The 57671-nt window shown below is 52.1% G+C and carries 44 protein-coding genes and 1 pseudogene (1 of these 45 running past the window's edge); 39 read left to right on the top strand and 6 right to left on the bottom strand.

Features of this window, described 5'->3' with window-relative positions; all coding sequences use genetic code 11:
- Nucleotides 1-87: 87 nt before the first annotated feature.
- The 4 genes from DP091_RS00750 to DP091_RS00765 all read left to right on the top strand — a co-directional run bounded on the left by DP091_RS00750 (nt 88) and on the right by DP091_RS00765 (nt 3931).
- Nucleotides 88-1158: a Gfo/Idh/MocA family protein gene (locus tag DP091_RS00750; RefSeq protein ID WP_113056622.1), complete on the top strand. Its 1071-nt coding sequence runs from the start codon at nt 88-90 to the stop codon at nt 1156-1158.
- A gap of 3 nt (nt 1159-1161) precedes the next feature.
- Nucleotides 1162-2001, top strand: a complete 840-nt coding sequence (locus tag DP091_RS00755) for a sugar phosphate isomerase/epimerase family protein (protein WP_113056623.1) — start codon at nt 1162-1164, stop codon at nt 1999-2001.
- A gap of 158 nt (nt 2002-2159) precedes the next feature.
- On the top strand, nt 2160-2852 hold the full coding sequence (locus tag DP091_RS00760) for a response regulator transcription factor (RefSeq protein ID WP_113056624.1): 693 nt from the start codon (nt 2160-2162) through the stop codon (nt 2850-2852).
- Nucleotides 2849-3931: a sensor histidine kinase gene (locus DP091_RS00765; protein WP_113056625.1), complete on the top strand. Its 1083-nt coding sequence runs from the start codon at nt 2849-2851 to the stop codon at nt 3929-3931. The genes DP091_RS00760 and DP091_RS00765 overlap by 4 nt, the downstream gene beginning before the upstream one ends.
- A gap of 25 nt (nt 3932-3956) precedes the next feature.
- Here the strand turns inward: DP091_RS00765 and DP091_RS00770 are convergent, their stop codons facing one another.
- A complete protein-coding gene (locus tag DP091_RS00770) occupies nt 3957-5150 on the bottom strand; it encodes a glycoside hydrolase family 88 protein (RefSeq protein WP_113056626.1) in 1194 nt (397 codons plus the stop codon).
- Nucleotides 5151-5411: 261 nt separating this feature from the next.
- Here DP091_RS00770 and DP091_RS00775 point away from each other — a divergent pair, with 261 nt between their 5' ends.
- From DP091_RS00775 to DP091_RS00815, 9 genes are all read left to right on the top strand, one after another.
- Nucleotides 5412-5594 (top strand): tautomerase family protein, encoded by a 183-nt coding sequence (locus DP091_RS00775; protein ID WP_113056627.1) that lies wholly within the window; start codon nt 5412-5414, stop codon nt 5592-5594.
- Nucleotides 5595-5600: 6 nt separating this feature from the next.
- Nucleotides 5601-6563: an ABC transporter permease gene (locus DP091_RS00780; RefSeq protein WP_113056628.1), complete on the top strand. Its 963-nt coding sequence runs from the start codon at nt 5601-5603 to the stop codon at nt 6561-6563.
- 18 nt (nt 6564-6581) lie between these two features.
- Entirely contained in the window at nt 6582-7454 is an 873-nt protein-coding gene (locus DP091_RS00785) for a carbohydrate ABC transporter permease (RefSeq protein ID WP_113056629.1), read from the top strand.
- A 125-nt stretch (nt 7455-7579) separates the two neighbouring features.
- Nucleotides 7580-9157 carry an extracellular solute-binding protein gene (locus DP091_RS00790; protein ID WP_113056630.1) on the top strand — a complete coding sequence of 526 codons (1578 nt, stop codon included), beginning with the start codon at nt 7580-7582 and terminating at the stop codon, nt 9155-9157.
- 110 nt (nt 9158-9267) lie between these two features.
- Nucleotides 9268-10317, top strand: coding sequence for a response regulator transcription factor (locus DP091_RS00795; RefSeq protein WP_113056631.1), 1050 nt, complete (start codon nt 9268-9270; stop codon nt 10315-10317).
- Nucleotides 10314-12185 (top strand): cache domain-containing sensor histidine kinase, encoded by a 1872-nt coding sequence (locus DP091_RS00800; protein ID WP_113056632.1) that lies wholly within the window; start codon nt 10314-10316, stop codon nt 12183-12185. Before DP091_RS00795 ends, DP091_RS00800 begins: the two co-directional genes overlap by 4 nt.
- 17 nt (nt 12186-12202) lie before the next feature.
- Nucleotides 12203-12970, top strand: a complete 768-nt coding sequence (locus DP091_RS00805; RefSeq protein ID WP_113056633.1) for an SDR family NAD(P)-dependent oxidoreductase — start codon at nt 12203-12205, stop codon at nt 12968-12970.
- A gap of 8 nt (nt 12971-12978) precedes the next feature.
- Nucleotides 12979-15222, top strand: coding sequence for a heparinase II/III domain-containing protein (locus DP091_RS00810; protein WP_113056634.1), 2244 nt, complete (start codon nt 12979-12981; stop codon nt 15220-15222).
- On the top strand, nt 15206-17575 hold the full coding sequence (locus DP091_RS00815) for a DUF4962 domain-containing protein (RefSeq protein WP_113056635.1): 2370 nt from the start codon (nt 15206-15208) through the stop codon (nt 17573-17575). Before DP091_RS00810 ends, DP091_RS00815 begins: the two co-directional genes overlap by 17 nt.
- A gap of 169 nt (nt 17576-17744) precedes the next feature.
- Here DP091_RS00815 and DP091_RS00820 read toward each other — a convergent pair whose 3' ends face one another.
- On the bottom strand, nt 17745-18632 hold the full coding sequence (locus DP091_RS00820; protein WP_113056636.1) for an AraC family transcriptional regulator: 888 nt from the start codon (nt 18630-18632) through the stop codon (nt 17745-17747).
- 191 nt (nt 18633-18823) lie between these two features.
- Here DP091_RS00820 and DP091_RS00825 point away from each other — a divergent pair, with 191 nt between their 5' ends.
- The 14 genes from DP091_RS00825 (at nt 18824) to DP091_RS00890 (ending at nt 39323) form a co-directional block, all read left to right on the top strand.
- The gene (locus DP091_RS00825; protein ID WP_113056637.1) at nt 18824-19873 is read left to right on the top strand and encodes a Gfo/Idh/MocA family protein; all 1050 of its coding nucleotides are present in this window, start codon (nt 18824-18826) and stop codon (nt 19871-19873) included.
- A gap of 232 nt (nt 19874-20105) precedes the next feature.
- A complete protein-coding gene (locus DP091_RS00830) occupies nt 20106-22358 on the top strand; it encodes a helix-turn-helix domain-containing protein (RefSeq protein WP_258394354.1) in 2253 nt (750 codons plus the stop codon).
- 445 nt (nt 22359-22803) lie between these two features.
- The gene (locus DP091_RS00835) at nt 22804-24432 is read left to right on the top strand and encodes an extracellular solute-binding protein (RefSeq protein ID WP_113056638.1); all 1629 of its coding nucleotides are present in this window, start codon (nt 22804-22806) and stop codon (nt 24430-24432) included.
- A gap of 93 nt (nt 24433-24525) precedes the next feature.
- Nucleotides 24526-25428 carry an ABC transporter permease gene (locus tag DP091_RS00840; protein ID WP_071218553.1) on the top strand — a complete coding sequence of 301 codons (903 nt, stop codon included), beginning with the start codon at nt 24526-24528 and terminating at the stop codon, nt 25426-25428.
- Nucleotides 25429-25454: 26 nt separating this feature from the next.
- Complete coding sequence (locus DP091_RS00845) at nt 25455-26330, top strand: carbohydrate ABC transporter permease (protein ID WP_113056639.1); 876 nt, start codon at nt 25455-25457, stop codon at nt 26328-26330.
- 27 nt (nt 26331-26357) lie between these two features.
- Nucleotides 26358-28130 (top strand): hypothetical protein, encoded by a 1773-nt coding sequence (locus DP091_RS00850; protein ID WP_113056640.1) that lies wholly within the window; start codon nt 26358-26360, stop codon nt 28128-28130.
- Nucleotides 28127-30352 carry a glycoside hydrolase family 88/105 protein gene (locus DP091_RS00855; protein WP_113056641.1) on the top strand — a complete coding sequence of 742 codons (2226 nt, stop codon included), beginning with the start codon at nt 28127-28129 and terminating at the stop codon, nt 30350-30352. The genes DP091_RS00850 and DP091_RS00855 overlap by 4 nt, the downstream gene beginning before the upstream one ends.
- A gap of 132 nt (nt 30353-30484) precedes the next feature.
- On the top strand, nt 30485-32350 hold the full coding sequence (gene iolD / locus DP091_RS00860; RefSeq protein WP_113056642.1) for a 3D-(3,5/4)-trihydroxycyclohexane-1,2-dione acylhydrolase (decyclizing): 1866 nt from the start codon (nt 30485-30487) through the stop codon (nt 32348-32350).
- A gap of 22 nt (nt 32351-32372) precedes the next feature.
- Complete coding sequence (iolE, locus tag DP091_RS00865) at nt 32373-33281, top strand: myo-inosose-2 dehydratase (RefSeq protein WP_113056643.1); 909 nt, start codon at nt 32373-32375, stop codon at nt 33279-33281.
- A 244-nt stretch (nt 33282-33525) separates the two neighbouring features.
- The gene (iolC, locus tag DP091_RS00870) at nt 33526-34539 is read left to right on the top strand and encodes a 5-dehydro-2-deoxygluconokinase (RefSeq protein WP_113056644.1); all 1014 of its coding nucleotides are present in this window, start codon (nt 33526-33528) and stop codon (nt 34537-34539) included.
- 91 nt (nt 34540-34630) lie between these two features.
- Complete coding sequence (locus tag DP091_RS00875) at nt 34631-36076, top strand: CoA-acylating methylmalonate-semialdehyde dehydrogenase (RefSeq protein ID WP_113056645.1); 1446 nt, start codon at nt 34631-34633, stop codon at nt 36074-36076.
- A gap of 24 nt (nt 36077-36100) precedes the next feature.
- Nucleotides 36101-37135: an inositol 2-dehydrogenase gene (gene iolG, locus DP091_RS00880; RefSeq protein ID WP_113056646.1), complete on the top strand. Its 1035-nt coding sequence runs from the start codon at nt 36101-36103 to the stop codon at nt 37133-37135.
- A gap of 226 nt (nt 37136-37361) precedes the next feature.
- A complete protein-coding gene (iolB, locus tag DP091_RS00885) occupies nt 37362-38162 on the top strand; it encodes a 5-deoxy-glucuronate isomerase (RefSeq protein ID WP_113056647.1) in 801 nt (266 codons plus the stop codon).
- A gap of 150 nt (nt 38163-38312) precedes the next feature.
- A complete protein-coding gene (locus DP091_RS00890; RefSeq protein WP_181469699.1) occupies nt 38313-39323 on the top strand; it encodes a LacI family DNA-binding transcriptional regulator in 1011 nt (336 codons plus the stop codon).
- 156 nt (nt 39324-39479) lie between these two features.
- Here the strand turns inward: DP091_RS00890 and DP091_RS00895 are convergent, their stop codons facing one another.
- The gene (locus DP091_RS00895) at nt 39480-40316 is read right to left on the bottom strand and encodes a helix-turn-helix transcriptional regulator (RefSeq protein WP_113056648.1); all 837 of its coding nucleotides are present in this window, start codon (nt 40314-40316) and stop codon (nt 39480-39482) included.
- A gap of 200 nt (nt 40317-40516) precedes the next feature.
- Between DP091_RS00895 and DP091_RS00900 the strand changes: the two genes are divergently transcribed.
- Both DP091_RS00900 and DP091_RS00905 read left to right on the top strand, forming a co-directional pair.
- Nucleotides 40517-42205, top strand: a complete 1689-nt coding sequence (locus tag DP091_RS00900) for a glycoside hydrolase family 2 protein (RefSeq protein ID WP_113056649.1) — start codon at nt 40517-40519, stop codon at nt 42203-42205.
- Nucleotides 42206-42269: 64 nt separating this feature from the next.
- Nucleotides 42270-42869: a TetR/AcrR family transcriptional regulator gene (locus DP091_RS00905; protein WP_113056650.1), complete on the top strand. Its 600-nt coding sequence runs from the start codon at nt 42270-42272 to the stop codon at nt 42867-42869.
- A 171-nt stretch (nt 42870-43040) separates the two neighbouring features.
- Here DP091_RS00905 and DP091_RS00910 read toward each other — a convergent pair whose 3' ends face one another.
- A complete protein-coding gene (locus tag DP091_RS00910) occupies nt 43041-43649 on the bottom strand; it encodes a TetR/AcrR family transcriptional regulator (protein WP_113056651.1) in 609 nt (202 codons plus the stop codon).
- A 222-nt stretch (nt 43650-43871) separates the two neighbouring features.
- Here DP091_RS00910 and DP091_RS00915 point away from each other — a divergent pair, with 222 nt between their 5' ends.
- The 4 genes from DP091_RS00915 (at nt 43872) to DP091_RS00930 (ending at nt 48166) form a co-directional block, all read left to right on the top strand.
- A complete protein-coding gene (locus DP091_RS00915) occupies nt 43872-44630 on the top strand; it encodes an SDR family oxidoreductase (RefSeq protein WP_113056652.1) in 759 nt (252 codons plus the stop codon).
- Nucleotides 44631-44820: 190 nt separating this feature from the next.
- A complete protein-coding gene (locus DP091_RS00920) occupies nt 44821-46824 on the top strand; it encodes a Na+/H+ antiporter (RefSeq protein ID WP_113056653.1) in 2004 nt (667 codons plus the stop codon).
- 132 nt (nt 46825-46956) lie between these two features.
- Nucleotides 46957-47406, top strand: coding sequence for an RrF2 family transcriptional regulator (locus DP091_RS00925; RefSeq protein WP_113056654.1), 450 nt, complete (start codon nt 46957-46959; stop codon nt 47404-47406).
- 124 nt (nt 47407-47530) lie between these two features.
- A complete protein-coding gene (locus DP091_RS00930; RefSeq protein WP_113056655.1) occupies nt 47531-48166 on the top strand; it encodes a nitroreductase family protein in 636 nt (211 codons plus the stop codon).
- Between the two features lie 128 nt (nt 48167-48294).
- Here the strand turns inward: DP091_RS00930 and DP091_RS00935 are convergent, their stop codons facing one another.
- Complete coding sequence (locus DP091_RS00935) at nt 48295-48918, bottom strand: TetR/AcrR family transcriptional regulator (RefSeq protein ID WP_113056656.1); 624 nt, start codon at nt 48916-48918, stop codon at nt 48295-48297.
- Between the two features lie 123 nt (nt 48919-49041).
- On the opposite strand from DP091_RS00935, the gene DP091_RS00940 reads away from it, so the two are divergent.
- From DP091_RS00940 to DP091_RS00965, 6 genes and pseudogenes are all read left to right on the top strand, one after another.
- A complete protein-coding gene (locus DP091_RS00940; protein WP_113056657.1) occupies nt 49042-51282 on the top strand; it encodes an MMPL family transporter in 2241 nt (746 codons plus the stop codon).
- A gap of 148 nt (nt 51283-51430) precedes the next feature.
- Nucleotides 51431-51913 carry a tetratricopeptide repeat protein gene (locus DP091_RS00945; protein WP_113056658.1) on the top strand — a complete coding sequence of 161 codons (483 nt, stop codon included), beginning with the start codon at nt 51431-51433 and terminating at the stop codon, nt 51911-51913.
- 218 nt (nt 51914-52131) lie between these two features.
- Nucleotides 52132-52377 carry a hypothetical protein gene (locus DP091_RS00950; RefSeq protein ID WP_113056659.1) on the top strand — a complete coding sequence of 82 codons (246 nt, stop codon included), beginning with the start codon at nt 52132-52134 and terminating at the stop codon, nt 52375-52377.
- A gap of 238 nt (nt 52378-52615) precedes the next feature.
- A pseudogene (locus DP091_RS00955) lies at nt 52616-54398 on the top strand (ABC transporter ATP-binding protein).
- Nucleotides 54395-56257: an ABC transporter ATP-binding protein gene (locus tag DP091_RS00960; protein WP_113056660.1), complete on the top strand. Its 1863-nt coding sequence runs from the start codon at nt 54395-54397 to the stop codon at nt 56255-56257. The pseudogene DP091_RS00955 and the gene DP091_RS00960 overlap by 4 nt, the downstream one beginning before the upstream one ends.
- Nucleotides 56258-56329: 72 nt before the next feature.
- Nucleotides 56330-56806, top strand: a complete 477-nt coding sequence (locus DP091_RS00965; protein WP_113056661.1) for a GNAT family N-acetyltransferase — start codon at nt 56330-56332, stop codon at nt 56804-56806.
- A gap of 41 nt (nt 56807-56847) precedes the next feature.
- Here the strand turns inward: DP091_RS00965 and DP091_RS00970 are convergent, their stop codons facing one another.
- Nucleotides 56848-57671, bottom strand: partial view of a chemotaxis protein gene (locus DP091_RS00970; protein ID WP_113056662.1) — the 3' portion only. Its footprint extends 22 nt past the window's final position; only the last 824 of its 846 coding nucleotides appear in the window; its start codon lies beyond the right edge, outside the window — the gene reads right to left on this strand; it ends in the stop codon at nt 56848-56850.

Raw genomic sequence — 57671 nt, forward strand, 5'->3', positions numbered from 1 at the left:
ACATCCTCTAAACGCGGTCTGTCTTCTGAGAAAGTACGTCGATAGACGTTTTTCTTATAATCATCCATTACAGGAGGTGCTGATTTGATGATGGATAAGATGGAATTAAATATCGGGGTTCTTGGCTGTGGCCCCATATCGCAGTACGGACATTTCGAGGCTTGCCGGAGAGCGCGCAATGCCAGGCTATACGCGATATGCGATGTCGCGGAGGATTTGCTGAGCCGCATGGCCGAAATCCACCGGCCAGCCAAGATCTACAGCGATTATGATAAAATGCTCGCCGATCCCGATGTGGAGGCTGTTATCATTGGCATCGCGGATCAATTTCATGTGGAAGCTGCCCTTAAAGCCATTGCAGCAGGCAAGCATGTCCTAGTGGAAAAGCCTCTGGGCGTCAGCGTCGAAGAGTGTGAGGAATTGCAGCAGAAGGCCGGGGCTACCGGATGCATCGTCCAAATCGGAAATATGAAGCGCTTTGACCCCGGCATCGCGTATGCCAAGCAGTTTATTGATCAAGAAATGGGTGAGATGCTGGCGCTGAAAGCATGGTACTGCGACTCAACCTACCGATATACGGTCACCGACAACGTGCAGCCGATGGTGCAGCATAGTCCGAATGCTTTAAAGCCGGAAGGCAATCCGAAGCTGGATAAGCTGCGTTACTTCATGCTGACGCATGGCAGTCATCTGGTGGATACGGCTCGTTTTTTAGGCGGAGAGATGGAAAGCGTTACGGCGTGGAACACGCAGAAGTTCGGAGCGTACAACTGGTTTGTCACGGTGCAGTATGCCTCGGGCGCTGTAGGACATCTGGATCTTACGGTTGCCGTGCGGATGGACTGGCACGAGGGCTTTCAGATCTACGGCGAACACGGAAGCGTTATTGGCAAGACCTATAATCCTTGGCTTTTTAAATCCAGCGACGTAGAGGTCTTCTCGGCACGGGATGGTTGTTATCATCGACCGCTCGGGGAAGATGCCCATTTCTTCAAGCTGCAGGTTGAAGGCTTTGCGGATACGGTTTTGAATCAGGTTGCCATGAGAGGGGCCAATCTGGAGGATGGAGTGGCTGCCATGCGTGCCATGGCGGCGATTGCACGATCGGTGGAGAGCGGGGATACGGTGAGGCTGGCTGACGTAACGGGAGGTGTATGAAGCATGAGGCTGGGCATTTTCTCCAAGACTTTTGAGAGGCCAACACTGGAGGGGAATTTGGACGCAGTGAAAGCAACCGGGCTGAGTGTCATTCAATTCAATCTTTCCTGCGCGGGTCTCCCATCACTGCCGCACGAGATCGATCTGGAAACCGCGGTGTATATAAGAGAAGAATGTGAGAAACGGCATCTACATATAGCCGCAGTATCCGGGACCTTCAATATGATTCACCCGGACCGTCAGAGATTGCGGGATGACATCCGACGATTTCGCCACTTGGCAGCCATGTGCCATTCGATGGGAACGTCGGTCATTACCCTGTGTACCGGCACAAGGGATAAGGACAATATGTGGAGGGCACATCCGGACAACAATTCACCAGAAGCATGGGATGACCTGCTTACGTCCATGCGTGAATTAGTGAATATCGCTGCCGAGTACGAGCTGGAGCTGGCTGTCGAACCTGAGCCCGCCAATGTGATCAGCGATGCGGTCAAAGCCAGAAGGCTGCTGGATACGATGGATTCTCCCCGGTTAAAAATAGTTCTGGACGCAGCGAATTTGTTTCACCCGAACGAAGGGATGCCTTTAACAGAGGTAATTGAACAAGCGCTGTTGCTGCTCAGTGAACATGTCATTATAGCCCATGCCAAAGATTATTCGACTATGGAAGGATTACAGTATAGGGCAGCCGGAACCGGTGAACTGGACTACGAAGCATACATGAAGCTCCTGCACGCTTCCCATTTCAGTGGACCGCTGATTCTTCATGGCCTGCATGAACGTGAAGTGCCGCAAAGCATCTCTTATTTGAAGTCCCGGATCGAAGCGGCCAAGTTATGACGAGCTTCAGACCTATAGACAACAGCTGCACCTATGAATGTCATGGGCTAGGGGTTTCTTGGTTCATCCTCATCGAATCTTCACAAGTTTCAGTTACAATGGAGTCTTATGTTAAAGTTGACTTGTATTGATGAAGGATACTATAAGGAGAAACCGGAATGAAGACCATATTAATCGTGGATGATGAACCGAATATTCGAGAAGTTCTTGTATCCTACCTGAACAAAGAACATTATCTGACGCTGGAAGCGGCCAACGGTGCCGAAGCGTTCGATTTCCTGCGAGAGCAATCCGTGGATCTTGTTATATTGGACCTCATGCTCCCGGATATGGATGGCGAGCGGATATGCCAGGAGATTCGAACGTTCAGCCCGGTACCCATTATCATGTTAACGGCAAAGGTGGCCCAGAGCAGCCGGATTGGCGGGTTTGCCATCGGAGCCGATGATTATATCGTGAAGCCGTTCGACCCTCGGGAAGTTGTAGCAAGAGTCAAGGCCGTTCTGAGAAGAGGAGATGACAGCAAGCTCCTGGCGGACGTAATTGTGTATCACCAAGGCGCGCTGGCCATTCATTCGATGAAACACGAAGTTACCTGCCATGGACAGGTTGTAAACTTGACGCCAAGCGAATACAAATTGCTGCTTCTGTTGGCCAAGTACCCCCAGCGCAATTTCTCGCGCGAAGAACTGGTTGATCGCGTGTTAGGCTATGACTTTATCGGCGACATCCGAATTATTGATCAGCATATCAAGAATCTGAGGCAAAAGATTGAATCCGACCCTAGGCAGCCCCAATATATCATCACCGTTTACGGATTCGGATACCGCTTTGGAGGTGATAGGGCTTGAAGCATCGGCTGGACCTGAGGCTTGCCGCTATCATCATCAGTATCACGGCAGGGATATTGATCGTGTTTACCGTAATCAATATTGTGACCAACCATTATCATATCGCCATGTTCCAGCAGCAATCATCCGTGCATGATGGAATGGCTGAGCTGAATTATCATTTGGAGCAGGCGCAGATGCAATCCATCATATTGACATGTCTCCTATCGATTGCCATTGCTTCCGTGATCGGCATATACGTTGCGAAGAGAATATCGGCTCCCCTCGTCCAGATGAAACGAGCGGCTGAGATGATGACGCGGGGGAATTGGGACATCCGTGTGACTACCAAAGGGTACGATGAAATCGCGGGACTTGGTTCTTCGCTGAACGAGCTGGCTGTACAGTTACAGAAGCAGGAGCTGCTGCGCAGGAATATGACCCAAGATATCGCACATGAATTGCGAACGCCGTTAACCACATTAAAGAGTCACACCCGTGCACTTGAGGATGGGATCTGGGAGCCGACCGCAGATCGGTTTCAAACGTGTCTTGAAGAGATTGATCGATTGATTCAGCTTGTAACGGAGCTCGAGGATCTGCATGACATGGAATCGCCCGAGTTTCAACTATCCCGAACCAAGCAGGATCTTGGCTATATTATGGAGAGGGCCATCACCTTGGCGACTGCAATGTATCATGAAAAAAGGGTGGACCTGCAATATGTCGGCGGTTCGCCGATACTAGCCGAGGTGGATGCCGACCGAATGCTCCAGGTTCTGATCAACATGTTAAGCAATGCCTTGCACTACACGCCAGCTGGAGGAACGGTGCAAGCCGAGCTCGTGGACGAAGGGGCACAAGCCCTGATTCGAATACAGGATTCAGGTCAGGGGATCGCTTCCTCCGATCTGCCGTATATTTTCGAAAGGCTGTATCGGGGCGATAAATCAAGGAATCGGTCAAGTGGCGGGAGCGGTATGGGGCTTGCCATCGTCAAGCAGCTGGTATCTGCACATGGCGGTCAGGTATGGGCTGAGAGCGGAGGGAAGCATGCGGGAGGCAGCTGCTTCTATATCCGGATACCTAAAGAAGAGTAGATGGATTGACACGCAAAAAACCGGATCAGAAGATCCGGTTTTTCCATCCCATTAACTTGGCAGCGGTCTCAACATAATAGTAATCTCCATAGATCAGCGAAACGTTTATATTTTGTCCGGCAGGCAGATGTCCCGTGGCTTCCTTCAGTATGCCTTCATAAGCGGGGTCATTCCATTCGGCGTAATGGGCCGTCAAGGAGTTGATGATACGTAAGGCACATTCATGGTACAGAGCTCTTTCGGTTATAGGCACCAGGTCCGCGAGTTCAAGCAGACCGGAAGCGGCGCAGGATGCTGCTGACGTATCCCGGGGCTCGGTAGTCTTCGGGGATGCTTCCGTCTCTTCATGAGCGGATCGTTCCATCTCCTTGCGCTCCGCACGAAAATCCCAGCGGGGTATGGAATCCTCCTCAAGAGAAGCAATGAGGAAATGAGCAACCCGCTTGGCGGCTTCAAGGTACTGAATATCGCGGGTATAGCGATAGGTGTTAGCCATGCCATGCAATGCCCAGGCCGCTCCCCGGCTCCAAGCAGATTCCGGACCATAGCCTTGTCCTCCCAACGCTTCGATAAATTCTCCCGTTAACGGATCAAATCGGCAGATGTGCCGAACGGAGCCGTCCGGTCTTATGAAAAACTCGGCAACCGTATTCGCTTGGGCTCTGGCGATATGAGCGAATCTCGGGTCACCGCTCTCCTCGGAAGCCCAGAATAGGAGGGAGAGGTTCATGGTGGAGTCGATAATGGACCAGCCTTCATTCCCATGGTTCCATGAAGTGGGTTTCACCTGATTCCAAGCACGTATGAATTTCCCGACCGGGTTATACCTCCCTGCCAGCAGGGTAGCGGCCAACAATCCTCTCCGCCTGGCATCCGCATCGCCGGTCAGCTTATATTTGATGACGGCAGTCGGCAGAAATTGAAAGCCGACATCGTGATGGAAATTACTGTCCCCGATCAGCGCCTGTTCAAGCCGAATATCCCATTCCCATGCCCACTCCTTATACTGCGGCTGCTTGGTCATATCATACATGATCCATAGCATCCCCGGCCAAAAACCGGAGGTCCACCAATCGATCCGGGTGGAATCATAGATCCCGTTTGTTGTCGCATGGGGAACTTTGCCTAGGAGCTGACTCGTCATACGCGTTACTTTCTTTTCGAGTTTCCCCCATAACGGCGCATAGGTCGTTACCTCTTCCTTCACTTGTCCGTTCATCGCTAACCTCCCATACCTGATGTCATCGTTTGGCTAATTATCGCAACTGCTTTGATCCATTGTTCCATAGAATGCTGCCAAATTCTACACATACCGCTTAAGAACTATTGAAATAACAAGTCCAACTTAAAAAAACACAAGCCCTTTGAAGCACCTAAAAAAAACACAAGGGAACCGATCTTCTTCCATTGCTGCCCGGCCCGCGAAACTTATAGGATAAGGATATTCATCACATCATCATTCCTAAGGAGGCGAAAGCCGTTGCCGCAAATTACGATCAAAATGTATGAAGGACGCACGGATGAGCAGAAGAACGAAATAGTTAATGTTTTTACCAGGGAGCTGTCCCGGATCATTGATCGTGAGCCTGAATTTATCAGCATTCAGTTTGATGAAATTCCGATTGATGACAACGCACCGGCCCATTTGAGAAACAAGAGGTGATGACAGATGGCCGAGTCAAGCAAAGCAGCGGTAAACCCGAATCTGGAGGGAAAGCTCGATAAACGGAGAAGATTACTCGGCTTCATGTGGAAATACAGGGCACTGTACTTCATATCGCTGCCGGGACTGCTGTTCTTCGGATTATTCAAATATGTTCCGTTAATGGGCTCCGTGATCGCATTTCAGAACTATAATCTGTTTGCGGGCGTGACGGGAAGTCCCTGGGTGGGCCTGGAGCACTTTCAACGCATGTTCCAGCACTATGATTTTTTGAAAATTCTGCGTAATACGCTTCTGCTGGGTGCATATGACATTCTGTTTGCTTTTACGGCCCCCATTGTTCTGGCTTTATTGATCAATGAGGTTCGTCAGGTCGTTTACAAGAAAATAGTCCAGACGATATTCTATGCGCCGCATTTTCTGTCATGGGTCATTGTAAGCGGTATCTTTGTGGGTATCCTGTCCCCGTCATCGGGGATCGTGAACGTGATACTCGGTTGGTTCGGCATAGAGCCGATCTATTTCCTTGGCGAAGATTCCTACATTCGAACGGTATTGGTGGGCTCCGGATTATGGAGAGATGTCGGATGGGGAACCATCATCTATCTGGCGGCGCTCGCAGGCATAAATCCCGACCTCTACGAAGCCTCCGAAATCGACGGAGCGGGGAGATGGCGCCAGACCCTCAGCATTACCCTGCCTGCGCTGCTTCCCGTGATAACGATCCTGTTCCTGCTCAAGATCGGGGATTTCATGGATTACGGGTTTGAACGCGTATTCGTGTTTCAGAATCCGCTCAACATTCAGTCCAGCGAAATTTTGGACACGTACATTTACAAAGCCGGCTTGCAGCAGCTTCAGTACAGTTATGCCACCGCCATCGGGGTATTCAAGTCCGTTGTCGGCTTGTTCCTGATTTCCATTGCAAACACCATCAGCAAGAAAGCGACCGGCGAGTCGCTGTATTAGAGGGGAGTGACCACCAACGTGAAATATGACAGTGCAGGCAGAAAAATGTTTCTTGTATTGAACTATATCATCCTTACCTTTCTTGCACTCACCATGCTGCTCCCTTTTCTTAATGTCATTGCCCAGTCGTTCAGCAGCCCGGGCGCGATCGATCGCGGAGAAGTGATGTTCTGGCCGGTGGAATTCACCTTTGCATACTACAAGCATGTATTCAACGATGTTTCCATCTGGAGGGCATTCGGGATCAGCGTCTATATTACAATATTCGGAACCTTCATCAATCTGGCAGCAACGGCTTCGCTGGCGTACCCACTCTCCAGACCCGAATACGTTGGCAGAAAAACCATCATGATTATCATCCTGTTGACCATGATCTTTACGGCTCCACTCATCCCGCAATTCATTCTGATGCGCGAGCTGAATCTCGTCAACACGCTGTGGTCTTTGATGCTGCCATCGGCGATCAGCGCATTCAATCTGTTTGTGCTTCGAACCTTCTTCACCCAAATTCCGAGCGAGTTGATCGATTCGTCCCGAATTGACGGGTGCAGCGAGGTCCGTACGCTATGGAGCATCGTGCTTCCGTTATCCAAACCGGCGCTGGCGACAGTAGGGATATTCTACTCCGTAACCAATTGGAACAAATACATGGACGCCCTCTACTATATCAATGATCGGACCAAGTATCCGCTCCAGGTCAAATTGAGGGAGCTTCTGGTGAACGAGGGCCTGACCGATACGGGCAACATGGCATTCGAAGCAAGCTCCCAGTCCGTTCAAGGCATTCAGATGGCGGTTATTCTGGTAGCCACGCTGCCCATCATTCTCTTGTATCCGTTTCTGCAGCGCTTCTTCATTCATGGGATGATGATCGGGTCGATCAAAGAGTAATCCTAAAAAAACGACAAACTGAGCCAAAGACATTCCTTGTTCCCGCCCAGACGGCTCTCTATACTGATATTAAGTTTGAAAGCGCTATTATAAGCGACTATATTAGCTTGAAAAGAGGGGTATTCATGAGAAAAAGCTGGACACGTGCGCTTACGTCAGGTCTCGTACTGGCCATGCTCGTTGGCTGTTCGGGTAACAATGGCGGAGACGGAGGAGCCAATGCGGGCGGCGACGGCCAAGGCGGGAATGAAGCGGGGGCCACGAAATTTTCCATTTCGATGCGGACGCTTAACGTATCCTACGTTGAGAAAAATCCGGATATCAACAAGGATAAGTACGTGCTGGAGCTAGAGAAAATGACGAATACGGACCTGGATATCCGCCTGATACCACATAACGAATATCAGGATAAAATGGTGCAAATGTTCGCGACGAACGACATACCGGATGTGGTGCAGGGCACTGGCGGAATCAGTGGTCCCGAGCTGGCGGGTGCCGTGGAGAACGGAGTCTTTCTCCCGCTGAACGACCTCCTGGAGGAGCATGGGCAGGACCTGCTCAAGTTTATCCCCGAGGAAGCCTGGAAGCGGATGACGGATTCCAAGACGGGCAATATCTACGGAATTCCCGAAATTTTGTCCAATCCGTCCAGACGGGCCACATGGATTCGGACCGACCTGCTGGAGAAGGTAGGCAAGGAGATCCCGACAACGGTGGAAGAGACGATGGATGTTCTGCGAGCGTTCAAAGAAGCCGGGGTGGAGCAGCCTTATGCCGGACGTCAGAATTTCAAATATGCGGATACCTTCTTCGGGGCCTATGACGTGCTGGGTTACCTGAACCAATTCAAGGTGTTCCCGGACGGGAAGGTAAAGCCAACCTTCTTCGATGAAGAAAATATGAAGCAAGCGATTCAGATCTATAAGACGATGCATGAGGAAGGATTGATCAGCAAGGAATTCGCGACCATTGAAAGCGCGGACTTCAAATCCATCGTCACGAGCGGCAAAGCGGGGATGTGGTCCATGAACGCGAATGAGCTTCCAATCTGGGGCACCCAGCTGAAGGAGAATGTGCCGGACGCGAAAGTAGCGCTGATTCCTTCGCCTGTAGGACCTGACGGTAAGGGGGGATATGCCCATTACAATCCGGTAACGCGTTCCTTCTTCATCAACGCGAAGGCGAAGGATAAGGCCGAGGATATCGTGAAGTTCTTCAACTGGATGGTCAGTGAAGATGCGGAATTGTTCTTCAGCTTCGGCATTGAGGGCGAGGATTATCAGGTAACCGACGGCAAGCCGGTCTTCGAGGTTCCAACAGACACGGCAGGTGCGGATAAGATGCGTTATTTGAACTACTGGCTGTGGCTGATCCAGGATACGACCTACAACAAACGCGTATCCGAATTGTCCGATTCCGGCAAAGAACTGATTGATGCTTTTGATAACATGCTTACGAAAGAAGGCCGCCGCGGCATTGAATTTGATCCGCGTCTGGAGGCGATGGTGAAATATCCGGAGCTGAATCCGAAATCGGATGAACTGCCGCCGCTGATTCTGGAGCATGTGCTCCGCATGGTATATGGCAGGGAGCCTATCGATAACTACGGCAAGGTGCTCGAGGAATATCTGTCTAAAGGCGGCAGCGAGATTATTGAGGAAGCTACGAAACGATATAACGAAAAAGAAAACGCTTTCGAATAAGCGGAGCATGTTTTAGTATAGTGTTGAAGAATGACTCCTCTGCTTGCCTAAGCAGAGGAGTATCTTGCTAAAGCTAAACTACTCTCGCTGCCTTGAAAGGGGAATGGGTGATGTACCGCATTCTGGTCGTTGATGATGAACCTATGATAAGGATGGGCTTGGCGAAACTGATCACGCAGACGGATCCGGCCATGATTCAAGCGGCAACGGCCGGCAACGGCATGGAAGCATTGGAAGCGATCCAGACGATACGACCGGACTTCATTTTTACGGATATCAAAATGCCCAAGATGGACGGCCTGGAGCTAAGCAAGCAGCTCTATGAAACATACGGCGATATCACGGTCGTTGTCATCTCCGGTTACGGCGATTTCGAATACGCCCAGAAATGCATGTCGTATGGAGTTAAGGAGTATCTGCTCAAGCCCGTGACCAAATCGGTGGTACATAACACCATGAATAAATTGATGGCGGATCGGAAGTCCATGCAGGAGAAGCAGCGGATCTATTTCCCGCTCTCCAAGCTGGAGGATTGGCTGGAGCAGCTCGAGCTCGCCGTATGGCATTTACAAATGAACGATATCCAGAACAAGCTGCAAGAAATCGAGGATTACTGCAATGAGCGCAGGCTAGAATCGATTCAGCTTCAGGAACTGCTGGATGAACTGTATGCGAAACTGATCAAGCTGTTAAACGGCCGGGATGTGTATTCGTTCGAGCGTATGACAGGCATCTCGGGGCCTGCGCCCGGAGGGAACCATCATTATTTCGAGAGATTTCGTCAAGCCGTGGATCAGACGGTGAAGCTCATACGCGACAAGCGAAAAGGAAATGCCAAGGAGCCTGTAGAAGAAGCGAAAGCCTATATCGAGCGCAACTTGTCCCGCGATCTCTCACTGGATGAGGTTGCCGATATGCTCGGACTCAACCCGTCGTATTTCAGCCAGCTGTTTAAACAGATGACGGACGAGACCTTTGTCCATTATCGAATTAAGAAACGAATGGAGAAGGCAAAGAAGCTCCTTGCCATTCCGCATTATAAAATAACGGATATTTCGTTCGAAGTGGGGTATGCGGATCATCCCCATTTTACCAAAACCTTTAAGAAGGTTACCGGCTATACTCCTTCCGAATATCGGGAGATGCTGGGGATCGAATGATGCGCAAGAGCCTGTCCCGTCAAATCTTCCTGTACTTCTTCATTGTCGTAATGTTCTCGCTTACCACGGTCGGCGTATTCTTCTATATGAAATCATCCGAAGCGATTGACGAGCAGGTCGAGAAGTATATGACCACCGTCATCACGAACGCCGCAAGGCAAACGGATAATCAGCTGAAGATGTTTGAGCGGATCAGCAATACGATTTTGCTCCAGGATTCGGTGAAGCGATTTTTGGATATGGACCCGAGCGACAGCTATGAGCATTACCGGTTCAGCAATCTCATCCGAAAGGATGTCTTTCAGAAAATCTTCATTCAATACCCTACCCAGACCCACATGATGTACATTCTTGGGTTTCATGGCCGGTCGATTTTTGATCAGAATCAGAATTTCTCCGCCATGTCGATCGATCCGTCAGACCGTCTTCGTGAACTGAGGGAGAAGACGCCGGGGAACGGGGAGTTCGTTATTCTGAAGACCAGCCTGCTGGAGCAGGATCGGGACAACGTTATTACGGTTGCCCGCAAAATCCGGGGAATGAATTCGTACGACGTGAAAGGCGTGCTTGCGGTTGAGTTCAATGAAGATCAGCTGTCGGGTTTATGGAACGGCGTTGATCTCGGGGAGCAGGGCTTCTTCTTCATCCTGGATCGCGAAGGTGAAGTCGTCTATGCCCCTGAGCATGTGGATATGGACGGAATTACTTCGACCGACCTGCCGGAGCGTATTATCGCCAAAGGCGATCATCGCTTCATTGAACCGGTGTTAGGCGAGAAAGCGATGATCATCTCGCGCCAGTCCGAGTATTCGGGCTGGAGCCTCGTCATTATGATGCCGCTGGATGAGCTTCGGGCACCGATTTCGGGGATTCGATCCACTACGATTATCGTAGGCTTCGTCACGCTGATCATTGCGCTCATTCTCGCCTATCGATTCGGCAAATCGATCGTGAATCCGATCCGCAATCTGAAGAACGGCATGAGGCAGACGGAGAAGGGGAACTGGACGCATATCACCGACGTGAAACCGCGGGAGGACGAGATCGGGGGATTGATCCACAGCTACAATCTCATGGTCAGCCGTTTGTCCGATATGATCGAGCAGGTTTATGACACGGAGCTCCACAATCAAAAAACGCAGCTGGAGCTGCAGGACATCCAACTGGAGCGCCAGCGGGCCGAGTTCCAGGCGCTCCAATTACAGATCAATCCGCATTTTCTGTACAATACGCTGGAAACGATCAATTGTTATGCGATCGTTCAGGATTCCGACGAGATCTCGGACATGGTGGAGGCGATGGCTTTCATGCTTCGATACTCCATCCAGACAAACCTGGAGGAGATTACCATTGCCAACGAGCTCAATCATGTACGGCATTACATGATGATATTGAAACATCGCATCGGGCGCGATTTCGAGATCGAGGTGGCGACGCCGCCCGAACTCCTATTGGAGAAGATGGTCAGGCTCTCCTTGCAGCCGATTGTCGAGAATGTATTTCAGCATGCTTTTCCGGACGGGATCGAAGTTTGGCATTACATTCGGATTGACACGAGAATAGAACAGGATAACTTGCTGGTTATTGTAGAGGACAACGGCGCAGGCATAGCGGACCATAAGCTTCTTAAACTGCGCAAGAGGCTCGAGGAAAACCGCCTGGTCGACGATGATGACGGAATGCATGTCCGCCGCAAGGGCGGAATCGGCATCGTCAATGTCCATCGGCGAATTCAGATGGTTTACGGCGAAGAGTACGGAATTACAGTTCATAGTTCGCCGGATCAAGGCACAAAAATCATCATGACGATGCCGCGAATGGCAAGAGTGCGTGAACAACAGAGCAGACTGAAACAGCTGCAAACCTAAATCAGGAGGGATTTAACATGCATATTAACTTATCGGGTAACATCGCTTTAGTCACAGGTTCGAGTGGAGGGATCGGTCGTGCGGTAGCATTAAGGCTGGCAAGAAGCGGAGCCAAGGTTGCGCTGAACTATCTGAACAGCAAGGAAGCCGCCGAAGAAGCCGTGGCGGAGATTCGAAGTTTTGGCGGCGAGGCGTATGCATTTCGTGCAGACGTTACGTATGTGGAGCAGGCAGAGGCACTTGTAGCTGATGTAGAGAAGGCATTTGGCGGACCGGTTACGATTCTGGTTAATAATGCAGGGCATTTGGTCGAGCGTCTGGCGAATGCGGAAATGACCGAGGAGCTCTACAACAAGATTATGGATGTGAATATGAAAAGCGCGGTATTCGTGAGCAAAGCCGTCATTCCGGGTATGAAAGCCGCAGGTCAAGGTCGTATTGTCAATATGACCTCCGTAGCGGCACATAACGGCGGCGGTCCCGGCGCAAGCATTTATGCAGCCAGCAAAGCTGCCGTCCTGAGCTTTACCAAGGGATTGGCGAAGGAGCTCGCTGCAAGCGGCATTAGCGTGAATGCCGTATCGCCGGGCTTTATCGGACAGACGGCGTTTCACGCCACCTTTACCCCGGATGACGCGCGAAAAGCAACGATCAAGGGCATTCCGCTGGGGCGGGAGGGCACCCCGGACGATGTCGCCGGCTCCGTTCTGTTCCTCGTCTCGGAGCTGTCCTCGTATCTAACGGGGGAGACGATCGAAATTAACGGCGGCATGTTCATGCGATGAGGGATTGGATGAAGGTCAAATCGAAGTTGATATTCTATCCGTGGAGCGAACGTACAGTCGAGATCCTGAAGGCCGAGCTTGATCAGGTCATCGACCGGAAGCTGGATGTTCCTGTCGAGCCCGGCGGCTGGTGGCACCAATACGTGTGTCCCGAACATCATACGGAACTGATGTTTGATCCGTTGGAAGCCGACTGCAGCTCCTATCGTTGTCCCTATGGCTGCGAAGTGGAGGGTGAACCGTACAGGGGGGCTTGGCTGGTATTCAAGCATCAGGCTATGGCCCGATACGTTCTGCAGTCTGCAGCCGTCTATACCGGAACAGGTGAGCAGGCCTACGCCGATCTTGGAAAAAAGCTGATCGTCCGCTATGCTGAGCAGTTTCCGCTATACCCGGTGCATCCCGATGCCCAGCCCTGGATGCTGAAAGGGCGCGCATTCCATCAGGCTTTAACCGAAGCCATTTGGGCAACGACATTGCTTCGAGGCTATCTGCTTTTGGAGGATGCGCAAGTGTCGTTTCACGAGGCTGAACGCCGGAAGATTGATCAATTCCTGCATATGCTCGAGAGCAGCATGACGGAGTATCATCATATGTTGACCCAGGTGCGCGGAAATCCCGAGAACAACTATACCGCCTGGCTGATTGCCGCGCTGTTCAGTATCTATGCGGTACAAGGCGAAGCGGAGAAGCTGCGGCAGCTGGTTGTCAAGGAAGGCGGCCTGCGGCATCATCTCAGCATTGCCATCAGGCCGGATCAGCTTGAATTTGAAGGCAGCGTGTATTACCACGTATTCGTACTCCGTGCTTACCTGATTGCGGCGGAAATGGGGAGCCGGGTTGGTGAAGAGCTTTTTTCCCTGAGGGGAGCGCAAGGTCAATCCATGCAGGGAATGCTGGCGGTACTGGTTCAATTATCAGGCCAAAACGGCTCACTGCCTGCACTTCACGACGGTCCTTATCGCAGAGCTCCCTATGCGCGAGAAATCGCCGAGATTGTGGAAATCGGCTTATCCGTCTATGGGGATAAGAGCTATCGACGATTGTTAGACCATGTATATCGTGAATTGAATGGAGAAGCCGGCCGGATCGGCATGCTGGAAGCTCTGTTGTACGGTACGGGCCATTGGGATGGGAGATACGGAATGGCTGCTTCTGAGGTGAAGGATTCTCATAATAAGAGAACGGGAGGAGTATGGGAAGTAGGGGATGTCATTGAAGTCCGAGTGACACGAGAAGTCCAAGGAGCAGGCGATGCAGAATATGCAAACCAAGCAGGTAACGAAATTGAAGGCAATGAAGCAAGGGACAGCGAAGGCAGAAACCAGAATGACTTGCCCGATCTGTCCGCTTCTTCCGTCTTTCTTCCTCACAGCGGATTTGCCCTGTTGAAGTCGAATCATTCGAATGGGCTTCAGGCGTTGGTCGATTTTGGTCCTCATGGTGGGTCACATGGTCACTTCGATAAACTGAATTTAATGATTCATGTCGGGAACCAGCCACTATCGCCAGACCGTGGTACCGTACCGTACGGTTCAATCCTGAAGAAGGAATGGTATCCCCATACAGCCTGCCACAACACCGTCTCGGTTGGGCGACGTTCCCAGAATCCGACCGAAGGGAAATGCATTCGGTATGAATCCGGTTCGAATTTTACTTATCTCTGGGTGCGGTCCGATCAGGCTTATGAACAGGGCGTCCTGGACCGGCACCTGATATTGACGGATGACTGGCTTCTGGATTGGTTCGAAGTGGAAATGGAAGAACCGGCAGCTGTGGATTGGTGGTTTCATTATGTTGGCCAAGGAGAGCTTAGCGGGCTTCCAAATGCAGATCAGGGCCATGTTGTAACGGATCTAGGAAACGAAGATGGATACGCATATGTAAATGAAAGCTGCACGCACGTCTTGTCCCAGGATGGATTGCAATTCAATCTCCACATTGCCAATGCATCAGGGCCGCTGGCGGTAACTTCATTTATCGCCTTTGAGGGGATGGGATGCACACAGGTGGAGTCACCTGGGCTTGCTGACAATCCCAGCCGCCTTATGGAAGGAATCCGGCTACACCGATTAGATTCGAAAGCCCGCTTCATCGCCGTATACCGTACCGGTACTGAGCCGCTGACATTGGAATGGAACCGGTCGGAGAACGGGGACTGGCTTAGCCTGTCCGATGGCAGGACCGCGAGAAGCTTCATGATGACCAACAACGGGTTGAAGGAGAGGGTACTCGATGAAAACCTTGTTTGAACCGAAAAGCGGATGGTTGTCCGTGCCATATCAACCGGACGAAGGGAGTAAGCTGCTCGAGAATCCTCCCCGTTTCACCTGGATGCCGGGACAGCTGGAGAACGACCGTTATCTGCTGCAGATTTCGACCTCACCCTCGTATGAAACGGAAGCGACAACGACAATCGCGCCGATTCCCTATAACTTCTACACTCCGGATCACACTCTGGAGGCATGTACTTATTATTGGCGCTATGCCTTACTGACCGGGGAACAAGGGGAGGATGCGACGGATGCTGCCCTTAACCGTTCTTCATGGAGCCAATCCCGAATGTTTCATGTTCCGGAGGGCCTCCCTGAGACTCCCCTGCCTGACCGTGGGGAGCGCTATGAACGCACGCATACCGGGCATCCGCGGTTATGGCTGGATGAGATGGGGGTGGCGGCGTTCCGTGAACATTTAAGTCAGGATGATGATTACTGCGGCTGGCGCGCTTTTTACGAGAAATCGGTCATTCCGTGGCTGGATAAGCCGTTAATTCCGGAACCGGAACGTTATCCCGGCAATAAGCGTGTCGCGAAGCTGTGGAGAAAAATGTACATGGATTGCCAAGAAACGCTGTATGCCATCCGGCACTTAAGCGTGGCAGGGGTCATTTTGCAGGATGATGCTTTGATAGCCAAAGCAAAGTCGTGGCTGCTTCACGCGGCCCGGTGGGACACGGAAGGTACAACGTCCAGAGATTACAACGATGAAGCGGCGTTTCGGATCGTTGGCGCACTCGCGTGGGGATACGACTGGCTCCACGATTTCCTCACCGCAGAGGAGATTGATCTCGTCAGGGGTGTTCTTCTGCGGCGAACGGAGCAGGTGGCTTTCCATGTGATGGAGCGCTCGAAAATCCATCATGTCCCCTATGACAGCCATGCTGTTCGTTCGTTGTCCTCCGTGCTTGTCCCAGCCTGCATTGCCATGCTTCATGAAGAGGCCGAGGCACAGACATGGCTGGATTACACGCTGGAATACTATGCCTGCCTCTATTCGCCATGGGGCGGAGAAGATGGAGGCTGGGCCGAGGGGCCGCTCTATTGGACAACCGGCATGGCGTTTGTGATTGATGCGCTTAATCTCATTCGCAGCTACGTATCGATTGATTTCTATAAACGGCCGTTCTTTGGGCGCACGGGCGATTTTCCGCTCTACTGCAGCAGCCCGGATACGATTCGAGCCAGCTTCGGAGACCAGTCCTATCTCGGCGAACCCGTTAGTCTGAAGACGGCTTTCAATATTCGCCAGTTTGCAGGCATTACAGGCAACGGATTATATCAGTGGTATTATGAACAAGTAGCCAAAGCGGATACGGACGCGGACACCAAGTTTTACAATTACGGCTGGTGGGATTTCCGATTTGACGATATGCTGTACCGGCATGATTACCCTCAAGTGGAGGCTGTTGCTCCTTCTGTTACCGTTCCGTTTTCTTCCTATAACGCTTCGGAAGCGAAGGAGGGGACCATCCAATCCGTCAAATGGTTCCGGGATATTGACTGGGTGGCGATGCATCACCGGATGGATGATCCGGATGAACATATCATGCTGCTGGCAAAGAGCAGCCGTTACGGCTCCATGAGCCACAGTCACGGTGACCAGAATGGATTCCTGCTGCACGCGTATGGCGAACCTCTCGCTATCGAGAGTGGATATTATATCGCGTTTGGAAGCACGATGCATATGAAATGGCGGAGGCAGACGCGTTCCACGAACAATATTCTCATCGATGGCCATGGGCAGTATGCGGGAAAAGACAAGGTGCTCTGCATCGAGGCTAGCGGGAAGGTCGAGCAAGTTGACGCGTCACCAGGGTACGGGTATACCCGTATGAACGCTACGCAGGCCTACCTGGAGAATGTCCCTTATCTTGAGCGGTATGTGCGCGAGATCTATTTTTTTGACGAATCATATTTTGTCATTGTGGATACGGTGGATCTCACCAAGCCAGCCAGCATCGAGTGGCTGTTTCATACCCTGAACCGGATGATGCTGTCGGGGCAGACGTTTCGAGTGTTGGGCAGCAAAGCGGAAATGGAAGGGCGATTCGTGTACAGTTCATCCGGCGGCTTGTCGCTGAATCAGCATAATCAGTTCACCGGTGTCGACCCCGAAGAAATCGATGGGCTGGATAACCAGTGGCATCTGCACGCTGAAACGAAATCTGCGGCAAGCCATCGCATTGCGACCCTACTGGTTCCCATGAAGGCGGGTGAGAGTAAATATGTCTCGTATTTCCTGGATGATCAGGACCATGGGGTTCATATCTATTTTACGAATGAAGACGGGAACACAAGAAAGGTCGAGGTTCCTAAGGCATATTAAGTATTCGAGGCGCTGATTCGATTTAGAATATAGACTCAACTTCAGCGAAAGCAGCTGGATGTTGAGTCTCTTTTTATGCATAATCACAATGCTCATGGATACGGCTACCGTTCACATGGAGATCTTGGCCGGGATATAGTTCGCTAAGGATTGATTCTGAAATCTGGGTCTATAACAGTCTAGCCTGGGAAGGTGTCATGCCCTTGTACTGTTTGTACAGCTTGGTAAAATAATTCGGGTTGCTGCAGCCGACGACGCCGGCAATCTCGGTGATGGTTAAAGTCCGTTCGCCAAGCAGCTTCTCCGCTTCATTCATTCGGGTCAGATTGACGTAATCCACGAATGTGCGCCCTGTTAAACGTTTGAACATTTTGCAAAAATGAAACGGATTCAAACCGACCTCCGCCGCGGCGGCCTCAACCGACAATTTCTCGCCGATGTTGCTCTCGATGTGTTGAATGAGTGTTTTAAAACGGTCCCGATTCGCAAAATACGGCTCGGCTGTCTTCTCCGTGAACGGTGCGGGCATGAATGTGCGCGCCAGCAGAACGAACAGGGTGTACAGCTTGGACTTGGCTATAAGCTCATAGGCTGGACGACGCGTTACAAGCTCTTCAATGACTTCATCCAGCAGCGGATAGCAGTCTGCGCTAGCTGGGTGGCTCTCGGCAGGCTTGACGGGGAAACGGAGCCTGCCTTCCATATAGGGAGCGACATAACGCGCATGAATCGGATCATGAAGGAAATCGTTAAAGAGGGATGCATTCACCACGACACAATCAAATTGTACATCGCCATCTTCAAGAGCGTATCCCACGTGCAGACTGCCGCCGGGGATGATAATGACTTCTCCTGCCTTTACGTCATACGGAGTTGTATCAATATGGAAAACCGCGTGTCCTTGGCGCATGCTAATAATCTCAAAGTGCTCATGCCAGTGGAGATACAGGATACATTCTTTCATTTTGGCATGGGAGCAGAAGTTGTTAAATACCTGCACGGGATAGGCTTTGTAGTCAAGCCTCGTATTCTCATGAAGCTCTCTTGGATTGGACAAGCAAATTCACCTCGAACCGCAAGATTAGAGTGGTAATGCACAAGGTTGTATAGAGAAAATGTTGTATTTCGCCATTATAATGAAGTTGCTTCACTTACAATAAGCCAATATCGGAATGATGACAACGGGTTAGGAAAAAGATTTGCGAGCGGTTTACAACAATATGGCGTATTCAGGGGGAGTCAGAGGGCATGACCACGACATTTAAAGTTGTGATAGCAGGATGCGGCAGTATGGCGAATACATGGGCGGAATATGCAAAAGGGCGTGAGGACGTTGAAATCGTGGGCCTCGTGGATATCCAGGAGAAGTTTGCACAGGCATTTGCCGACCGGCATGGGCTTTTTTGTCCCATCTATACAAATATTACGGAGGCTCTTACTTCAAGCGAAGCGAATATCGTATTTGATGTGACCATTCCCGCCAGCCACTATGGGATTAGCACGGCAGCGCTTAAGCACGGGTGCCATGTATTCAGCGAAAAACCGTTAGCGGAATCGATGACGGAATGCCTGGATATCGTGAAGCTGGCCGAGTCTGTGGGCAGAACGCATGCCGTCATGCAAAACCGCCGATTTGATCCGCGAATTAGGGCGTTCAAGGATTTGATTGATAGCGGCGCGATTGGAAAACCCGGTTTCATAGGGGCGGATTTTTTTCTGGGCGCCCATTTCGGCGGGTTTCGGGACCTGATGGACAGTCCATTGCTGCTCGACATGGCCATCCATACCTTCGACCAGGCCCGAATGATCAGCGGAGCCGATCCGGTATCCGTGTACTGTCAGGAGTTTAACCCGCCGGGTTCCTGGTATGCCGGTAACGCGATGGCGATATGTATCTATGAAATGTCGGACGGCTCCGTGTTCAATTACCGCGGTTCCTGGTGTGCCGAAGGCGCTCAGACCTCCTGGGAGGCCGCGTGGCGCGTAACGGGCGAGAAAGGCACGGCAATCTGGGACGGTCATGATGAGATTTATGCGGAGTTCGTGGCGGAAGGGGATCAATCAGGAAATTTCATACGGAGGTATGAACGGACGGAGGGAACGCTGCCCGTCATGGAGAAGACCGGACATCACGGCTGCCTGGAACATATGTTTCAGGCCCTCGAAGCCGGCATCAAGCCGGAGACGGATTGCAGCGACAACGTCTACAGCATGGCGATGGTGCTGGCTGCCTTGGAGAGTGCCAAGACGGGAGCGAAAGTCTTGATATCGGAGTTCATGAAGGGAACAAGCAAGTAGTCTGGGCGGCAATTTTATATTTCTAGCTTTGGCTGGAGGATAGCTTGCACAGGAATGTATCGTCTAGGGAACAAAAACATATAGGGTACAAGGAGCCGCGGAAAATCGCGGCTTTTTGGTTTTGCGTTGCAGGAGTCCTTCCTTTAAAGACACCCCTCTTCCAGTGAGGGACAAAGCCGTGCTACAATAAAGGACAAGCATAAGTAAAACGCTTAACCTGGAAGAGAAAGGAATGACCTCTTTGCAGCAAAACTGGTATCGCAAGCTGCTTCTTTCCTATTTTCCCATTTTCCTAATCACCATTACCATTATCGTATTTCTTTCTTTCATTATGTTTAATGAGGCTTCACGCGAAGAAGCGGCCAAGGCGAACGGGATATCCACGAGATTTATTATGGAAGACCTCGACCGCTCCATCCATGCAATTGAGATGAACGTGCTGAACGAAGTGGAGACGAGTTCCCTATACTCAAGCTATCTGTTCAGTACCCCGTCATCCGACCAAAATTTGATGTACTCGCTGGTGAAACGACTTCGCGTTTTGCAAACGGACAGTGACATGATTGAATCGGTCTATTTATACCGTCATTCGGATCAGTCCGTGCTGACTACCAGCGGACAGAGCTCCCTCTCGTCGTTTCCGGACCGTTCATTTATCGAGCACGCCGTGAAGGAGCACGATTACCGGGGCTGGTCGGCCGTACGCTCCATGACGGGTCTCGGGGAGAACGAACCGAAGCAGGTCATCTCCATGTACAAAAATTTGCCGCTCCCCTTCGGAAGCCAGGGGCTGCTGGTGATAAACGTCAGCATGTACCGGTTGGAGCAGATGATCAATCCGATGATAAATGACAGCGTTTCCTTTTTGAACATTCTGGATTCCAGCGGGGAGCTGATCTTCGAAGCATCCCAGACCGGAGAGGATAACCGGGCCAAAGAAGGCAAGGTGCTGACAACGCTGCAATCGGAACAGCTGGGTTGGACTTTTGAAAGCGGTCTCCGTGCGGGCCAGCTCTATGCCTGGGTGTCGGTCGTATCCTATATCTGGGTCGTCATCGGCTTTGTGACCGTGGTGCTTGCCGTTATTTACATCGTTTATATTAGCAGGCGGAATTATCAGCCGATCAAAGCCATGATGAACCGAATAGAATCCATTCAGCTGAACATGCCGCAGGTGGCCAAGGATGAATTATCCGTGATCGACAGCGCGCTTGAAAGCCTGATCAACAGGTCCATGGACTATGACAAAAAGCAGGACGAGAATCTCCAGCTTCAGCGCAGTCAGCTGTTTATGGACCTGATCGGCGGGCAAAAGCACGAGGAGGAGCTGCAATCGCGGATGAGCGAGCTGACCCCGGTGGCCCTGCCGGAACAACCGGTTGGCTACGTTATGATGCTCGGTGAAATCAATGATTACAGCGGCTTTCAGGATGTACATACCGCTCGGGACCAGAATGTGTTGAAGTTTGCCTTGATGAACGTGTTCCAGGAGCTTTCACGCAATGCCGGCTTCAGCAGCTGGCTTGAATGGATCTCCGGCAGCCGCGTCGGTATTCTGATCGCGCTGCCGGAGGTAAAAGACGAGACTCGTCCGGCCCTGATCCATACCGCTGAGGAATGCCGCGGCTGGGTTGAGGAAAAGCTTCGCCTGCCTATGAGCTTCGGGCTGGGCAGTACGGTCACCGGACTTCATGAGATCGGGGCATCGTACCGCTCCGCCTCGGAGGCGCTTGGCCATAGACTGGTAATGGGGAATCATGGCGTCCTGATTGGCGATGAGCTGTCCAAGGAGGATTTAAGTCACCTGCTTCCTTATCTGACGGAAATTTCGGAGCTGGTCAAGGACTTTCGCTTAAATAACGATGGCTGGAGAACCCGTCTGCAGGATATGTTCGTTTCGTTCAAGGAGGAGCGGCTGAAGGACGATATCATCCGTTCTCTGGTCAACAGCATGCTTCAGCTGCTGTCCCGGGAGGTTGGGGTGTTATCCGGCGAGCTGCGGAATCAGCTTTCGGAGAGCAAGGACCATATGCTGGCGGGAGCAGCGACCCTGGAGGAGTTGCAGAGCAGGATCAGCGATCAGTTAACGGAAACTTACCGTACTTACGTTGCGCTCAGCGAAACCAAAAGCTACCGGGCCATGATCAGCGAGATGAAGCACTATATCGAAGAGCATTTTGAAGATCCGGACTTGTCCCTGAAGCATCTTAGCGACCGTTTTCAGATCTCTGGCAAATACGCAAGCTATCTGTTTAAAATGGAATACGATATGAAGTTCGTTGATTTCCTGGTTCAGCTGCGGATGAAGCGGGCGGAGGAGCTGCTGGCGGAGACCGAGTTCTCCATACAGGAAATCGCTGAGAAAATCGGGTATGCAAACGCCATAACGTTCGGGCGGGTGTTCAAACGGACGGCCGGTGTGACGCCGGGAGATTACCGCAAGCTGAAGATGAAGCCGTCTCCTGGTATGGAGCCGGGATCATAAACGAGCTGCTTGGATTGCGAAAGCAGTTTATGACTATAGTTTATCAAGAAGCGGGTGCAGAAGTTTCCGATTGGGAGCAGCACCCGTTTCGTATTTTGCACATGCACGGCAATTTCAAGCCTGGGGCTTCATTTAGCGGGACGTTCAACATAAGGAACAAATCGCGGATGCAGCAAGGCTTTAAGGCGATCGTGTGAAAACGGTTTATGATGCGAAAATAGTCATTGCTAAACCGAGAAACCCTGTAACCATGCGCATTCTGGGGTTTGGAATTTGGTTTATTGTCATACCCGGGCCTCTGAGGCATACTGAGGATACCCGAAGAGTTAAGCGCTTACATGAATGGATCCCAAAGCAGCGCAGGGATGTATCCGCAGGATATATTCAATTAAGAGAAGGCGCGAACGGCAGGGCAATTATCAAAATAAGAAAAGGGGATGTAACTATGGCGGCAAGCAAGAAAAAATGGGGCAAGCTCGCAAAGCTCTCGCTCGTCATGCTGTTGGCTGGAACGGTCGTATTATCCGGGTGTTCATCAGACTCGGGCGGCAGCACCAATACTTCAAGCGGAAGCGGAGATTCCGGCTCTAAGGATGGTGAGCAGGTCACGCTAAAGGTCGAAATATTTGATCGCGGCAATACACCGAAGCCATACACCATAACCGACAGCTACCTAACGAGATACATCCAGGACAACTTTGGAACTCCTAACAACATTAAGATGGAATTCGTACCGGTACCCCGTTCGGAGGAGATCAAGAAGCTGAACGTTCTGATGGCCAGCGGCGGCAACGTGCCGGATATTGTTTTTACGTACGACACCCCCACCTTCAATCGCTACGCGGAGCAGGGCGGACTGACGGAACTGACCGATCTGATCAACGAGCACGGTCCGAACCTGAAGGAATTCCTCGATGAGGACGCGATGAGTTACGGCCAGTATATGGGCAAACAGTTTGCCGTTCCTGGAAAGCGGGCTTTCCTGGGTAAGTATTCTTCCTTTATCCGTACCGACTGGTTAGAGAAGCTCGGCATGGACGTGCCACAAACCACGGATGAGCTGTACGAGGTCTTGAAAGCTTTCAAAGAAAAGGATCCGGGCGAAACCGGCGGCAAAGTCATTCCTTTCGGCATGACAATCGAACCGGCTCAATACGATCCGTTAATCTGGTCCTTTATCCAGCCGACCACGGATGAACAGAAGTACACGCAGCTCCAAAAGCTCGGGGCCAATGACTATCCGACCCTGCTTCCCGGTTTTAAGGATGCGCTGCAATTCTTCAACAAGCTGTACAATGAGGGGCTGATCAGCCGTGACTTCAGTTTGGACGAAGACAAGAAGCAGTTGACCCAGGATGTAACGAATGGCCTCACCGGCTTCCTGACAGAGGATTATCCGAACTTGTACTACGCGGACGGCACCTATGATACGCTGCTGAAAAACCAGCCGGATGCCAAACTGGAACCGATCGATCCATTCACCAACTCCGAAGGTAAGCGCGCGAAGCCTGAATATGCGCCAAACGGCATGTATATCATGATTCCGAAAACAAGCAGCCATGCTGTGGAAGCGATTAAATACCTGAATTGGATGGCCGATCCTGCCAATCTGCTGGCTCTGCAAAACGGCGTGGAAGGCGAAAACTATGAAATGGTGGACGGCATTCCCGTCATGAAGACCGACGCTCCTCAAGATGTGATTGATCGTCTTTACAACTCCGGCGACATTGCCATTATCGCTAACGGTAACTTTGTTGGTGACGAGACACAGAACCGGGAGAAGCTGACGACCAACTTCCCGGAGAAGTTCCAGGATCTGCACCGCAAGGCCGTCGAAATAGCGGCAACGGATACGTTTAAGCCGGTCAACTTTGACCGACCGATCGAAGCCGAAGCGAAATACGGCACGAACCTCCAAGCCAAATACGAAGAGATGATCGTAAAGACGGCGATGGCCAAACCGGAAGACTTCGAGAAAACGTTCGAAGCTACTATGAAGGATTACATGGTGAGCGGCGGCCAGGCGATTCTTGATGAGCGGACCAAGGTTTATCAGGAGATGCAATCCAAATAAAGATAATCCGCAGCGGGACAAGGGAAAGGACGGCTATATACAAGAGGCCGTCCCTTCGCTCCCGGCGCCATGAGCAAGGAGAGGATGATTCAGATGAGAGGAACCGTTTACCTGCGCCGGTACTGGCAATTATATGCACTGCTTGTTCTGCCTTTGGTCTACTTTATCATTTTCAAATACGGCCCGATGTGGGGCGTTCAGATTGCTTTTAAGGATTTCAATTTCTTCCAGGGCATCACCGGAAGCGAATGGATTGGACTGGATGCCTTCCGAGAAGTCTTTCAGACTCAGGACTTTTATAAAACACTGCGCAACACACTGATGCTCAATCTGCTGGATCTCTTGGTTTCATTTCCGGCCCCATTGATTCTGGCGATTATGCTGCATGAGCTCCGAATCCGATGGTTCAAACGTTTATCCCAAACGATATTGTATATTCCCCATTTTATTTCATGGGTTATTATAGGCGGCATCGTATACCAGGTGTTTGGCACGCAATCCGGCATGATCAACAATATGCTGATGGCGCTCGGCTTTGATTCAGTGCCTTTTCTAACCGAAAAAAATACATGGCTCATCACCTACCTGGCGACGGGTGTATGGCAGAGCGCAGGCTGGGGAACCATCCTCTATCTGGCTGCCTTAACCGGCATCAACAAGGAGCTGTTTGAAGCGGCGGAAGTGGACGGGGCAGGCAGGTTCAAGCGGATCTGGTATATCACGCTGCCAGGCCTGAAGACGACGATTGTAACGCTCCTCATCATTAACCTCGGGAATATGATCTCGATCGGCTTTGACCGTCCGTTTGTCATCGGCAATAAAGCGGTCATGGATTACTCTGACGTGCTGAGCACTTATGTGTACCGGACCGGTCTGGAATCCGGGCAGTATACGCTGGCAACGGTGGTCGGCCTGTTCCAGGCTGTCGTTGGCTTGATCTTTATCCTTGGCGCCAATTATGCATCCAAAAAACTGACGGACGAGTCCATCATTTAACGTTATTGCAGAAAGGAGTATCACTCATGAGCGAGCGTGTGTCGAACCGCGTTTTTGATACCGTAAACATCATCCTGCTTGCACTTTTTGTTCTTATTTGCCTGGCACCTTTTTTCCATATTATCGCCATCTCCTTCAGCTCAAATCGTGCGGTAACGTCAGGTGACGTGACTTTGTTTCCGGTAGAGTTCAGCCTTCAGGCTTATAAATCCGTATTCTCGGATTCCAGCATGATCCGTTCTCTCGGCTTTACGGTCATGCTCACATTGCTGACGACAGTGCTGTGCATGATCATGACGATGATTGCCGCTTATCCGCTGACGAAAAAGAAGCTGAAAGGCCGCAAAATCTTCATGTTTATCATCATTGTGACCATGTTCTTCAGCGGGGGCATTATCCCGGAATACATTCTTGTGAAAGACCTGAATTTGCTGGATACGATATGGGCCCTGGTTCTTCCGGGACTGATCAGCCCGTTCTATCTGATTATCCTGATCTCCTTCTTTAATGGCATTCCCGAAAGTCTTGAGGAAGCGGCCGAAATTGACGGCACAAGCCAGATTGGAACGATGCTTCGGATTATTCTGCCGCTGTCATTGCCGGTCATAGCAACGCTAAGCCTGTTCTATGCGGTCGGGCGCTGGAACGGATTTCAGGACACGCTGCTGTACATTACAAGCGAAGAGCTGTATCCGCTTCAGCTGAAGCTGTATCAATTGGTACAGAACAATATGATAACGGATCTGACCCGTAACGAGGGACCTGCAGCGGGTGTCAGAGCAACCACGGAAAGCTTGAAAGCGGCCAGCGTCGTATTTGCCACGGTACCGATTCTAATCGTGTACCCATGGCTGCAGCGTTACTTCGTCAGCGGCGTGATGCTGGGAGCCGTGAAAGGTTAAGCACGACGGATATCAGGAGGACTGTATATGTATAACAGAGTTTTTGAAGTCAACGACGACTGGGTTCGGGAGGGGATGGACCGCCAGATTATGGAGCGGGCACATCGCTGGTATGGCGGGGTTCGTACCTTGGAGAACGGTTTGCCTTCACCCAACCATAACAGCGGGACACCGACCGCCATGGCGATCTGGGCCGCCGCGCTTTGTAATCCGGCATCCGAGTATTACCGCAATCACGAGCTGGCCCGTCGAATTGCGCTTGCTGCGCGCTATATGCTAGCGGCTCAGCATAGCGACGGCACGATTTCGCCCGGTTGGACGAATTTCCATTCCCCTCCGGATACCGCCTTCGTGGTGGTTGGTTACGCGCAAACCGCGCAGCTGCTTATGGCTGACGGCTGGGAGGACTTGAAGGAAACGGCGGCGGATATGCTCCTGTTCCTGGAACGGACCTTGCCCGCTCTGATTACCGGAGGCTGCCATACGCCGAATCATCGGTGGGTCATCTGCGCGGCGCTGGGCTTCTTGAATGAGCTCTTTGATTCGCACGACGCCTTGAAGCGGGCGGAGGAGTGGCTCGCCGAAGGCATGGATGCCACGGCGGACGGGGAATGGACCGAGCGCAGCAACGGGATCTACAACGTCGTCAGCGACGTCATGCTGATTCATGCGGCCAGGTTGCTGAAGCGTCCGGAGCTTCTGGTCCCGGTCCGTGCCAATTTGAAGATGATGTCCTATCTGGTTCACCCGGACGGGGAGATTGTCACCGAATATTCCGGGCGGCAGGATTATGGTCAAAGCTTCGATATGTCGGGATATTTTCTGCCTTGTCTGATGATGGCCTCGGTGGATCGTGGTGATCCGGTCTTTCAGGGGATGGCGGAACAGTCGCTGTCTCTGCTGAAGCATCCCGGCGGAGCACCGACCAACGCAGCCGTTCGGCTGCTCTTGGATCCGGGGCTAAAGCGCCAGGGTGCAGAAACAACGCCGATGCCGGAGCATTACCGCGTCGTGCTGAACGGAAATTTTCCGAGGGAGCGCTACTTGTCCGGGTTTGCAGGTGCCGGTCATCACGGTGTCATCCGTTACAGCCGGATGCATACGGATTTTGGCGCTCCGGTCGCCCGAATCCGTGAAGGGAATACCAGCGTGACCGTCAGCACGGAAATGTCCTCCTTCTTTTCTATTCGTCATGGAGCGGCTCGTTTGCTGGGCGTGCAGTTCGCCTCCTATTTCGACCCCGGCTTTGTCAAGATGAGCCGGATGGCGACGCTGGAGCAGGGCTATCGGCTATCCGGCGTACAGGAGAAGGGCTACAACGGGCCGGTGCCGGACGTCGATTTGCCTGCAAGCACCAAGGCAGACATCAGCCCTTGGTACCTGCTGCCGCATCACCGCCGTCCCCAGACGCATGTGCAGCGTCATAAGGTGGGGGTGGATGTGCTGGAAACCGTTGATGGCTGGAAGCTGGTCATTTCCTCGACGGAGCCGGAGGAGGTCGTATCGCAGATCTCGCTCATATTTCCGTCGTTTGGATATCTTAGCGGCGGAGAACTTGCTCCCGCCGGCGTGGATGCCCAGTTCTGGATGGAAGGGAGCATTCGCTACGAAATGGACGGCGATTGGATGGAAATTAGCGGCGGCGAATTTCACCACACAGCGGCGGGCGTCCGGGAAGCGGTTTATCCGCTCGGATTTCGAACGCTGCTGCTGAATGTGGTAACTCCGTTCGAGAAGGAAATCCACATCAAGCTTTCTCCCGCAGAGCAAGCTCGAACGGAAGGAAGTGGAACTTCATGACAAGCTATATCGAAGCTCGCGAGAGCATCCGGTATGGGATGGGCGATGATGATGGCGGCATGCTGAAGGCCATTGCCGACCGCTACATCGGAGCGAACCCGGAAATTCCGTTCTCGCTGCGCTCGTTCGCTGAAACAGGTATTCTTCAGACCGAGGAAGGTTTCTATAATTTCAACTTCGGTGACCGGTTCCGGGATGCGAAGCCGGGGGACGCCGCCTATGCGCTTGGCTTGGTCTGGAGCGACGATGAGCGTTCGCTTGACGCCGGGATCATGCCGTTCAGCCCTGTACGGTTCTATCTGAACGATCAGCTGATGTACCGCTCGGGAGCCGAGGACGAGATGATGCCGGATGCAAAGATCGTCGTTCCGCTTGTTCTGAAACCCGGCTGGAATACGCTGCTGATCGAGGCGCGCAGAACCGAAGCTGGCTTCGGCTGTCGATTTGGCGCCCAGGAGGGCAAGGTCAGAATTCTGCAGGTGCTGTCCCCGTTTGCTGATCGGAAGGAAGCTGCCGGTTGGGCGTATGCCGGGCCGTTGACCGCCGGCATGTTCGGAGAAAGCGGCATCTTTCCGAATGCGCACGGAACCGAAAGCGAGACCGGTGTTAGCTGGCTTCCGGTCACAGGCTGGAGCGAGGAAGAGGCGGAGAAGCCGAATTTTGAGCGAATGTTTGGCTTGCCGGAGCTCCCGGTATCGGGTTATGCCTGGAGCCGATTGCATGTGCCGGCAGGCGTTGACTATGTTCTGCTTAAAGGCCGCGCTCTGGGGCGGACGGAAGTATGGATCGGCGGGAAACCTGTGATGGATACTCAAGAGTGCGGCGATTTTGGCTGTGAGCTTCCTGCTGCGGTCTGTCGAGGGGATCTTCTCGTACGCTGCTCTAGCGGGTCATCCGGATGGGGATTCGAGCTTGAGGCATATAGTTCAGAGAAAGAGCTGGACTTTGTGCTTCCGGTTCCGGTCAAGGGCGCACCCTCCCCGTGGCTATTTGCGGGGCCTCTGGCTGAAGGGAAGAAGGAAATACAGGAGGAGGTGTGTTCGGTCCGACGACTGTTCCCGCGCGCGGATAGCGGCGGTTTGACCGGCTGGTCCCTGGATGCGCCGGGCCGCCGGGTCAGGCCGTTCTATGAGAACGCGATGCTGAGCAACAAATGGACCTCCGGCTCTGCCACCAATTTTGGGCGCTGGGACTATCCGCTTGGGGTGACGATGTACGGCCTGCTTCAGACGTCGCGAATCCTGAAGCGACCGGATATTGCGGAATATGCTCGCGCGCACATCGACATCTGTACATCATGGTATGAATATGCCGTTTGGGATCGGGATACGTATGGATTTCCGTCGATTAACCATCAGTTGGTGCTGGTCAAAATGCTGGACAACTGTGGTTCCTTCGGCTCTGCGATGCTGGAAGCTTACACGGAAAGCGGCAATCCGGACTATTTGAATGTAGCGGAAGTGATTGCGGACTTTATGACAAACCGCCTGGAACGTCGGGAAGACGGCGCATTCTACCGTCTCTGCATCTCGGAGTACTCTGCAGATACGATGTGGGCGGACGATCTTTACATGAGCACGCCCTTCTTGTCGCGGTATGCCGGGATTACAGGCGATTCCACTTATCTGGATGACGCGGCCCATCAGTTCCTGAGGTATCGGGAGTATCTGTTTATGGCGGAGGAAGGCGTGATGAGCCACGTGTTTGATTTCAAATACGGGAAGGCGACCCGAATTCCTTGGGGGCGTGGAAACGGCTGGAGCCTGTTCTCCTTGTCCGAGCTGCTTGAACGCCTGCCGAGGGAGCATAAAGACCGACCGGCCCTGCTTGAATTTTTCCGTGAGCTGTGTGCCGGGATCGCTTCCTACCAGGGAGAGTCAGGGCTCTGGAGACAAGTCATTACCGATCCGGAAGCATATGAGGAAGCATCCTGTACAGCCATGTTCGCCTATGCCTTTGCCAGAGGCGTGCGGTTCGGCTGGCTGGAGAATCCCGCACCGTTCGCCGATGCCGCCATTCGGGCATGGCAGGGGCTGACCGGAAAAGCCATCGATCGCCGCGGCAGCGTGCACGGGGTTTGCAGCGGGTCCCGTTATTCCTTTACCGGGGATTATTACAAGCATGACCTGCTCACCGTGGTGAATGACAATCACGGGACCGGCATCATGATGCTGGCGGGCGTGGAAATCATAAAATTGAAAGGCATGCTGGGCGGCAAGTAAGGCATACACTTTCTTTAAAGCGCTTAACCCCTAGTTGGTTAGGCGTATAGATCTAATAGGTTAAGCGCTTAATTCACATCATGCTTTTCCCTTAGGATGCGACGATGAGAAGTTGAAAAGGAGATGAACCGGTTGACGACGACACGATTAACGATGGCACAGGCGCTGCTGAAGTTTTTGGATGCACAGTACGTTTCCGTCGATGGAGTGGAGACAAAATTCGTGCATGGGGTAATGGGAATATTCGGACACGGCAATGTAACCGGTCTCGGCGAGGCATTGGAACGCAGCGCGGGTGACCTGGTTTATGTTCAGGGCAAAAATGAGCAGGGCATGGTGCATACCGCTGCGGCATACGCGAAGCAAAAGAACCGGCTGCAGATCTGGGCCTGCACCTCGTCCATCGGACCCGGTGCTCTAAATATGGTCACCGCGGCAGCTACGGCAACGGTGAACCGTATCCCGGTACTGCTGCTGCCTGGCGACAACTTCGCCTGCCGCCAGCCTGATCCGGTGCTGCAGCAGATTGAGGCGCCGTCGGATTATACCGTGTCGGCCGCAGATGCTTTCAAGCCGGTGAGCCGGTATTGGGACCGGATATCCCGGCCGGAGCAGCTTATTGCGGCCGTCCGTCAGGCGATCCGTGTGCTGACTGATCCGGCGGAGACAGGAGCGGTTACGCTGGCTCTGCCTCAGGACGTGCAGGCTGAGGCGTACGAATATCCGGATTCGCTGTTTGAGAAAACGGTACACGTCATCGACCGCCGCCCCCCGTCGGCGGAGCGACTGAAGCGTGCGGCGGCACGGATTGCAGCCAGCAAGCGTCCGCTCATCATTGCAGGAGGAGGCGTGCACTACAGCGATGCAACCGCCGACCTGGCTGCATTTGCGGAAGCTTTCGGCATCCCGGTCGCAGAAACGCAGGCCGGCAAAAGTGCGCTTCCCTGGAACCATCCCCTGAACCTAGGCGCCATGGGCGTGACGGGCTCGTTGGCGGCAAATCGCGCTGCCGCTAAGGCCGATCTGATTATCGGGATCGGCACCCGATATTCGGACTTTACAACATCTTCCAAATGGGCGTTTCAAAGGGAGGATGTATCGTTCCTGAGCTTGAATGTCAACGGTGCGGACGGCGCCAAGCTCGGCGGCGAAGCGCTGATTGCCGATGCGAAAGAAGGGTTGAAAGCGCTGCAGCAGGAGCTGTCTCGGGATGGTTATCAAGCGGGTTACGAAGATCGAGAGCTTGCCGGTTTGAAAGCAGAGTGGGACTGCGAGGTGGACCGCTTGTATGCTGCCGAGCATCCAGACGGCTTGTCTCAGACGAGAGCCCTTGGCGTCATCAATGAGGCCATCTCCCCATCTTCCATCATCGTCTGTGCCGCAGGCAGCCTGCCGGGAGACTTGCACCGGTTATGGAGACCATCCGAACCGAAGACGTACCACATGGAGTATGGCTTCTCCTGCATGGGCTATGAGGTGAGCGGCGCCTTGGGAGCCGCTCTCGCGGAGCCGGACCGTGAGGTGTATGCGCTGGTCGGCGACGGCAGTTACCTGATGCTGCACTCGGAGCTGATCACCAGCTTGCAGGAAGGCCGAAAGATTACGATATTGCTGTTCGACAACCACGGATTCCAATGTATTCATAATCTGCAGCGGAGCAACGGCAGCGACGGGTTTGGCAATGAGTTTCGGCGCCGCGAAGCGGGAACGGGCCGCTTGACAGGTGAATACCTCCCGATTGATTTCGCGGCACACGCTCGTGCGCTTGGCGCTAAAGCCTACAAGGCCAACTCGCCGGAAGCGCTGCATGAAGCACTGCTCTTGGCGCAGAAGGAAACCGTTACGACGCTGATCGAGATTCCGGTCGTTCCGGGGACGAACACCGATGGTTATGAGTCCTGGTGGCGCGTAGAGGTGCCGGAGGTGTCGGCCTCAAGCAAGGTAACCGAAGCGCAGCGCCGGATGGCTGCCCGAAGCAAGGAAGCAAGATCCTACTAAACCACACAAAGGAGCGCTGGTTATGAGCAACAGGCTGTTCAAGCTGGGAATCCACCCCATCAACTGGGTCGGCGAGGATGTAAGGGAGCATGGGGACGACACGACCTTTGAGATGATTGTAGATGATATCGCGGATTTGGGACTGACAGGTACGGAGATGGGCAGAAAATTTCCCAAGGATCGGACGGTGCTGAAACGGGAGCTGGATGCGCGCGGTATTCAGCTGGTTTCCCAGTGGAAGTCGGTGCTGTTCTCAGATCCCGATTACCGGAAGCAGGAGCTGGAGGATTACCGACGGCACGCGGAGTTTCTGGCCGGGTTCGGCAGCAAAGTCATCAGCACGGCGGAGGTAGGGGGATCACTTCACTTCGATCCCCGACGGACGCCGAATGAGAGTATCGTTCTCCGTCTGGATGACGCCGGATGGGAAAGCCTGGCGGATGGACTGAACCAGGCTGGCGAGATTGCGGCGAGCTATGGCATGAAGCTGGCTTACCATCACCATGGCGGCACGGTCGTGGAACAGCCGGGCGAAATCGACCGCCTGATGGCCATGACGGATCCTTCGCGGGTGTTTCTCCTGTACGATACCGGTCATGCCTATTACGGGGGAGCAGATCCGCTTGAACTGCTCCGCAAGCATTATGAGCGGATCGCGTACATCCATCTGAAGGATGTACGGCTTGATATTTTGGAGCAGGCACGACAGGATCGGTGCGATTTTGTCAGCTGTATTCGCAGAGGCGTGTTCACCGTTCCAGGAGACGGCTGCATTGACTTTGAGCCGATTATCGGCGAACTCGTCAAGCGCGGCTATGACGGTTGGGCGATGCTTGAGGGGGAGCAGGACCCTGCGCTGCATCCTGCCAAGGAGTACGCTCAGCAGGCCATCGAATATCTGGAACGGCTGGAAGGCCAGCAGAAATTATAGGGCTGAAGTTAAGCGGCATGATCGTTGAAACGAGGCACATGGCGATTCGACACAGCTCGAGAATACAGATACCAGCATGCATAGCAGACAGCCAGTAGCTCATTCAGGTTTCGATGATTAAGAGCTGTAGGCGATCGGTCAGGTGTCAAAGGATAAAGAACTGCTACGGCCATTGGATAGCGGGGGCCATGCGTTTCTTGGTGCTCGCAGCTTGGGCCGATCTGATCAAGGAGGAGGTCAATCCATGAGTGAAATCACGTTCAATAACGAAAAACCAGTGGATTTCGTGGCTGTAGGGAGGCTCTGCATCGACCTGAACGCCAATGAAATTAACCGGCCGATGGAGGAAACGAGCACGTTTACCAAGTACGTGGGCGGATCACCCGCCAACATCTGTATCGGGATGGCACGTCTGGGGCTGAACACCGGCTTTATTGGCAAGGTCGCGGACGATCAGATGGGACGGTTTATTACAAAATATCTTGAGAATAAAGGGATTGCGACTAAAGGCGTGTCCACCGACTACACGGGAGCCGTGACGGGTCTGGCTTTTACCGAGATCAAGAGTCCGACCGACTGCAGCATTCTCATGTACCGCGACAACGCCGCGGACTTGCTGCTGGAGACAGGGGACGTGAACGAAGAGCTGATCGCCTCCGCCAAAATGGTGCTGATCTCCGGAACCGCGCTCGCGGCCAGTCCTTCCCGGGAAGCCGTGTTTCTGGCTCTGGACTATGCCAAGCGCCACGGGGCCGTGATCGCGTTTGACCTCGACTACCGTCCGTACACATGGAAATCTCCGCAGGAGACGGCGATCTACTACAATTTAGCGGCGGAAACATGCGATATTATCCTCGGTACACGCGAGGAGTTCGACATGATGGAGCAGTTCGGGGACAACCCGGAACGAAGCGACGGCGTCACGGCCGCCAAGTGGTTTGATTACAACGCCAAAATCGTGATTATCAAGCACGGCAAGGAAGGTTCCATCGCGTATACCCCTGGCGGCGCCAGCCATACGGCACAAAGCTTCCCGGCGAAGGTCATCAAGACGTTCGGAGCGGGGGATTCATATGCCGCCGGTTTTCTGTACGGCTTGATGCAGGGCTGGCCTGTCGAGCGCTGCATGGAGTTCGGCAGCGCAGCGGCAAGCATTGTTATCTCCAGCCACAGCTGCTCCGATGCGATGCCGACGAGCGCGGCGGTTCACGATTATATCGAGCGCTGCAGGCGAGGCGAAATTACTTCCAATTCCTGAGTTTAGGGAAGGAGCTAAATTGGAGATCTGTCATCACTGATGTTTCGTTGTATTTTATTTTACTGATCCAATCGAAAGGGGCCAACCAGCCATGACGCAAATCCTGAGCAATTATATCGGCGGACAATTCGTTCCATCCCGATCCGAAACAACCGATCCCGTATACAATCCGGCGACGGAAAAGATCCTTGCTTACGTTCCTCTTTCCACCAAAGAGGAGGTCGATCAGGCCGTGCAGGCGGCCGCCAAAGCGGGACGTGCCTGGGCCAAGACAGCTGTTCCTCGCCGCGCCCGCATTCTGTTCAAGTATCAACAGCTGCTGGTAGAGCACTGGGAGGAGCTGGCACGCCTGATTACGGCGGAGAACGGCAAAAGCTATGCCGAAGCCTACGGCGAGGTACAGCGCGGCATCGAATGCGTGGAGTTTGCGGCCGGTGCGCCTACGCTGATGATGGGCAAGCAGCTTCCCGACATCGCCACCAACCTGGAGTCCGGCATGTACCGGTATCCGATCGGCGTTGTGGCGGGTATCACGCCGTTCAACTTTCCGATGATGGTGCCGTGCTGGATGTTCCCGCTCGCCATCGCCTGCGGCAATGCGTTCGTGCTGAAGCCGTCGGAGCGCACGCCGCTCCTGGCTCAGCGTCTGGCAGAGCTGTTCGCCGATGCCGGTCTGCCGGACGGCGTTCTGAATATCGTCCACGGCGCTCATGATGTGGTCAACGGCATTCTGGAACATCCCGGCATCGCCGCCGTGTCCTTCGTCGGCTCCCAGCCGGTGGCGGAGTATGTGTACAAAACCGCTTCTTCCCACGGCAAGCGCGTGCAGGCCTTGGCCGGAGCAAAGAATCACAGCATCGTGATGCCGACTGCCGACTTGGATCTTGCCGTGACCCAGATCGTCAGCGCGGCCTTCGGTTCCGCCGGCGAGCGCTGCATGGCCTGCTCCGTTGTCGTCGCCGTGGGCGACGTGGCGGAGCCGCTGCTGGAGAAGCTGAAACAAGCGGCCGATGAGATTACCATCGGCAATGGAGCGGACGAAGGGGTCTTCCTCGGACCGGTTATCAGGCGAGCTCATAAGGAGCGCACGATCTCTTATATTGAGGCGGGCGAGCAAGAAGGCGCCAAGCTGGTGCGCGACGGACGGAGCGATGAGGCCGTGAGGGGGGACGGATATTTTGTCGGACCGACGATTTTTGATGAGGTGACCAGCGGGATGAGGATTTGGAAGGACGAAATTTTTGCCCCCGTGCTGTCTGTCATGCGTGCGGAATCGCTGGAGGAAGCGATTGAAATTTCCAACCGCTCGGACTTTGCGAACGGGGCCTGTCTGTTCACGCAGAATGGCAGCGACGTGCGCCAGTTCCGTGAGCATATCGATGCCGGCATGCTTGGCGTCAACCTCGGCGTTCCAGCGCCGATGGCGTTCTTTCCGTTCTCCGGCTGGAAAAATTCTTTCTACGGGGATCTGCATGCGAATGGAACGGACGGCGTGGAGTTCTATACCCGCAAGAAAATGGTCACGGCGCGCTGGTAGCCTTAAAGCAGAGGAGACGTTCATATGAAAACCATTAATATCGGCATTATCGGTGCCGGACGAATCGGCAAAATCCATGCGGATCATCTGCTGCGCATGCCCGGTGCGAAAATTGCGGCCATCGGCGATTTGTTCGCCGGCGACGAGCTAAGGTCCTGGGCCGCGGAACGCGGCATTCCTGTGGTTACGACTAATAGTAACGATATCATGGAACATCCGGATATTGATGCCGTGCTGATCTGCTCCTCGACGGATACGCATGTCCCGCTGATCAAGCAGGCCGCGGCGAACGGCAAGCATATATTCTGCGAAAAACCGGTCAGCATGAGCGTGGATCAGACGCGCGAGGCGCTGGCGGCCGTGGAAGCGGCAGGCGTAAGTCTGCAGATCGGCTTCAACCGCCGGTTTGACCATAACTTCAGCCGGGTTCGGGAGATTGTGTCCGCGGGGAGAATCGGGGATACCCATCTGATCAAGATTACCTCGCGTGATCCGAGTCCGCCGCATCCGGATTACATTAAAGTGTCCGGCGGGCTGTTTATGGATATGGCTATTCATGATTTCGACATCGCCCGTTATTTATCGGGCAGCGAGGTGGTCGAAGTGTATGCCCAGGGAGCGGTACTCGTGGATCCTGCCATCGGAGAGCTGGGCGACATCGACACCGCCCTCACAACGCTGCGGTTCGAAAACGGAGCGCTCGGCGTCATCGACAACAGCCGCAAGGCCGTCTACGGTTATGATCAGCGGATCGAGGTGTTCGGCTCCGGCGGCTGCGTCTCCGCCGACAACGACTATCCAAGCACCGCCGTTGTCAGCGGTCCGGATGGCGTTACCCGCGACAAACCACTGTATTTCTTCCTGGAGCGGTACAAGGAAGCGTACATGAACGAGACGCGGCAATTTATCGATAGCTTGCATAACGGTACCGCGGTGCCAGTCAGCGGCCATGACGCCCTTCAGGCAGAGCTGATCGCCCTGGCGGCCAAGCGTTCGCTCCAGCAGGGCCGCCCGGTGAAACTGGCCGAGCTCACCACCGGCATATCCTCCGCAGGCTAAACCTGAAATCAGGAGAGGCTGTCATTGGCAGCGGGCTGTCGAGAGGATGGCTAAGCTGGCTGAACAAGAAGACATCATCGTTTGTGTTCGCTAGCCTCAATATTTACTTGAAATCGATTTATGAGAAGTTGTTGCCCAAGCGCTGGAGTATCTTACTCAAATGGAAGAGCTATCTGTTTGTTGGCGCTTCGTCATAGCAGAGCCGGAAACATGAAGGAGGAATACCATGCCGAACTTAATTGTACCCATAACGACGCCGGACATGGACGGGCGCGTGCTGTCCATAACGCCGCAAAGCGCAGACTGGACATATGTGGGCTTTGAAGTATTCCGTTTACGGGAAGGACAGACGCTGAGACGAGTCACGGGAGATCAAGAAGCGGCTCTTGTTCTGTTAACCGGGCGAGCCGACGTGAGGGCCGGGGGAGAGAGCTGGCACAACATCGGCAAACGCATGAGCGTGTTTGAAAAGACGCCTCCCTATACGGTTTATGTGCCCTCACAGAAACAGTTCGAGGTCACAGCACTAACTGAAATGGAGCTGGCGGTGTGCCTTGCCCCGGGGAAAGGCACTCATCAGGCCCGCCTCATCGGGCCGGGAGAGGTCGGCGTGGAGAACCGAGGAAGCGGGAGCATGTCGCGTCTGGTGCATCATATTTTGCCGGAGCAAAAGCCTGCGGACAGCCTATTGGTGGTCGAGGTGTTTACGGACGGGGGCAACTGGTCCAGCTACCCGCCGCACAAGCATGACCGCGACGAGCTCCCGGAGGAATCGCTGCTGGAGGAAACCTACTATTTCCGGGTTCAGCCGGAATGCGGTTTTGCCGTTCAGCGTGTCTACACCGATGACCGTTCGCTGGACGAAACGATGGCGGTCAAAGACGGCGAGGCCGTTATGGTGCCTGAGGGCTACCATCCGGTATCCGCGCCTCCCGGGTATGATGTGTACTACCTGAACGTCATGGCGGGGCCGAAGCGAATTTGGAAATTCCGCAATGATCCGGATCATGATTGGCTTATGAGATAAAGCAGGTGAAGTCAGGGAACGTGTTATGGACCAGGATTCTTGGGTGTGCATGTCTGCAGGCAGTATTAACGACTAAACGGTCTTGCGCTAAACGAGATGAAAGCTCATAATAAATTGAAATGCCAAAATTAAACAAATGGAGTTCAAGGGATGATAAGAGCGACTATTTATGACGTTGCGCGCGAAGCCGGCGTCTCCATTGCAACCGTCTCTCATGTCATGAACGGCAAGGGCAAGATCAGTCGCAAACGGCGTGAGGAGATTCTCGATATCATGCAGCGCCTGAATTATCGGCCGAATGCGATTGCCTCAGCCCTCGCCGGCAAAAAAACCTATACCCTGGGATTGCTCGTCCCCGACATCTCCAACCCCTTTTTCGCCGAGATTGCACGATCGGTCGAGGATCACGGGCATCAGCTTGGATACAGCGTGATCATCTGCAGCACGGACAACCAGGAAGAGAAGGTAAAGCGCTATGTCAGCCTGCTGAGACAAAAGCAGGTGGATGGCGTCATTATCGGTACGGGCGTATCCCATGGCGAGCTGCTTAAGCCGCTTCAGGAGCATTCGCTGGCTATAGCGCTTATCGCTCGGGACAATCCGGCACTTGGCGCAAGCAGCGTTCGGGTTCATGACTTGGAAGGAGGCCGTCTGGCTGCTGAGCATCTGCTTCGTCTCGGTCACCGCAGGCTGGCTGTACTCGCCGAGGATGAACGGGTGACGAGCAGCAATGAGCGGGTGAGGGGGTTTGTCGAGGCTGCCGCCTCGCTCGGTTTGGGGCCGTCTCCCGACTATGTTGCGGCCTGTGACCATAAGATCGAGGACGGATACCGCCGAGCCAAAGCAATTCTGGAGCTGGAGGAACCGCCCACGGCGCTGTTTTGCTGCAACGACCTGCTGGCGATCGGCGCCCTTCAGGCGATCCGCGAGCTCGGGCTGCGCGTACCGGAGGACTGTTCGGTCGTCAGCTTTGACGATACGATTCTCGCCCGGGTAACCGATCCGCCGCTCACCGTTATTGCCCAGCCGATGGAACAGATGGGTCGCCTGGCGGTGGACCTCGTGGTCAGGAATCTGTCCAGCCAGGGAGAACCTGCACAGCGGATTGTGCTTCCCCCAGAGCTGGTCATTCGCCGATCCACAGCCCCGCCGCCGGGATAATCAATCTTCTGGAGACAATAGGTTACACCAAGAATCATGTTCCAGTTAAAACGGACGACAGAGTCGTTATTATGGGCATTGGCAGTCGATTTGCTGCTAGTGCTGAATAACGCCTCTCAAGTCCGTTTTTTGGTATAGAAAGTTTATCAGCAACCGTTACAGGGTTGAATGATTCGCATGTTTTGAGCTTTTTCGAAACGCTGCGGGAGCCATCCCTTTGTACTTACGAAATGCTTTACTGAAATGAAATTCATCATAATATCCGCATGCGTTGGCGATAACCCTCAATGTATACGACGTGTATGCCAAGTAACGCTCTGCATGCCGCATACGGATGTCGGTCAGGTAGTCCTTGGGAGAAACATGCAAATGCTTCATAAACAGCTTTCGCAAGTACGACTCCGAAATGGCATGTTTCTTTGCTAAGGATCCAATATGAAGCGGATCGGCATAATGGTCCTCGATGTCTGATTTAATCCGGTGATATGCCTCATATGCAGGCTCTATTAGAGACGGCTTGTTCTCCTGATGTAATTTGGCGATCAGCCTTAGAAGCAGGGCGCTGCTTTCCAGTTCACTCTCCGTATTCCCGGGAACCCAAGCCCCTGTCAACTCGCTGAAACCATAGTCCATCCCGATGGCTTGCTCTCCTAAATAATGGGCCATAAATGGGATTTTAAGCCGCTGAACGCTTTGTGGAAGCTGCCATTCAGATCGGGAATGTTGAAGGCAGCAGCATTCAAATAGCACCATGCTTATGGTAAGAGGGGCTTCTGGAGCGCTTTTCATACGCATCTGCAAGCCTGGTTCCATATAAAACAGCATGCCTTGACTTACCGGATATGCTTGATCCGCCTGGAAGATTCCGCTGCCTTCATGGATCCAATAGAAGCTGTGCACTGACGTATTATTACGAATATCAGACCAATCGGAAGAGGTGGTCTTTCGGAAGGTCCAGTTGATCCGCACAACCAAATCTCGAGCATCATACACGGCAGTCCAGCCTCCATCCTGAAAGGTAATATAAGAAAAGAATAACTCAGGATCACAACCATCGCCAGGGACAAAGGGAGCGATTTTTACATGTATTGTGTTGGCATTTCTATGGAGTGCGCTGTACCAATAATCTAGTGTATACCTATCCGGAATTTTGGGGGATCCTCAAAGCCGAATAATGGATAGGAGGAGAAGAGATGCTGCGATTATTTGATACCCACCATATTCGAAAGTGCAAGGAACTGGAGGGAATGTGGGAGTTTGCTCCAGTAGCCGGCATTGGGGAGCGACCAGCCGGTTACAATGACAAGCTGCCCGTTCCCGGTTGTTGGGAGATGCACCCACGCTTCGGAAACTATAGGGGAGTTGGGGTATACCGCAAGATCATCTCGCTGTCCCGAAAAACCAATTTGCGAATCGAATTCAAAGGGGTCAGCCACACGGCACATGTTTATTTCAACGGGGAATTGGCAGTCCGTCATTATAACGCATATACCGCCTTTGATATGGTCATCCCGGAAGTTCAAGTCGGTGAACATGAACTGCTGGTGTACGTGGATAATTCCTTCAACGAGGAATCGGCCCTTCATGTTCCTAACGATTACTACACGTATGGCGGCATTAATCGGCCGGTTGCCCTGGAAGAGGTAAGCGATTTATACATTGAAAACGTCATGTTCACCCCATATAAACAGGACGGGGTTTGGCACGGTTCTTGGAAGGTTGTGATCCGAAACCTTGGAAGCCTTGTGAAGAAAGGATCATTCCGTGGTTCGCTGGCTGAGGTGGAGGGAGTGCTAGGAAGCTTTGAGGTAAAGCCAGGGGAGCGGGTCGAACGAATAGCCACCGTATCCTATCCCGATGTGTTGGAATGGTCGCTGGACGACCCGAATTTGTATGTGCTGCGAGCGGTCCTTACTGTTGATGATACGGATTGCGATGATTGGCTGGACCGCATTGGCTTTCGCGAAATAACAACGCATAACGGAAAAATCCAATTGAACGGCCAGAATCTCGTGCTCAAAGGCGTTAACCGGCATGAGGACCATCCCATAGCCGGTTCCTCACTTCCGCTGCCCCTCATGGTAAAAGATGTGGATCTCATGATAGAGCTTGGGTGTAACTCCGTTCGGACTAGCCATTATCCAAACGATGAGCGATTTCTCGATCTATGCGATGAACGAGGCATTGCGGTGTGGGAAGAAAACCACGCCCGGGGTCTGAGTCTGGAGCAGATGTTGCACCCCAACTTCGGTTGGCAGAGCGAGCAAGTGACTCGTGAAATGGTGCAGCAGCATTTTAACCATCCATCGATTCTTATATGGGCCATTCTGAATGAATGCGCCAGTAACACGGAGGAGGGGAGAGCTCACTACGCGAAGCAGTTAACCATTATTGGGGAGCTTGACCCAAGCAGGCCCCGGTCCTTCGCTTCCCATCATCGGGATCAAGAGAAATGTTTTGACTTGGCGGAAATCGTGTCATTCAATCTTTATCCAGGCTGGTATACCGACGAGAAGCCTGGGGAACTGGCGGATCTGGCCAGAAGCTGGGCAGATGCGCTCGGCGGAGAAGGTAAACCGATGATTATAAGTGAATTCGGAGGGGACGGGTTCTACGGATTCCGCAGTCCGAATCGGGAGAAAGGCTCCGAAGAACGTCAGGCCGATATTATCGCGAGCAATCTGAAGGCATACATGGAGCGCGAATACATTTCCGGGATGTTCATATGGCAATTTAGCGATTGCCGCGTGACGGAAGGGCTTGGCTGGCTGCTGAATCGTTCATGCACGCGGAACAGCAAAGGCATCGTGGATGAATATCGGCGTCCGAAGCTGGCGTATGAAACCGTTCGAAGACACTTTATGGGAGAACATAATATTTGACTGAGTGGTACACAAACCCTATACTTTTAGATAACAAAGATCATGTTCAAAAGGGATGAGGGGAATGACCACGAACGGTAGACCGCGCGAGTTCAAGAGAGAAGCTGTCATTGATGCAGCCATGGACGTATTCTGGTCCAAGGGTTATGAAGCGAGTTCCACGCAAGAGCTGTGCGAGAAGACAGGACTTGGTAAAGGGAGCCTGTACAATGCGTTTGGCAGCAAGAATGAGTTATTCGGGCAGGTGCTTCAACGTTACAATGATGAAGGCCTGGAGATATCCAGAGAGATTCTGGGCCGGTCCATCCCGGTTAAGGAAAGACTGCGCGCCTTGTTTGAATGGGCGATCGGCATGGATTTTTCGGATCCGAATCATCGCGGCTGCATGGCGGTTAATATTAGTATGGAACGTGCTGGACGGGACCCGATGGTTGAACGGATATTCGGGCAATATATTTATGATCTCGAGGAACACTTGATCAGTGTGATGGAAGAGGCGATTCAATCGGGGGAGATTCTGGCTGAACGCTCTGCGAATAAGCTGGCCAGCTTATTCTTAAGCAGCTACTATGGTCTGCGGGTGATGAACTCCGCTACGATGAATCGGGAGTTAGCCGATCGAATCGTCGAAAGTACACTCGACGCTATTTTCTCTAGAGTATAGATATAATTAATCGGTATTAAAGAAAAGGCCGTACCCATGGGTAGTTCAAAACTATCTTTGGAAGCGGCCTTTGGCTTATCTAAACAACAAAAACCATCATCCGCTCGATTTGCTATTTGAGCGGGTTGATGGTTTTTTTTCGTTTTTTTCTATCCTATCAACTCTCTGATCTCATGTAGGGTCCTTGCGCTTGATTTGTGTTCTAACGCTTCTCGGCCTCCAGTTGATCATGAGAACCAGCTGATCCCTCATATAAGGGACGGAATAGTGGAAATTGTTCTCGATCCAGTGGAACACCAGGCCGATTAAGGCGTGCATGTTGTAGATGATGAGAAGTTCATGGTTGAGCTCATCCCCGGGATAGTCCAAGTCCTCCATGGCGATTTGCTTTAATGCCGAGAACATTTTATCCCGGACCAGCGGCAGAACATCGCTTTTGAATAAGGCAGTATATACGTCTGCATTTTGATGAATATGATCAAATATTTTTACCGCATTAGCAGGCAGCTCATCGATATGAAATACGTCGACTTCCCCGTAGGGAGCCCTGAAGGAAGCAATCAGTTCCCCCATTAAAGGGGTCAGGATATCATCCAGTAGAGACTCTTTGTTGTCGTAGTGGGTGTAGAAGGTTCCTCTATTGTAATTCGCTAACTCTACGATTTCCGTAATGGAAATGCTGGAGAAGCTCTTCTCCGAGAGGAGTGATAGAAGCGCTTGCTTTAAAGCCTCTTTGCTGCGGACGATGCGACGGTCGGTCCTTTTATTGCTCGTTTGCATAGAGTCGAGTCCTTTCGGTAACAAATATAACGAATTTAATTATTAAAATATAAACAAATTCATATTTTTTGTTCGGTATCGCACATTTTCACGTTTTTTAATGATTGTGACCTAAATCATACTACAATTATACTAGAATTGACATATGTCATCTATTGTACAGTTGTTGAAAGTTGTCATGGAATTCGAAATGATATCAAACCAATAATGGGGGTATGGAACATGAGATTAGCTGGTAAAGTTGCGATAGTTACGGGTGCTGCTTCCGGTATGGGAAAAGCGACAGCGGAACTGTTTGCCGCCGAAGGGGCAAAGGTTGTCGTGTCTGACCTGCGTCTTGAGGCAGCGCAAGCCGTTGTTGACGGAATTACGGCAAAAGGCGGCACGGCCTTGGCATTGGTAGCGAATGTGGCCAAGGAAGAGGATGTGCAGCAGCTGGTAGATGCTACTGTTAATGAATATGGAACGCTTGATATTTTGATCAACAACGCTGGCATTATGGACAACTTCGTACCGGCTGCTGATCTAACGGATGAGTTGTGGGACCGCGTATTTGCCATCAACACGACGGGACCGATGAGAACCATTCGTAAATCATTGCCAATCTTCCTGGAGAAGAAAAGCGGGGTCATTGTCAACATTGCATCTGCTGGAGGTCTAATGGGGTCCAGAGCAGGGGCAGCGTATACGGCCGCGAAGCATGCCGTTGTCGGATTAACGAAGAATGTCGGTTTCCAATATGCTACGCAGGGAATCCGCTGTAATGCGGTTGCTCCAGGAGGCGTCAGCACGAATATCGGCACCACGCTCAACGCGCCGAATTCGTTCGGCATGGAAAGAGCGATGGCTGGGATCAACCTAAACCCGCGGGCAGGCGAACCGGAAGAGGTCGCGAAAGTGGTATTGTTCCTGGCTTCGGATGAAGCCAGCTTTGTCAACGGTACTGTTGTTACAGCCGATGCAGGCTGGACTGCATATTAATAAGCAAGAGCAAGCCCAAGGGCTTCCTAAAGGATACCTCCTTTAGGAAGCCTTGTTTTTTTGCGGTAGTATAAGTGTTGAAACTTCTCCAACTCATAAATAAACCTTTAATATTCTACACAACCTATACCAGTCTATTGATGGATATCCCAAAGTTACATAGGTAATTCTTCGAGGAGGGAGCAGAGTTGTGGAAATATTTCTTATGGTACTTATGTTTCTGGTCCTTGTCGGTATTTCAAACATTATTAATCGTTTTCTGCCGTTCATACCTGTCCCGTTGATTCAGATTGCGCTTGGGATCGGGGCCGCCTATATTCGCGGGTTCCATCACGTACCGCTGAATCCGGAATTGTTCATGGTGCTGTTTATCGCGCCGCTCTTGTTCAATGACGGGAAGCTTACCCCGCGCGAAGAGTTATGGAAGCTCAGGTCCAGTATCCTGCTGCTGGCGCTGGGTCTCGTATTTGCAACGGTTCTGATCGCGGGACCGTTCATTCATTGGCTTATTCCGACCATACCAATATCGGCTGCATTTGCGCTGGCGGCGATACTCTCGCCTACCGATGCGGTTGCGGTGGGCTCCCTGTCAGGCAGGGTGAAGCTGCCGGGAAAAATCATGCATTTGCTTGAAGGCGAAGCGCTGATGAATGATGCATCCGGTCTCGTTGCATTTAATTTTGCGATTGCGGCCACCGTAACGGGTTATTTTTCTTTAACGAATGCCATCGGCAGTTTTTTTGTCATTGCGGTTGGAGGCATCGTAATCGGTGCACTTCTAGGATTTCTAGTGATCTGGTTCAGAATGCTGCTGCGCCGGCTTGGTATGGAGGACGTCACGCTTCATATGCTGATCATCATTCTGACGCCATTCATCATCTACCTTATAGCCGAGGAATTTCATCTATCCGGGATTCTGGCTGTCGTAGCGGCGGGTGTCACCCATGCGGTGGAGAGGGATCGCATGCGTTCGGCGTCCATAAAGCTTAGAGTGGTATCGGACAGCACCTGGTCGGTCATTCTCTTCACGCTAAATGGGCTGGTGTTCATTCTGCTCGGGCATGAAATCCCGGGAGTCGTTAATCAAATATGGAGTGACCCTGCCTATAACAATGGACAAGTTCTCGGCTATATTTTTCTAATAACGGCTGTACTGATATTGCTGCGTTTCGCATGGGTCTGGGCATCCACGAACCGTCAGTTCAAATCTTCCATGCTGACTGCACTATCGGGCGTACGGGGAGCACTGACGCTGGCCGCGGCTTTCTCTATCCCGCTCACCCTTGCGGACAATCGCCCTTTCCCAGAGCGAAGCTTAATGTTATTCATCTGTGCGGGCGTCATCCTATTAACGCTGGTGATCGCGAGTGTTTTGCTTCCGCTCCTGACACGGGAGAAACATGTCGATTCGTCCGCGGTGATCGATCGGGAGAAGGAAGCACGGCTTCATATGCTCCAAGCGGGTATACGTACCGTGCGGGAAGAAATGACGGATGAAAATAAGGAAGAGGCAGTTCAGCTTATCTATGCATATACGAAGCGGCTTCAGCAATCTCAAATAACGGATAAGAGCGACATGCGGGAGTTCTGGAAAGCCACCATCGCAGTAAGAAAAATCGGACTCACAGCGGAACGGAACGTTGCGGAAACGTGGCTTAAGGAACATAAAGCATCCGCAAGGGTCGCGGAGCTGTTCCTATCCTCGCTGAACAAAGTCGAGATGCTGCTTACCAGCCGATATAAGTTTAAGCTGCTTACGAAGAATTTATGGCGGAACTTGAAGCGCTTGTTGAAAAAAAACGAGTCCCAAGAAACGCCCATGTCTCCGGACCATCCGGATTGGGATATGTATAAGGCACTGAAGCTGGAGGCTATTCGTGCAGCAATACATGAGATCCAGACAGTGAAACCGGCACAGAGGCATGAAGTCCTGCAAGCCGTTATTGCAGACTATCGGGCAATGGAGCATTTTCTTCAGAATGATCGTGTGTGGAGTCGAAGAAAGCAGAAGCTTAGCAGTGAACGCCGGGAACTGGAACTTAAAGCCATTCAATCCGAGCGTAACGAGATTCAAAGCATGTTCGAACAGGGCGATATTGACCGGGCATTGGCGAGCCATCTGAGAATGGATGTGAATTACCGAGAGGCGAATTTGTATGAGTCTCAAGCACTGGTTGAAGAAGAGGGCCATTAGAGGATGGTCCTTGTTGCGCTTGATGGAGTGTCAGGTTTACGTTACAATAATGAAAAGCTTGATGGGAACGACAGCTAAAGATGCAGAATGCCTATTTAAGGCAATTCTATTATTGAAAAAGGGGGGAGGAACATGAGCATCCATAAAGAAGCGGCCTCCAAAAAATCGACAATGGCCTGCCCGTCCACTTATAAAACATTCAGCCTAGCCGTGCAAGCACTGGTTACGCTTGAACGTCACTCCGGCAAATGCTCGAGCGGCGATATCGCCTCGTATTTGCACTTGGAATCGACTTTGATTCGACGCGTGCTGAAAACACTTGCGCAAGCCGATATGATTGAGTCGCGTGAAGGAAGAGACGGCGGATACCGGCTCAAGAAGAATGCCTGTGACATTACACTGGCTGAAGTTTACTCGATTCTTCAAGTCCACAGCTCCATCAGCGACAGCATGCTGGATGCGGCTGCCGGACATTGTTTTGCCGAGGAAATCAAGGAATCCTTTGTCGGCATTTTATCCGAGATTGAGGACAGTACCCTGAAAATACTGGAATCCCGGACGATCGCGGACATCGCTCAGTGAACCTTTCAAAATGTGATTGACAAAGAAATCCAGTCTGCTATATACTGTGCATTAAACAACACAGTTAACTCGCGATTTAAACTGTGCAGAAAAATGCACAATATAATTTTGGAGGGGAAAAACCATGTCTACCATAACAAAACCCGATTTTCAAACCGTGATTCAGGAACGCCACTCGGTTCGTCAGTACGACCCGTCGGTAAAGATTTCAAGAGAAGAGATGGAAGCGATTCTGAAGGATGCTACACTGGCACCTTCCTCAAGCAATCTGCAGCCATGGCGCTTTCTTGTGATCGATGATGCTGAGCTTTTGAAGAAGCTCCATCCGATTGCAAACAATCAGGAGCATGTACTTCAAGCCTCGGCCGTCATTGCTGTTCTGGGTGATATGAAATGGTATGAGAAGGGCGAGAAGATCTATTCGATGTCTGAAGAAGCGGGATATATGACCGAAGAGGTGAAGCAGCGCTTTATCTATACGGCCGAAAATCTTTATGCGAATATGGACCAATCCGTAAAAGAAAGCATCGTGGATGTGGATGCCGGACTGATCTCCATGCAGCTGATGCTGAGCGCGCGGGCGAGAGGATATGATACCGTGCCGATGGGCGGATATAACAAAGTGCAGTTCGTGGAGGAGTTTAACATTCCTGCTCATTACCGCAGCGTGATGTTAATTGCTATCGGGAAAGCAGCCGCTCCAGGCCGGCCAACGGTAAGATTGCCGCTTGAAGACGTTGCTTTCTGGAATAAAATCTAAAACATAATCAAAAAGAACGGGGATCCTGTCTGAAGATCTCCGTTCTTTTTGCGTTGAGGCGATCGATGCCCTCGAAGAGCTAATTCTCGCCGATTCATGTTTGAAGGATACAGTTATAGAGCCACGTGTCACTTTGGAAGGTTAACTGCTCCAAACATGAATAGATCTACGATCTCAACAGCCATGTCACGAGGGCTGGCATAACCGTTTCGGGTATCTTCACGATTGCCCAGCATCAGCATAGCGGAGAAAGCCTGCGCCATGAGCAGAGGATTGCCTTCCCGAAGCTCGCCGGAACGCATCGCTTGATCAAAATGATCGGCAATGACTTCATGAATGCGCTGTTCCGCCTCACGGATCGCGGACATCTGCTCCTGGGATAAAAAAGGCTCCGCTTCCCGCATCATCGTCTCCATCTCGGCATGCGGACGGGCGATCTTCGCTTCAGCCACCCGGATTAATCCGCACTCAAGCGTATCGGCTTCTTGCAGAAAGCGATGAGTGGAAGCATATGCTTTATCGAGAATCGCGGTTACCGCTATTTTAAACAGCTCGGGTTTGTTGGTGAAATGATAGTAGATGGAAGCCTTGGTCACTTGGCAAGCCTTCGCGATCTGCTGTAAGGATACGGATTCGTAGCCATTCTCCATGAATAACTTGGAGGCGGTCCAGAGGATGGTTTCCTGGATAGGAGCCTGATCGGCAGCTGCTTTGGGACGCCCGGGATTTCGGGGGTTGCTTATTTTTGTCATGATGACCTCCTGACTATAGTGTAAGACATGCAGGTCGCTTTTTCAAAATAAATATTGATTATTAACCTACCGGTATATATAATTTATTTGGCATTTACACAACGGATTGGAGAGGATCAACAAATGCACGGATCAGGACCGGATTACGGAAAATGGATTGCTGGGAAGCGAAGCAAATGGGTCACGCTTTGCGTATGGATAATCATCGCGCTGGCATTGAATCTGCTATGGCCGGCTGCCGGAGATAAAGAGGATAACAATGCCGCCAATTTGAAGGTGGATGTTCCTTCCGTCATAGCGGAAGCGATGGCTGACAAGGAATTTCCGAGCAATGGGGGCGTGCCGGCTCTCGTCGTGTGGCATAAAGAAAACGGATTAAACGAAGAGGATCTGACTAAACTGCAGGAATTGACAGCAAGCCTAGAGTCCGATCCGCTCCCGTATCAGACGTTCGTTGTTCCCTTCCATCAGCTGCCCCCGCAAGCTTTAAGCTCCCAGTTATCAGAGGATCGGAGCACGCTGGTGATGCCGGTGTTTTTTGAAGAAGATCAGGAGACGGACCAGCTTAAGGAAGGTACGGCCGAGCTGGAGAAGCGGTCGGAACAATTGCTGGGCAGCAATCCGTTTCAGGCTGCCGTCCGGAGCGGAGATGGAATCAGCGCTCGTGTAACGGGACCGGTGGGGATCTCTATTGATGCTACCGGATTGTTTGAGGATGCCGACGTATCGCTCATGATTGCTACCGTGCTGCTTGTTCTGATATTGCTGCTGCTGATTTATCGTTCGCCGATTCTGGCCCTGATCCCTTTGGTTGCGGTCGGCTTTGCGTATATGGTAACAAGCCCGATTCTCGGGATGATGGCGGATCAAGGCTGGATAACGGTGGATTCACAATCCATCGCTATTATGACCGTGCTGCTCTTTGGTGCCGGTACGGATTATTGCTTGTTCCTGATCTCTAGATTCCGCCAACTGTTATGGAATGAGCCGGATAAACGAAAAGCCTTGTTTCAGGCGATCGCCAGTTCATCAGGCGCTATTGCGATGAGCGGTTTCACAGTGGTTTTGTCTTTGTTCGCGCTGCTGCTGGCTCAATACGGGGCATACCAACGATTTGCCGTGCCCTTCAGTTTGTCGATTCTGATCATGTTCATAGCCAGTTTGACATTGGTGCCTGCATTGCTGGCCATTTTCGGCAGAGGTTCGTTCTACCCTTTCATTCCGAGAACGCCGGAGATGCAAGCGGAACGCGCCAAGAAAAATGGCAAGCCGGTCCCAGCTCCGCACGAAGAGAAGGAGAGCCGGATCGGCTGGATCGTGACAACGAAGCCATGGACCGTCGTCTTGGCGGCGTTAGTATTGCTGGGCGGTCTCGCAGCGTTCTCTTCACAGATCAAATTTACCTACGACTTGCTATCCTCTTTCCCTGAGGATGTACCTTCGCGTGAAGGATTCGCCGTCATCGGCGAACAGTTCTCGGAAGGAGAGCTCGCGCCGGTTCGCGTGATGGTGGACAGCAGGGGGCAAGATTTGGACCTCGAGGAGCGGCTGAAAGCTCTGGATTACGTGGATCGCGTATCCGAGCCACAGAAAGGGGCCGAGAATAACGATATCATCGGTTATGAAATCGAGCTGTCCATGAATCCTTACTCCATGGAAGCGATGCAGCATATTCCCGATCTCAGGCAGATCGCGAAGGCTGCCCTTGAGAGGGCTGGAGTCGAGAATCCGGCGGAAGCCGTGTGGATCAGCGGTCAAACGGCTACCCAGTATGACACGGAGATCGCGGGTGAACAAGATGCCAAATTGATCATTCCCGTTGTTATTGGCTTGATTACGCTGCTGTTATTGGTATATCTGAGATCGGTTGTAGCAACCGTCTACCTGATTGCTACGGTCATCTTGTCTTATTTCTCGGCTCTAGGGCTCGGCTGGATTATCATTCACTACGGCCTGGGAGCGGAAGCCATCCAGGGAGCCATACCGCTGTATTCGTTTGTATTCCTGGTCGCGCTGGGCGAAGACTACAACATATTCATGATTTCGAGCATATGGCAAAAACGGAAACAGATGCCGCTGAAGCAGGCGATTAAAGAAGGTGTGGGCGAGACCAGTTCGGTGATCACCTCGGCCGGTTTAATCCTGGCAGGGACCTTCGCGGTACTGGCCACGCTTCCGATTCAAGTATTGGTCCAGTTTGGGATCATCACGGCCATCGGCGTTATGCTGGATACGTTCATCGTAAGACCTTTCCTGGTACCCGCGATCACAACACTCTTGGGCAAGTGGGCTTTCTGGCCAGGCAATTTCGAGATGGTTACTGAAGAGAACAATCAACGCTTAAGCGTTAAGGATAAAGCGTAAATCAATCAGTAATAATTGTTGTGACAACCACCCCATCTTAAGGTTATGTATAAGATGAAGGTGGTTGTTGACGATTTTGACGAGCAAGAAGGGGAGCTGGTAAGATAAGGGAGAGGGCGGCGTTATCAATCAAAAAGGGAAGTGACCTATGGCAACGATACAAGAGGCTATTGAACTCCGCACTGCAGGTCAACCGGAGGAAGCCAAAGAAATTCTCCTCGGGCTGTTAGCCAAATCCCCAAACGATCCCGAAATCCTGTATCAGCTGGCCTGGGTGCATGATCTTATGGGGCTTGAGGGTGAGGCGGTTCCTTATTATGAGAAGTCGATCTCTTCTGGCCTGAAGGATCCTGATCGATGCGGTGCATTGCTTGGACTTGGAAGCACCTATCGTACGTTGGGGATGTACGACAAATCCAAGGGGATTTTGGAGCAGGGCTTGCAGGAATATCCCGGGGCGAGGGAGTTTAACGTATTTTATGCGATGACTTTGTACAATTTGGGACAATACGATAAGGCGATGGCACTTCTGCTTAAAGAAATAGGCGAAACCAGTAATGACGAGGGAATCAAACGCTACGAGAAGGCGATTGCTTTCTATTCGGATAAGCTCGATCAGATTTGGAAGTAATCTAGAGGGAGGGATTACTACATAATTAATGTTATGTAAACCGAGAAATTAGCGTCTGACAATCATAAAATATGGCTTGTTTAATAGCAGTGATGGAATACATGCAAATAATCGTTTCTTCACTTTGCTTAACTCGATTTTAGGCTGCCTTCATCTCTCGTTAAGGTTTGGACCTTATACTAGGTTTGTCACTACAAGTGATGGAAGGAGCAACGCAGATGAACAAGAAAAACAAAATGAATATGTGGTCTCTAGGACTTGGGAGTGCTTTTCTGATGATGATGCTAGCTAATCATGACAATGTGCATGATGGACAAGCCCGATCGGGCATCGCTTCAAGTGCGGCCAGATCCAATGTGGCCATCCAATCCGTTGATAAGAGCCCGGCGGTCAAAATGCCAGAGAACCAGGAAATAACCCCTGAAATGATCAATCAATTCTTGAAATTTGTGGCAGAGACATAAGATAAGGTTGATTCTCTATACGTAACGGTTTTGAAGACCAGTCTCCATGCTGAGGGGCTGGTCTTTTTGGCGTGTGCTCAAAAGGGTCGCTTTGATCAGGCCGATATTGCGGCAGATGTGTCACTAATCAATCGGCTGTAAATTTTTTTGAAAACAGGAACCCATGTTCTTGTCATATCTTCCCAGGAAGCTTATTATTATCAAGAGGGTTAACCTGAAGCGGGAGGATTAGAGACGAATGCAAAGCGATCACATGTTAAACGGCAAGCGAAGGACCACGGGGATTGGCATGTATAGGGAGATGTTATTCCGATACGTATTCCCGCATAAGAAATTGCTGGCAGCCCTGACGGTGCTGCTGTTATTTTCAATCGGGCTGCAACTGATTAATCCGCAGATCATCCGGTATTTTATCGATACGGCACAAGGAGAGGGAAGTCTGACATCGCTTTATTATGCGGCAGGTTTTTTCATCGTATTCTCATTGCTCCAACAAGGCGTTTCCATTGCGGCTGCTTACTATAGCGAGAATCTGGGCTGGACGACAACCAACAAGCTTCGAGCTGAATTGGCGGAGCACTGCCTGTCGCTGGATATGAGCTTTCACAAAACCCAGACCTCGGGCTCTTTAATCGAACGGGTCGATGGCGATGTGAATGCGCTTGCCAATTTCTTCTCCAGCTTTATTATCCATTTGTTCGGCAATCTGCTCCTTATGATCGGAATTCTGGCTCTTCTGTATCGGGAGAACTTTTGGATTGGATTTGTCATGACCGTGTTTGTTGTCGGCAGCATTTACGTCATTCAACATATCCGTCGATTTGCAATACCGGTATGGAAGCGCTGGCGCGAGCTGAATGCGGATTTCTACGGATTCATTGGCGAACACCTCGAGGGCACTGAGGATACGCGTGCTAACGGGGCGGCAGGATATGTCATGAATCGATTCTACGAGATGGCCAGACGCATGCTGCCGGTTCGAGTTCGTGCATTCATCGGATTTTTCCTGATGTGGAGCACAACGATATTGGTGTTTGCGCTTGGCAATGCGGCCGCATTTATCGTCTGCGCCATACTGTGGAAGAACGGACAAGGCGGTTTGACGATCGGTTCCATATATTTAGTGTTTTATTATACCGAGCTGCTAGCCAAACCGATCGAGAAGATCCGCACCCAATTGGAGGACCTGCAAAAGGCAGATGCCAGCTTGATGCGAGTCCGGGAATTGCTTGCAACCGAGCCCAAGATCAAAGACGGACCCGGAGCTCCGCTTCCGGCAGGCCCGTTGTCGGTGGAATTCCGCAACCTAAACTTCTCCTATGAAAAGGGCGGGCAGACTACGCTTGAAAACCTGCAGCTTCGGCTCGAGCCGGGCCAGACTCTGGGGCTGCTCGGGCGTACAGGCAGTGGTAAAACGACGATCGCCCGCCTGCTGCTGCGTTTCTATGATCCGCAGGAGGGAAGCATCGAGCTGGCCGGAACGGATATCCGGGTCTGCAAGCTTCAGGAACTGAGGCGCAAGGTCGCGATGGTTACGCAGAATATTGAGATTTTGGAAGGGACTGTTCGTGATAATCTGACCTTGTTTGATGAAGGCATCGAAGATAGCCGAATTGTATCTGTGCTAGAGGAGCTTGGGCTTGGAGACTGGTATGCTTCGCTTCCCGAAGGGCTCGATACGAGCTTGGCCTCAGGCGGCGGAAGCCTGTCGGCCGGTGAGGCCCAGCTGTTGGCGTTTGCCCGCGTCTTTCTGACGGATCCGGGTCTCGTCATCCTTGATGAAGCATCGTCCCGCCTCGACCCGTTAACGGAGTACCGGATTGAAGCAGCCATTACGCGTCTGCTTCAGGAGAAGACATGTATTATCACACCGCTTGGCCACGGTTCAGCGCGCCGACCGAATTCTCATACTGGAGAACGGAAGAATGCTCGAAAGCGGCCGCAGGGAAGAGCTTGCCTCAGATCCACAATCGCGGTTTAGCCGCATGCTTGCCGTTGGAATGGAGGAGGTGCTGGCATGAAAACGAGGCATTTTTTCTGGCGGTTGATTATGTACCGCCCAGGGTTGTACCTAGTCAACCTGTTTGCATGGTCCCTTATACATATGGCACCGCTGGTTCCCGGACTGTTAACTAAGGCTTTCTTCGACCATTTGGAAGGTACATATGCTTTTCCCTACGGCGTTTGGGCAATTGCCGTGCTCCTCATTGGCGCTGCATTAGCACGAATTGCGCTGATCTTCGGCGGTTTCATGACAGACGTGCATTTCCGCTTCCGGATCAGCACCTTGCTCCGCCGCAATATGCTGTCCCATGTCATGAAGGAGCCAGGAGCGCGAGCAATCCCTTGCTCGCCCGGAGAAGCCATCAGCAATTTCCGGGATGACGTGGATCAGGCAGAAGAAGCGACGAGCTGGTCAGTGGATACATTAGGACTTGTCGGTTTCGTCATTGTCGCTAGCTGGATTCTCATATCCATTGATCTGCAGCTGACGATTCTCGTATTCGTTCCTTTGATTTTGGTAGTCACTGCGGCTCAGATCGCAACCGCGCGCATCCAGAAATACAGGGCGGCAAGCCGGGAATCGACGGCAAAGGTGACCGGTGCGATCAGCGAAATGTTTGCCAATGTGCAAGCCATTCAAGTCGCAGGGGCTGAGAAACGGGTAGTAGAACGGTTTGTAAGCCTTAGTGAGAAGCGGCGCCAGTCCATGGTGAAGGATAAGCTGTTAACGGAAACCCTGTCTTCCGTGTTCACCAACTCCGTCAATCTCGGTACAGGATTGATCCTTGTGCTTGCGAGTCTTAAGATGAGAAGCGGCGATTTTACGGTTGGGGACTTGTCGCTCTTCGTATATTATTTAACTTTTGTCACACAGCTTATATCGAACGTAGGCAACTTCATGACTTACTACAAGCAGATGGGCGTCAGCTTTCAGCGCATCAAATCCATGCTGCAAGGGGCTCCGGCTTCACTGCTTACGGCAGCCAATTATATCGGTATCGGTAAGTTTAGGAACAAACGGAATCAAGAGAAGGAAGCTCATCCTAATCGCAGGGCACAGAAAGATTCGTTGACCCATGGAAGTTTCAATCCCTCAGCTAATTCCACTGCCGAAGACGGCATGGATACGGCTATTATCGAGGCACCGTCCCTCTCGTTGCTTGAAGCGCAAGGGCTGTCGTATCAATATCCCGAAACCGGGCGCGGCATCTCGAATATTAATCTGACCCTACAGCGGGGTACGTTTACAGTCGTTACGGGGATGATTGGCAGCGGTAAAACGACGTTAGTTCGCACATTGCTGGGCTTACTTCCTGCCGAAAAGGGCGAAATCCGATGGAACGGTGAAAGGGTGACGGAGCCAGCTGATTTCTTCATCCCGCCACAAAGTGCGTATACGGCACAGATCCCCAGGCTGTACAGCGATAAACTGCGAAACAATATCCTGCTAGGCATAACGGAGGAGCCGGGGAGTCTGGAGCGCGCATTACATGCGGCTGTAATGGAAGAAGATATCAAGCATCTGCAGCATGGCCTGGAGACGATGGTAGGACCACGCGGAGTCAAGCTGTCCGGTGGTCAAGCTCAGCGGACTGCGGCTGCACGGATGCTCGTACGGGACGCGGAGCTGTATGTGTTTGACGATTTATCCAGCGCATTGGATGTCGAGACGGAGCGCAAGTTATGGGAGAGATTGTTCAGCGAGCGAGGAGGAGCGACTTGTCTCGTGGTATCCCATCGAAAAGCAGCACTAAACCATGCTGACCATATCATCGTGTTGAACGGCGGAGAGATTGAAGCCGAAGGCACGGCGGAACAGCTGCTGGCTTCAAGCGAAAGCTTCCGACAGCTGTGGTATGGTGAAGAAACAGGATAATCAAGCAGATTAGGATTGCAATGGATGGAGTAGATTGTGTATCCATTTCACCTTATAAAGAGGAGATATACCATGCAAAAAGCGGAACATATTCAGCTGGATTTCCGTTCGGCTGAGCACCTGCCCATCTTGGCAGAATTCGAGCTTCCGGATGATCAAGTCCAATTTACCGCTCATCCGAAAGAAGCACTCAACGTAGTTGAGGGTCAGCATCCTATCGTTATTTTAGCGGATGGTCATCCGGTGGGCTTCTTTATCCTGCACGCCACGGAACGCGTCAAAGAGTACACAAGCAATCCTCATGCCATGCTGCTAACCACCTTATCCATTGACCATCGGCAGCAGCGTAAGGGATATGCCAGAAGAGGGATGCTTGCGCTGTCATCCTTCATTCGGAGTCAGTTTCCTACCTGCAGTGAAGTAGTGTTGGCCGTAAACCATAAGAATGTTCCGGCTCAACAGCTTTATGAACGGGTTGGTTTCCAAGATACGGGCAGGAGAAGAATGGGGCCGATCGGAGAACAATGGGTGATGAATATAACCCTATGAGTAACAATGCCGCAAAGACGTCTAGTCTTTGCGGCATTGCTTTATTTAAATTGGTTGACACTCCGCCAGGTCGCTTCCAAACTTGAAGCAATATACTCCAGGATCGGTTTGCTGTAGAAATAACCGCTGTGTGACAGGGGATTCCAGCTGGTTAGCCAGTTTCCCACGTTAACGGATATATCGTTACGCACCGTGCGGTCATATTCTTCATTTATGCCTTTGAGAGGGTAAGCAAGGATATCGTCTTTATCATAGAAATTGACCCATTCTCCCAGCAGCCGATCATGATAGTGCTTCAGCTGCACCGAAGGGACGTCGATCGGCCTATCAAAATCACGGTACCGCATGCTCCACAGCGGCAAGGTGGTTCCCAGCGTATAGAATAAAGTCAGGAGCTCACCCCGTTCCAACGGAGCTTCCGGGTCAACGACAAGACGATGCCCGCGGGAGGAGAATTGCAGATCATAGAAGAAATTGCTGGCGATTACGGATCCCAAGCTATGAGAAATCACGCATAATGGAGCCAGGGGGCCGGCTGCGAGGGCAAGGCGGTGCAGCGCTTCACTGATGGTCCGATGAATCGCCTCATAATTCTGATCTTCGGCTTCCACGGGTTGGTAAGCCACGGCATCCGCCAGATTGTGGATCACGTACTGCCGAAGGTGCTGATAACGTAAACGGTAAGGTTTAATGCTGCTGCTGATTAATTCGGACTCGCGTCCTGCGAATACATCGGCCCAATGAACGGCCTCCATGGCCAGTTGCTCATGCGGTATGCCAGAGGTTTGAGAGAAGGTTTCTCTCAATTTTTTCATGAATTTATCCGCATAGTCTTTCTTCTGTGTTCCCAATCCGTGTACAATGA

The sequence above is a fragment of the Paenibacillus sp. MDMC362 genome (assembly GCF_003269305.1).
Taxonomy (GTDB): Bacteria; Bacillota; Bacilli; order Paenibacillales; family Paenibacillaceae; genus Paenibacillus_AQ.

Excerpts from the sequence above, each read along its gene's own strand:
- DP091_RS00750 (WP_113056622.1), top strand. The coding sequence starts at position 88 with ATGATGGATAAGATGGAATTAAATATCGGGGTTCTTGGCTGTGGCCCC.
- DP091_RS00755 (WP_113056623.1), top strand. The coding sequence starts at position 1,162 with ATGAGGCTGGGCATTTTCTCCAAGACTTTTGAGAGGCCAACACTGGAG.
- DP091_RS00760 (WP_113056624.1), top strand. The coding sequence starts at position 2,160 with ATGAAGACCATATTAATCGTGGATGATGAACCGAATATTCGAGAAGTT.
- DP091_RS00770 (WP_113056626.1), bottom strand. The coding sequence starts at position 5,150 with ATGAACGGACAAGTGAAGGAAGAGGTAACGACCTATGCGCCGTTATGG.
- DP091_RS00780 (WP_113056628.1), top strand. The coding sequence starts at position 5,601 with ATGGCCGAGTCAAGCAAAGCAGCGGTAAACCCGAATCTGGAGGGAAAG.
- DP091_RS00790 (WP_113056630.1), top strand. The coding sequence starts at position 7,580 with ATGAGAAAAAGCTGGACACGTGCGCTTACGTCAGGTCTCGTACTGGCC.
- DP091_RS00795 (WP_113056631.1), top strand. The coding sequence starts at position 9,268 with ATGTACCGCATTCTGGTCGTTGATGATGAACCTATGATAAGGATGGGC.
- DP091_RS00800 (WP_113056632.1), top strand. The coding sequence starts at position 10,314 with ATGATGCGCAAGAGCCTGTCCCGTCAAATCTTCCTGTACTTCTTCATT.
- DP091_RS00805 (WP_113056633.1), top strand. The coding sequence starts at position 12,203 with ATGCATATTAACTTATCGGGTAACATCGCTTTAGTCACAGGTTCGAGT.
- DP091_RS00810 (WP_113056634.1), top strand. The coding sequence starts at position 12,979 with ATGAAGGTCAAATCGAAGTTGATATTCTATCCGTGGAGCGAACGTACA.
- DP091_RS00815 (WP_113056635.1), top strand. The coding sequence starts at position 15,206 with ATGAAAACCTTGTTTGAACCGAAAAGCGGATGGTTGTCCGTGCCATAT.
- DP091_RS00825 (WP_113056637.1), top strand. The coding sequence starts at position 18,824 with ATGACCACGACATTTAAAGTTGTGATAGCAGGATGCGGCAGTATGGCG.
- DP091_RS00830 (WP_258394354.1), top strand. The coding sequence starts at position 20,106 with ATGACCTCTTTGCAGCAAAACTGGTATCGCAAGCTGCTTCTTTCCTAT.
- DP091_RS00835 (WP_113056638.1), top strand. The coding sequence starts at position 22,804 with ATGGCGGCAAGCAAGAAAAAATGGGGCAAGCTCGCAAAGCTCTCGCTC.
- DP091_RS00840 (WP_071218553.1), top strand. The coding sequence starts at position 24,526 with ATGAGAGGAACCGTTTACCTGCGCCGGTACTGGCAATTATATGCACTG.
- DP091_RS00845 (WP_113056639.1), top strand. The coding sequence starts at position 25,455 with ATGAGCGAGCGTGTGTCGAACCGCGTTTTTGATACCGTAAACATCATC.
- DP091_RS00850 (WP_113056640.1), top strand. The coding sequence starts at position 26,358 with ATGTATAACAGAGTTTTTGAAGTCAACGACGACTGGGTTCGGGAGGGG.
- DP091_RS00855 (WP_113056641.1), top strand. The coding sequence starts at position 28,127 with ATGACAAGCTATATCGAAGCTCGCGAGAGCATCCGGTATGGGATGGGC.
- iolE (WP_113056643.1), top strand. The coding sequence starts at position 32,373 with ATGAGCAACAGGCTGTTCAAGCTGGGAATCCACCCCATCAACTGGGTC.
- iolC (WP_113056644.1), top strand. The coding sequence starts at position 33,526 with ATGAGTGAAATCACGTTCAATAACGAAAAACCAGTGGATTTCGTGGCT.
- DP091_RS00875 (WP_113056645.1), top strand. The coding sequence starts at position 34,631 with ATGACGCAAATCCTGAGCAATTATATCGGCGGACAATTCGTTCCATCC.
- iolG (WP_113056646.1), top strand. The coding sequence starts at position 36,101 with ATGAAAACCATTAATATCGGCATTATCGGTGCCGGACGAATCGGCAAA.
- iolB (WP_113056647.1), top strand. The coding sequence starts at position 37,362 with ATGCCGAACTTAATTGTACCCATAACGACGCCGGACATGGACGGGCGC.
- DP091_RS00890 (WP_181469699.1), top strand. The coding sequence starts at position 38,313 with ATGATAAGAGCGACTATTTATGACGTTGCGCGCGAAGCCGGCGTCTCC.
- DP091_RS00900 (WP_113056649.1), top strand. The coding sequence starts at position 40,517 with ATGCTGCGATTATTTGATACCCACCATATTCGAAAGTGCAAGGAACTG.
- DP091_RS00905 (WP_113056650.1), top strand. The coding sequence starts at position 42,270 with ATGACCACGAACGGTAGACCGCGCGAGTTCAAGAGAGAAGCTGTCATT.
- DP091_RS00910 (WP_113056651.1), bottom strand. The coding sequence starts at position 43,649 with ATGCAAACGAGCAATAAAAGGACCGACCGTCGCATCGTCCGCAGCAAA.
- DP091_RS00915 (WP_113056652.1), top strand. The coding sequence starts at position 43,872 with ATGAGATTAGCTGGTAAAGTTGCGATAGTTACGGGTGCTGCTTCCGGT.
- DP091_RS00925 (WP_113056654.1), top strand. The coding sequence starts at position 46,957 with ATGAGCATCCATAAAGAAGCGGCCTCCAAAAAATCGACAATGGCCTGC.
- DP091_RS00930 (WP_113056655.1), top strand. The coding sequence starts at position 47,531 with ATGTCTACCATAACAAAACCCGATTTTCAAACCGTGATTCAGGAACGC.
- DP091_RS00935 (WP_113056656.1), bottom strand. The coding sequence starts at position 48,918 with ATGACAAAAATAAGCAACCCCCGAAATCCCGGGCGTCCCAAAGCAGCT.
- DP091_RS00940 (WP_113056657.1), top strand. The coding sequence starts at position 49,042 with ATGCACGGATCAGGACCGGATTACGGAAAATGGATTGCTGGGAAGCGA.
- DP091_RS00945 (WP_113056658.1), top strand. The coding sequence starts at position 51,431 with ATGGCAACGATACAAGAGGCTATTGAACTCCGCACTGCAGGTCAACCG.
- DP091_RS00950 (WP_113056659.1), top strand. The coding sequence starts at position 52,132 with ATGAACAAGAAAAACAAAATGAATATGTGGTCTCTAGGACTTGGGAGT.
- DP091_RS00960 (WP_113056660.1), top strand. The coding sequence starts at position 54,395 with ATGAAAACGAGGCATTTTTTCTGGCGGTTGATTATGTACCGCCCAGGG.
- DP091_RS00965 (WP_113056661.1), top strand. The coding sequence starts at position 56,330 with ATGCAAAAAGCGGAACATATTCAGCTGGATTTCCGTTCGGCTGAGCAC.